Source organism: Peribacillus sp. NPDC096447, from assembly GCF_044762725.1.
GTDB lineage: Bacteria > Bacillota > Bacilli > Bacillales > DSM-1321 > Peribacillus.
This window is the reverse complement of sequence record NZ_JBIWEV010000001.1, coordinates 691,336-749,006: the sequence shown is the minus strand read 5'-3', so window position 1 is coordinate 749,006 and position 57,671 is coordinate 691,336. Positions and strand designations below refer to the sequence as shown.

Annotated in this window: 55 protein-coding genes, 1 riboswitch and 2 other annotated features (2 of these 58 only partly in view); of the genes, 47 read left to right on the top strand and 8 right to left on the bottom strand. The window is 43.0% G+C overall.

Features of this window, described 5'->3' with window-relative positions; translation table 11 throughout:
- The 18 genes from polA to ACIQZD_RS03655 form a co-directional block, all read left to right on the top strand.
- A protein-coding gene (gene polA, locus ACIQZD_RS03740) for a DNA polymerase I (protein ID WP_402898328.1) crosses the window boundary here: on the top strand, nucleotides 1–978 show its final stretch. It extends 1,647 nt beyond the left edge of the window; only the last 978 of its 2,625 coding nucleotides appear in the window; its start codon lies off the left edge, out of view; its stop codon occupies nucleotides 976–978.
- Nucleotides 979–997: 19 nt separating this feature from the next.
- The gene (gene mutM, locus ACIQZD_RS03735; RefSeq protein WP_402898325.1) at nucleotides 998–1,828 is read left to right on the top strand and encodes a DNA-formamidopyrimidine glycosylase; all 831 of its coding nucleotides are present in this window, start codon (nucleotides 998–1,000) and stop codon (nucleotides 1,826–1,828) included.
- A gap of 79 nt (nucleotides 1,829–1,907) precedes the next feature.
- Nucleotides 1,908–2,540: a sporulation membrane protein YtaF gene (ytaF, locus tag ACIQZD_RS03730; RefSeq protein ID WP_402898322.1), complete on the top strand. Its 633-nt coding sequence runs from the start codon at nucleotides 1,908–1,910 to the stop codon at nucleotides 2,538–2,540.
- Between the two features lie 21 nt (nucleotides 2,541–2,561).
- A complete protein-coding gene (gene coaE / locus ACIQZD_RS03725) occupies nucleotides 2,562–3,161 on the top strand; it encodes a dephospho-CoA kinase (protein WP_402898319.1) in 600 nt (199 codons plus the stop codon).
- A 158-nt stretch (nucleotides 3,162–3,319) separates the two neighbouring features.
- A complete protein-coding gene (locus ACIQZD_RS03720; protein ID WP_402898316.1) occupies nucleotides 3,320–4,357 on the top strand; it encodes a glyceraldehyde-3-phosphate dehydrogenase in 1,038 nt (345 codons plus the stop codon).
- Nucleotides 4,358–5,277: 920 nt separating this feature from the next.
- Complete coding sequence (gene speD, locus ACIQZD_RS03715) at nucleotides 5,278–5,658, top strand: adenosylmethionine decarboxylase (RefSeq protein WP_034311443.1); 381 nt, start codon at nucleotides 5,278–5,280, stop codon at nucleotides 5,656–5,658.
- A gap of 270 nt (nucleotides 5,659–5,928) precedes the next feature.
- Nucleotides 5,929–6,390 carry a transcriptional regulator NrdR gene (gene nrdR / locus ACIQZD_RS03710; protein ID WP_034309080.1) on the top strand — a complete coding sequence of 154 codons (462 nt, stop codon included), beginning with the start codon at nucleotides 5,929–5,931 and terminating at the stop codon, nucleotides 6,388–6,390.
- 58 nt (nucleotides 6,391–6,448) lie between these two features.
- The gene (locus tag ACIQZD_RS03705) at nucleotides 6,449–7,867 is read left to right on the top strand and encodes a replication initiation and membrane attachment family protein (RefSeq protein ID WP_402898313.1); all 1,419 of its coding nucleotides are present in this window, start codon (nucleotides 6,449–6,451) and stop codon (nucleotides 7,865–7,867) included.
- Nucleotides 7,854–8,792, top strand: coding sequence for a primosomal protein DnaI (gene dnaI, locus ACIQZD_RS03700; protein WP_241594395.1), 939 nt, complete (start codon nucleotides 7,854–7,856; stop codon nucleotides 8,790–8,792). The genes ACIQZD_RS03705 and dnaI overlap by 14 nt, the downstream gene beginning before the upstream one ends.
- A gap of 121 nt (nucleotides 8,793–8,913) precedes the next feature.
- A complete protein-coding gene (gene ytxC / locus ACIQZD_RS03695; protein WP_402898307.1) occupies nucleotides 8,914–9,774 on the top strand; it encodes a sporulation protein YtxC in 861 nt (286 codons plus the stop codon).
- A 389-nt stretch (nucleotides 9,775–10,163) separates the two neighbouring features.
- Complete coding sequence (gene thrS, locus ACIQZD_RS03690; protein ID WP_101222884.1) at nucleotides 10,164–12,095, top strand: threonine--tRNA ligase; 1,932 nt, start codon at nucleotides 10,164–10,166, stop codon at nucleotides 12,093–12,095.
- A 106-nt stretch (nucleotides 12,096–12,201) separates the two neighbouring features.
- Nucleotides 12,202–12,372, top strand: a complete 171-nt coding sequence (locus ACIQZD_RS03685) for a hypothetical protein (protein WP_157831018.1) — start codon at nucleotides 12,202–12,204, stop codon at nucleotides 12,370–12,372.
- Nucleotides 12,373–12,424: 52 nt separating this feature from the next.
- The gene (locus ACIQZD_RS03680) at nucleotides 12,425–12,919 is read left to right on the top strand and encodes a GNAT family N-acetyltransferase (protein WP_402898302.1); all 495 of its coding nucleotides are present in this window, start codon (nucleotides 12,425–12,427) and stop codon (nucleotides 12,917–12,919) included.
- A gap of 125 nt (nucleotides 12,920–13,044) precedes the next feature.
- Nucleotides 13,045–13,181: a sequence feature (ribosomal protein L20 leader region), on the top strand.
- 98 nt (nucleotides 13,182–13,279) lie between these two features.
- Nucleotides 13,280–13,780 (top strand): translation initiation factor IF-3, encoded by a 501-nt coding sequence (gene infC, locus ACIQZD_RS03675; protein ID WP_034309072.1) that lies wholly within the window; start codon nucleotides 13,280–13,282, stop codon nucleotides 13,778–13,780.
- A gap of 34 nt (nucleotides 13,781–13,814) precedes the next feature.
- Nucleotides 13,815–14,015 (top strand): 50S ribosomal protein L35, encoded by a 201-nt coding sequence (gene rpmI, locus ACIQZD_RS03670; RefSeq protein ID WP_034309070.1) that lies wholly within the window; start codon nucleotides 13,815–13,817, stop codon nucleotides 14,013–14,015.
- A 35-nt stretch (nucleotides 14,016–14,050) separates the two neighbouring features.
- Nucleotides 14,051–14,410, top strand: a complete 360-nt coding sequence (gene rplT / locus ACIQZD_RS03665; protein ID WP_034309067.1) for a 50S ribosomal protein L20 — start codon at nucleotides 14,051–14,053, stop codon at nucleotides 14,408–14,410.
- Nucleotides 14,411–14,477: 67 nt separating this feature from the next.
- Complete coding sequence (locus ACIQZD_RS03660; protein ID WP_101222879.1) at nucleotides 14,478–14,753, top strand: DUF1294 domain-containing protein; 276 nt, start codon at nucleotides 14,478–14,480, stop codon at nucleotides 14,751–14,753.
- Nucleotides 14,754–14,813: 60 nt separating this feature from the next.
- Nucleotides 14,814–15,383, top strand: a complete 570-nt coding sequence (locus ACIQZD_RS03655; RefSeq protein WP_101222877.1) for a TVP38/TMEM64 family protein — start codon at nucleotides 14,814–14,816, stop codon at nucleotides 15,381–15,383.
- Nucleotides 15,384–15,437: 54 nt separating this feature from the next.
- Here the strand turns inward: ACIQZD_RS03655 and ACIQZD_RS03650 are convergent, their stop codons facing one another.
- Entirely contained in the window at nucleotides 15,438–15,818 is a 381-nt protein-coding gene (locus ACIQZD_RS03650) for a sigma-w pathway protein ysdB (RefSeq protein ID WP_402898296.1), read from the bottom strand.
- Between the two features lie 102 nt (nucleotides 15,819–15,920).
- Between ACIQZD_RS03650 and ACIQZD_RS03645 the strand changes: the two genes are divergently transcribed.
- Nucleotides 15,921–16,415, top strand: coding sequence for a dUTP diphosphatase (locus ACIQZD_RS03645; protein WP_402898293.1), 495 nt, complete (start codon nucleotides 15,921–15,923; stop codon nucleotides 16,413–16,415).
- A 64-nt stretch (nucleotides 16,416–16,479) separates the two neighbouring features.
- On the top strand, nucleotides 16,480–17,565 hold the full coding sequence (locus ACIQZD_RS03640; protein ID WP_402898290.1) for a M42 family metallopeptidase: 1,086 nt from the start codon (nucleotides 16,480–16,482) through the stop codon (nucleotides 17,563–17,565).
- Between the two features lie 63 nt (nucleotides 17,566–17,628).
- On the opposite strand, the gene ACIQZD_RS03635 is transcribed toward ACIQZD_RS03640, so the two are convergent.
- From ACIQZD_RS03635 to ACIQZD_RS03620, 4 genes are all read right to left on the bottom strand, one after another.
- Entirely contained in the window at nucleotides 17,629–18,333 is a 705-nt protein-coding gene (locus tag ACIQZD_RS03635) for a LutC/YkgG family protein (RefSeq protein ID WP_402899883.1), read from the bottom strand.
- Nucleotides 18,327–19,757, bottom strand: a complete 1,431-nt coding sequence (locus ACIQZD_RS03630; RefSeq protein ID WP_402898287.1) for a LutB/LldF family L-lactate oxidation iron-sulfur protein — start codon at nucleotides 19,755–19,757, stop codon at nucleotides 18,327–18,329. Before ACIQZD_RS03630 ends, ACIQZD_RS03635 begins: the two co-directional genes overlap by 7 nt.
- Before the next feature lie 24 nt (nucleotides 19,758–19,781).
- Nucleotides 19,782–20,498, bottom strand: coding sequence for a (Fe-S)-binding protein (locus ACIQZD_RS03625; RefSeq protein ID WP_402898284.1), 717 nt, complete (start codon nucleotides 20,496–20,498; stop codon nucleotides 19,782–19,784).
- 179 nt (nucleotides 20,499–20,677) lie between these two features.
- The gene (locus tag ACIQZD_RS03620; protein WP_402898281.1) at nucleotides 20,678–21,409 is read right to left on the bottom strand and encodes a FadR/GntR family transcriptional regulator; all 732 of its coding nucleotides are present in this window, start codon (nucleotides 21,407–21,409) and stop codon (nucleotides 20,678–20,680) included.
- Nucleotides 21,410–21,664: 255 nt separating this feature from the next.
- Between ACIQZD_RS03620 and ACIQZD_RS03615 the strand changes: the two genes are divergently transcribed.
- The 7 genes from ACIQZD_RS03615 to ACIQZD_RS03585 all read left to right on the top strand — a co-directional run bounded on the left by ACIQZD_RS03615 (nucleotide 21,665) and on the right by ACIQZD_RS03585 (nucleotide 30,388).
- Nucleotides 21,665–23,353: an L-lactate permease gene (locus ACIQZD_RS03615; protein WP_402898277.1), complete on the top strand. Its 1,689-nt coding sequence runs from the start codon at nucleotides 21,665–21,667 to the stop codon at nucleotides 23,351–23,353.
- A 74-nt stretch (nucleotides 23,354–23,427) separates the two neighbouring features.
- Nucleotides 23,428–24,540 (top strand): PucR family transcriptional regulator, encoded by a 1,113-nt coding sequence (locus ACIQZD_RS03610; protein ID WP_402898272.1) that lies wholly within the window; start codon nucleotides 23,428–23,430, stop codon nucleotides 24,538–24,540.
- Between the two features lie 115 nt (nucleotides 24,541–24,655).
- Nucleotides 24,656–26,068 (top strand): glycolate oxidase subunit GlcD, encoded by a 1,413-nt coding sequence (glcD, locus tag ACIQZD_RS03605; protein WP_402898269.1) that lies wholly within the window; start codon nucleotides 24,656–24,658, stop codon nucleotides 26,066–26,068.
- Nucleotides 26,065–27,390 carry a (Fe-S)-binding protein gene (locus ACIQZD_RS03600; protein ID WP_402898266.1) on the top strand — a complete coding sequence of 442 codons (1,326 nt, stop codon included), beginning with the start codon at nucleotides 26,065–26,067 and terminating at the stop codon, nucleotides 27,388–27,390. Before glcD ends, ACIQZD_RS03600 begins: the two co-directional genes overlap by 4 nt.
- Before the next feature lie 244 nt (nucleotides 27,391–27,634).
- Nucleotides 27,635–28,564 (top strand): YsnF/AvaK domain-containing protein, encoded by a 930-nt coding sequence (locus tag ACIQZD_RS03595; protein WP_402898263.1) that lies wholly within the window; start codon nucleotides 27,635–27,637, stop codon nucleotides 28,562–28,564.
- Between the two features lie 168 nt (nucleotides 28,565–28,732).
- A complete protein-coding gene (locus ACIQZD_RS03590) occupies nucleotides 28,733–29,518 on the top strand; it encodes a general stress protein (RefSeq protein WP_402898260.1) in 786 nt (261 codons plus the stop codon).
- Nucleotides 29,519–30,004: 486 nt separating this feature from the next.
- Nucleotides 30,005–30,388, top strand: a complete 384-nt coding sequence (locus tag ACIQZD_RS03585; protein WP_402898257.1) for a hypothetical protein — start codon at nucleotides 30,005–30,007, stop codon at nucleotides 30,386–30,388.
- 16 nt (nucleotides 30,389–30,404) lie between these two features.
- On the opposite strand, the gene sspI is transcribed toward ACIQZD_RS03585, so the two are convergent.
- Nucleotides 30,405–30,614 carry a small acid-soluble spore protein SspI gene (gene sspI, locus ACIQZD_RS03580; protein WP_057911488.1) on the bottom strand — a complete coding sequence of 70 codons (210 nt, stop codon included), beginning with the start codon at nucleotides 30,612–30,614 and terminating at the stop codon, nucleotides 30,405–30,407.
- Nucleotides 30,615–30,737: 123 nt separating this feature from the next.
- Here sspI and ACIQZD_RS03575 point away from each other — a divergent pair, with 123 nt between their 5' ends.
- The 3 genes from ACIQZD_RS03575 to pheT all read left to right on the top strand — a co-directional run bounded on the left by ACIQZD_RS03575 (nucleotide 30,738) and on the right by pheT (nucleotide 35,321).
- Nucleotides 30,738–31,496 carry a TrmH family RNA methyltransferase gene (locus tag ACIQZD_RS03575; RefSeq protein ID WP_402898254.1) on the top strand — a complete coding sequence of 253 codons (759 nt, stop codon included), beginning with the start codon at nucleotides 30,738–30,740 and terminating at the stop codon, nucleotides 31,494–31,496.
- 43 nt (nucleotides 31,497–31,539) lie between these two features.
- Nucleotides 31,540–31,781, top strand: a binding site (T-box leader).
- Between the two features lie 58 nt (nucleotides 31,782–31,839).
- Complete coding sequence (gene pheS, locus ACIQZD_RS03570) at nucleotides 31,840–32,880, top strand: phenylalanine--tRNA ligase subunit alpha (protein WP_402899880.1); 1,041 nt, start codon at nucleotides 31,840–31,842, stop codon at nucleotides 32,878–32,880.
- 26 nt (nucleotides 32,881–32,906) lie between these two features.
- Nucleotides 32,907–35,321, top strand: a complete 2,415-nt coding sequence (gene pheT / locus ACIQZD_RS03565) for a phenylalanine--tRNA ligase subunit beta (RefSeq protein ID WP_402898251.1) — start codon at nucleotides 32,907–32,909, stop codon at nucleotides 35,319–35,321.
- Between the two features lie 864 nt (nucleotides 35,322–36,185).
- Here pheT and rnhC read toward each other — a convergent pair.
- Nucleotides 36,186–37,145, bottom strand: coding sequence for a ribonuclease HIII (gene rnhC, locus ACIQZD_RS03560; RefSeq protein WP_402898246.1), 960 nt, complete (start codon nucleotides 37,143–37,145; stop codon nucleotides 36,186–36,188).
- 173 nt (nucleotides 37,146–37,318) lie between these two features.
- On the opposite strand from rnhC, the gene zapA reads away from it, so the two are divergent.
- The 14 genes from zapA (at nucleotide 37,319) to ACIQZD_RS03490 (ending at nucleotide 53,597) form a co-directional block, all read left to right on the top strand.
- On the top strand, nucleotides 37,319–37,579 hold the full coding sequence (gene zapA / locus ACIQZD_RS03555) for a cell division protein ZapA (RefSeq protein WP_048678967.1): 261 nt from the start codon (nucleotides 37,319–37,321) through the stop codon (nucleotides 37,577–37,579).
- Between the two features lie 4 nt (nucleotides 37,580–37,583).
- Nucleotides 37,584–38,129: a CvpA family protein gene (locus tag ACIQZD_RS03550; RefSeq protein ID WP_101222851.1), complete on the top strand. Its 546-nt coding sequence runs from the start codon at nucleotides 37,584–37,586 to the stop codon at nucleotides 38,127–38,129.
- A 210-nt stretch (nucleotides 38,130–38,339) separates the two neighbouring features.
- Entirely contained in the window at nucleotides 38,340–40,058 is a 1,719-nt protein-coding gene (gene polX / locus ACIQZD_RS03545; RefSeq protein ID WP_402898241.1) for a DNA polymerase/3'-5' exonuclease PolX, read from the top strand.
- Between the two features lie 35 nt (nucleotides 40,059–40,093).
- On the top strand, nucleotides 40,094–42,448 hold the full coding sequence (locus ACIQZD_RS03540; protein WP_402898238.1) for an endonuclease MutS2: 2,355 nt from the start codon (nucleotides 40,094–40,096) through the stop codon (nucleotides 42,446–42,448).
- A gap of 65 nt (nucleotides 42,449–42,513) precedes the next feature.
- Nucleotides 42,514–42,921 carry a DUF350 domain-containing protein gene (locus tag ACIQZD_RS03535; RefSeq protein WP_402898235.1) on the top strand — a complete coding sequence of 136 codons (408 nt, stop codon included), beginning with the start codon at nucleotides 42,514–42,516 and terminating at the stop codon, nucleotides 42,919–42,921.
- A 199-nt stretch (nucleotides 42,922–43,120) separates the two neighbouring features.
- Nucleotides 43,121–43,879, top strand: a complete 759-nt coding sequence (locus ACIQZD_RS03530; protein WP_402898232.1) for a GNAT family N-acetyltransferase — start codon at nucleotides 43,121–43,123, stop codon at nucleotides 43,877–43,879.
- A 447-nt stretch (nucleotides 43,880–44,326) separates the two neighbouring features.
- Complete coding sequence (locus tag ACIQZD_RS03525) at nucleotides 44,327–46,024, top strand: long-chain-fatty-acid--CoA ligase (protein ID WP_402898229.1); 1,698 nt, start codon at nucleotides 44,327–44,329, stop codon at nucleotides 46,022–46,024.
- 200 nt (nucleotides 46,025–46,224) lie between these two features.
- Nucleotides 46,225–46,812: a fatty acid metabolism transcriptional regulator FadR gene (locus tag ACIQZD_RS03520; protein ID WP_402898226.1), complete on the top strand. Its 588-nt coding sequence runs from the start codon at nucleotides 46,225–46,227 to the stop codon at nucleotides 46,810–46,812.
- A 125-nt stretch (nucleotides 46,813–46,937) separates the two neighbouring features.
- Nucleotides 46,938–47,711, top strand: coding sequence for an enoyl-CoA hydratase (locus ACIQZD_RS03515; protein WP_402898223.1), 774 nt, complete (start codon nucleotides 46,938–46,940; stop codon nucleotides 47,709–47,711).
- A 125-nt stretch (nucleotides 47,712–47,836) separates the two neighbouring features.
- The gene (locus ACIQZD_RS03510; protein ID WP_402898220.1) at nucleotides 47,837–48,610 is read left to right on the top strand and encodes an electron transfer flavoprotein subunit beta/FixA family protein; all 774 of its coding nucleotides are present in this window, start codon (nucleotides 47,837–47,839) and stop codon (nucleotides 48,608–48,610) included.
- Between the two features lie 71 nt (nucleotides 48,611–48,681).
- Nucleotides 48,682–49,659, top strand: coding sequence for an electron transfer flavoprotein subunit alpha/FixB family protein (locus ACIQZD_RS03505; RefSeq protein ID WP_402898217.1), 978 nt, complete (start codon nucleotides 48,682–48,684; stop codon nucleotides 49,657–49,659).
- 186 nt (nucleotides 49,660–49,845) lie between these two features.
- Entirely contained in the window at nucleotides 49,846–50,160 is a 315-nt protein-coding gene (gene trxA / locus ACIQZD_RS03500) for a thioredoxin (protein ID WP_137019462.1), read from the top strand.
- A gap of 103 nt (nucleotides 50,161–50,263) precedes the next feature.
- Nucleotides 50,264–52,036, top strand: coding sequence for an excinuclease ABC subunit UvrC (gene uvrC / locus ACIQZD_RS03495; RefSeq protein ID WP_402898213.1), 1,773 nt, complete (start codon nucleotides 50,264–50,266; stop codon nucleotides 52,034–52,036).
- A gap of 61 nt (nucleotides 52,037–52,097) precedes the next feature.
- Nucleotides 52,098–52,274: riboswitch (Lysine riboswitch) on the top strand.
- Nucleotides 52,275–52,364: 90 nt separating this feature from the next.
- Nucleotides 52,365–53,597 (top strand): aspartate kinase, encoded by a 1,233-nt coding sequence (locus ACIQZD_RS03490; protein ID WP_402898210.1) that lies wholly within the window; start codon nucleotides 52,365–52,367, stop codon nucleotides 53,595–53,597.
- A gap of 63 nt (nucleotides 53,598–53,660) precedes the next feature.
- Here the strand turns inward: ACIQZD_RS03490 and ACIQZD_RS03485 are convergent, their stop codons facing one another.
- Nucleotides 53,661–54,116, bottom strand: a complete 456-nt coding sequence (locus ACIQZD_RS03485; RefSeq protein ID WP_260358275.1) for a YslB family protein — start codon at nucleotides 54,114–54,116, stop codon at nucleotides 53,661–53,663.
- A gap of 384 nt (nucleotides 54,117–54,500) precedes the next feature.
- Between ACIQZD_RS03485 and ACIQZD_RS03480 the strand changes: the two genes are divergently transcribed.
- The 3 genes from ACIQZD_RS03480 to sdhB all read left to right on the top strand — a co-directional run.
- Nucleotides 54,501–55,109: a succinate dehydrogenase cytochrome b558 subunit gene (locus ACIQZD_RS03480; protein WP_034308986.1), complete on the top strand. Its 609-nt coding sequence runs from the start codon at nucleotides 54,501–54,503 to the stop codon at nucleotides 55,107–55,109.
- Between the two features lie 70 nt (nucleotides 55,110–55,179).
- Nucleotides 55,180–56,931, top strand: coding sequence for a succinate dehydrogenase flavoprotein subunit (gene sdhA, locus ACIQZD_RS03475; protein ID WP_402899877.1), 1,752 nt, complete (start codon nucleotides 55,180–55,182; stop codon nucleotides 56,929–56,931).
- 17 nt (nucleotides 56,932–56,948) lie between these two features.
- A protein-coding gene (gene sdhB, locus ACIQZD_RS03470) for a succinate dehydrogenase iron-sulfur subunit (protein ID WP_048689018.1) crosses the window boundary here: on the top strand, nucleotides 56,949–57,671 show its 5' portion. Its footprint extends 51 nt past the window's final position; the window shows 723 of its 774 coding nt (coding positions 1–723); its start codon is at nucleotides 56,949–56,951; the stop codon falls past the right edge of the window.

The window sequence follows — 57,671 nt, the reverse complement described above, 5'->3', positions numbered from 1 at the left end:
ACAGGTTATTCGACGTCAGCCGATGTGCTGGAAAAACTGGAGAGCAAGCATGATATCGTTAAGGAAATACTATTGTATCGCCAGCTTGGTAAGTTGCAATCCACTTATATTGAAGGGTTGCTTAAGGTGGTCAATGGCAAAACGGACAAGGTGCACACCCGGTTCAACCAAGCATTGACCCAGACCGGCCGGTTAAGCTCAACAGATCCCAATCTGCAGAATATCCCGATCAGATTGGAAGAAGGAAGGAAAATCAGGCAGGCCTTCATCCCTTCCGAAAAGGATTGGATCATTTTTGCTGCCGACTACTCCCAGATAGAGTTGCGCGTTCTGGCGCATATCGCCAATGATAGCGGATTGGTGGAAGCATTCCAGGCCGGGATGGACATCCATACAAAGACAGCCATGGATGTGTTCCATGTATCGGCAGAGGAAGTCACTTCGAACATGAGGCGCCATGCCAAAGCGGTCAACTTCGGAATCGTTTATGGTATAAGTGATTACGGGCTATCGCAAAGTCTTGGCATCACGAGAAAAGAAGCTGGAGAGTTCATCGAGAAGTATTTAAGAAGCTTTCCTGGTGTTCAGGAATATATGGAAGAAAGCATACATGAGGCCCGTCAAAAAGGGTATAGCACGACTCTGATGCAAAGAAGGCGCTATATACCTGAGATAACAAGCAGGAATTTCAACATAAGGAGCTTTGCCGAACGGACAGCAATGAACACGCCGATTCAGGGCAGCGCCGCGGATATCATCAAGCTTGCCATGATAAACATGAATAAGCGCCTGAAAAGTGAAGGGCTTAAAACGAGAATGCTTCTTCAGGTGCATGATGAATTGATTTTTGAAACCCCTCCTGAGGAACTGGAAATCCTTAAAGTGATCGTTCCGGAGGAAATGGAAAATGCCATTGAATTGAACGTGCCCCTTAAAGTGGATTATGCTTTCGGGCCAACATGGTTTGATGCCAAATAATAAAAGATAGGTGATTGCAATGCCAGAACTTCCAGAAGTGGAAACAGTCAGAAGAACGTTAGAGCAGCTCGTACTCGGAAAAGAGATCAAGGAAGTGTCCGTCTTCTGGCCAAAGATCATTAAAGCGCCTGAACCTGTCGAACAGTTTCAGGATGCTTTAAGGGGACAGACGATAAGGGCAATAGGACGTCGGGGCAAGTTCCTCATTTTCACCTTGGATGATTATTCGATGGTTTCGCATTTAAGAATGGAGGGGAAATACGGCGTGCATCCAAAAGAAGAGCCGTATGATAAGCATACCCATGTGATCTTCACTTTCACTGATGGCAGTGAACTTCGGTACAGGGATGTCCGGAAATTCGGAACGATGCATTTATTTGCCAAAGGGGAAGAACTTGATCGGCTGCCCCTTTTGCATTTAGGGCCGGAACCTTTGTCTGAAGATTTTACTGTCGAGGGGCTAAGTAGAAAGCTGGCAAGAACCAACAGGAAAATAAAGCCCGTTCTCCTTGATCAAACGGTAGTCGTTGGGATTGGGAATATATATGTGGACGAGTCGTTATTCCGCTCCCATATTCATCCGGAGAGAATCGCTTCTTCACTCTCATTGCAGGAAATCAAGACGTTGCATCGAGAAATCATTGCGACTTTAGGGGAAGCTGTGGAAAAAGGCGGAAGTACGATTCGTTCATACATTAATTCCCAAGGGCAAATCGGCATGTTTCAGTTGGAACTGAATGTTTATGGACGAAAAGGCGAGAACTGCAAAACATGCGGCACGCCCCTTGAGAAACTGGTCGTTGCAGGACGCGGTACACATATTTGCCCGTCATGCCAGCCGCTAAAATAGCTAATGTTTTTTCAAACACATCGGATGGGCTCCTTCCATATACTAGGGTAGCAACGAGTAGGGAAGGAGTAATATTCCGATGTGGCTACAAATTATTTTTCTCGCTTTTGCAGTTAGTATTGACGGATTTGGCGTAGGTTTGACATTCGGTATGCGGAAGATGAAAATCCCCTTAAGGTCAATAGCGGTCATCTCATTTTGTTCTGCATTGAGTTTAGGCATAGCGATGGTCATCGGACAATTCATCAGTCAGCTCATATCTATCGGGGCGGCTGAAAAAACGGGCGGCATCATCCTCATTTTTCTTGGTGGCTGGATGGTATACCAGTATTTTAAGCCTGAAAAAGATTTGAAAGATGATAGATATCATGAAAAGATCATCTTTAATTTTGAAATTAAATCACTTGGAGTAGTCATTAATATTTTACAAAAACCATTGAATGCCGATTTTGATAAATCAGGTACGATTACAGGTGTCGAAGCGCTTGTTCTCGGTTTTGCACTTTCGCTGGATGCGTTCGGGGCCGGAGTAGGAGCGGCTATGATCGGGATTTCGCCGATCATCCTCGCAGGGTGCATCGCTGTTATGAGTTCGATTTTCATTTGGAGCGGAATTCAAAGCGGGAAATTGCTTTCAAATAATAAAGTTGTCCAGCATTTGACCTTTCTTCCAGGTGTACTATTGATTATCATCGGTTTATTCAAGTTATGATAAGTTTAAAAGGGGGAGCTTATGGGACAAATCATCGGAATCACCGGAGGCATTGCCAGTGGGAAAAGCACCGTCAGCCTCTATTTACAGGAACTCGGATTCACGATTGTCGATGCAGATCTGGCTTCCCGTGCTGTCGTTGAGCCAGGTGAAGAAGCCTATCACCAAGTTGTGAAGGCATTTGGTGAAGATATCTTATTGACGGATGGGAATATAGATCGCGTAAAGCTCGGGTCGATCATATTTAATGATCAAGAAAAGAGATTGCTATTGAATAGCATCGTGCATCCTGCCGTCAGGAATTGGATGCGGCTGAAAACGGAAGCGGCACTATCATCGGGAGAAGAAACGGTGTTCATGGATATTCCGCTCCTATTCGAAAGCAAGCTGACATTCATGGTGGATAAGACGCTTTTGATCTATGTGGATGAGCAAGTTCAATTGCAGCGATTAATGAACAGGAATGGTCTTTCGGAGAAGGAGGCACTTGCCAGGATCAATTCGCAAATGCCCTTGGCCGATAAAAAGGCTTTAGCGGATGCCGTCATCGATAATAATGGTGACATTAATGAAACGAAGCGGCAAGTGAAGTCCATACTTAGCGAATGGTATGTCATATAATCAACACAAAAAGAAGAAACCGCCCGGTTTCTTCTTTTTGTGTTGAAAAAATAAGAACAATCCGCATTTTTATTAGCACAATTCCTTTGAATTATGTTATACTAATTACATGTGAAAGGTAATAAGTATAACACTAATATTTCTGGAGGGTCCGAACAATGAATTCAAGAATAGCGATTAACGGATTTGGGAGAATTGGAAGAATGGTTTTCCGAAAAGCCATATTAGATGAGAGTTTGGACATTGTTGCCATTAATGCAAGCTATCCAGCTGAAACTTTAGCACACTTACTAAAATATGATACGATACATGGTAAATTCGACGGTATCATTATAGCTGAAGATGATTCACTAGTAGTGAATGGCCGCCGAGTAAAACTAATAAATAACCGCGATCCAAAGCTATTGCCTTGGAAAGAGATGAACATAGATATTGTAATTGAAGCCACTGGCAAATTCAATGATCGTTCTAAAGCGGCTCTTCATTTAGACGCAGGAGCAAAAAGAGTTATATTATCAGCCCCGGGTAAAAATGAAGACGTTACCATTGTGATGGGAGTAAATCAGGAAGTGCTGGACATTGACAAGCATTTCGTCATATCCAATGCATCTTGTACAACGAACTGCCTTGGACCGGTTGCAAAAGTGCTTGATGAAAAATTCGGGATAAACAACGGTTTAATGACAACGATACATTCTTATACAAATGATCAAAATAATATCGATAACCCGCACAAAGACTTGAGACGTGCCCGTGCCGCTGCGGAAAGCATGATTCCCACGACTACAGGAGCTGCAAAAGCCATCTCACTGGTGTTGCCGCAATTAAAAGGCAAGCTTCATGGAATGGCGATACGCGTACCGACACCTAACGTATCTTTAGTCGATCTTGTTGTGGATTTAAACCGTGATGTCACGATTGATGAAGTGAACCAAGCATTCATCGATGCTTCAGAAAATGAACTCAAAGGAATCATGGAATTCACGATGGAACCTTTAGTTTCCAGTGATTTCAAAACGAATCCACACTCTGCAATCATCGATGGTTTGACGACGATGATGATCGGGGACAGGAAAGTGAAAGTCCTTGCATGGTATGATAATGAGTGGGGTTACTCCAATCGGGTAGTGGACCTAGTGAAATTGGTTGGCTCCGAGTTGAAAAAAACTTCCGAAGTCGAATTATCAGTAAAATAAAATGAAAAAAACGAGCCTGCTAAAATTTTTTAGCGGGCTATTTTTGATTTTTTATTGGATTTGAAGCAGTTATAGAGAATAGTGACCTAACGCATACCATACTTTTCTTTTGCATCTGCGGCAACTGCTTCTGGTTATTCAACTTTCTCAATCACTCGTTCAACCAGAGGCTCTAATATGGCTAACATGTGTATTTTCAGGTGAAATATCGTCCCCAACACAAATCCATTGCGGTCTGATACCGCATGAAACGAACAGGCGAACTTGTTTTGTTCGTTCTTTTTCACATAGTAGCCACTCTCAGGGTCAGTTGAACTGTCTTTAACCGCCTTGGTTTTTTACCTTAAATAGACTGTAGGCAAAACGAGTTTCTATCTTAATGTAAAACAAAGTTGTTTGGAGCGGGTGTTCGAGACTCCTGCGGGAAAAGCGTATTAAGGGAGACCCCGCAGGCGCAATCGCGCCGAGTAGGCTCCCGGACCGCCCGCGGAAAGCGAATGCCTTACGTTCCAATCAACGTCCAAATTTTAAAATCCTAAAAAAATGTAGACAAACTCAATTATTATCGAGATGGTCCACAGTTTAAGCCCACTAAAATTTTTTTAGCGGACTATTTTTAATACAGTGATCATTCAATTCCTTGCTGCTTTAAGGCGCTGAATAAACCAGAAAACAGAATTTGCTCCAATCGCAATATCCCTATTACATATAAAGTTTATCTTTCCAAAAATTCAATTTGGAGTTGCAAAAAAAATTCAAACCATATATACTATGAATCGTGAACTTCTTCAATAGCGGTTTGCATGATGGCTACTTAAAGGGTTAGGACCTCTTTGGACTAACTTTCCCCCGTGGTAGTTATCAGAACTTATTTTTAAATCATGGTAAGGGGGAAGCTTAATATGGAAACAGCTTACACTATGGAAACTATGGGTAGACACGTCATTTCTGAACTTTGGGGTTGTGACTTTGAAAAACTGAACAATATCGATTTAATTGAAAAGATTTTTGTTGATGCTGCTTTGAAATCAGGTGCAGAGGTACGAGAAGTTGCCTTTCACAAATTTGCTCCACAAGGAGTAAGCGGGGTTGTCATCATTTCTGAATCACACTTAACGATTCACAGTTTTCCAGAACACGGCTATGCGAGCATTGATGTCTATACATGCGGTAACTTGGATCCGAATATTGCGGCAGATTATATTGCAGAAGCTTTGAATGCGCAAACACGTGAAAACATAGAATTACCACGTGGATTAGGTCCTGTACAAATGAAAAAAGCCAATATAAGTGCCCTATAAAAAACACGTATACACAGAGATGCCATGGGTGCATCTCTTTTTTAATGCAATCAATCGGCAGTCTGCTTCCCTTTATAGGGGAGGATGCCCTTGCAGCATAAAGACTTTGACAAAGGTGCTTCAACGGCAGAACAAAAAGTGCCTTCTGCCGGGAGTTACACTTTTTACTTGTACTGGCCGTTCCATTTAATATAAGATTAAGATAGAGAAGTAATTCCTTGGGGAACATTTAGATAGGGGAGTCCTACATAAAATACGGAGCTGATAATGATGAAATGCCCATCATGTCAATATAACGGAACAAGAGTGCTCGATTCCAGGCCAGTCGATGAAAGTAAATCGATTCGACGACGCCGTGAATGTGAGGCATGTGGTTTTCGATTCACGACATTTGAAAAGGTGGAGGAAACACCGCTTATTGTAGTGAAAAAGGGCGGGACGCGGGAAGAGTTCAGTCGTGATAAAATCCTGCGTGGCTTAATCAGGGCTTGCGAAAAACGTCCGGTTCCCTTGAAAGAACTAGAGCAAATTACCAGTTATGTAGAAAAAGAACTACGCAACCAGGGCATATCGGAAGTGAAAAGCGACAGTGTCGGCGAGATGGTGATGGACAAGCTGGCAGAAGTCGATGAGGTTGCCTATGTAAGGTTCGCATCCGTCTATCGACAATTTAAAGACATCAATGTCTTTATCGATGAATTGAAAGATTTGATAAATAAAGAAAGAAAGTAGAGCTGAAGATTCACTTTGGCTCTTTTTTCACTACATCTTTTGAAAGGTTTGAATGGAGATGTCAAAGCATTGGCAAGAATTGCTCCCAGCTGATTCATATTTGGTCTCATCTGCGGGGCTGCTTCATGATTATGATCGGAAAATACTTACCCGACTATATCAACCTCTTATTGGACCTATCTGCATTAGCCTATATATGACGTTATGGAGTGAGTTGGAGGAAAACAGGCTATGGTCGGAAACCTCCTCACATTATCAATTAATGAATACCATCGGCCTTAAGTTAGGTGATATTTATGAAGCACGGCTTTTACTTGAGGGAATCGGTCTGTTGAATGTATATAAGAAATCGAAAAATGAAACGAAGGAATTCATCTATGAGTTAAACCCGCCGCTTTCCCCCCAGCAGTTTTTCACGGATGGAATGCTGAATATTTACTTATACAAAAAAATCGGTAAAGCGCAATTCAACCGGTTAAAGAGATTCTTTTGTGATGACCATATCTTAACCGATCAATATGAAGGTGTGACTAAATCTTTTGCGGAAGTATTCTCATCAGATCATTTGGACTCTTTATATGTAACGGATGAAGCGAAAGATGAATGGCAACCGATGCCTGAACAGCAATACATCGATCGGACGGAAGGCGTCGAGCCATCGGGGTTTGATGACTTATTTGATTTTGACCTTTTATTTGCCGGGATAAAATCCTCGATCGTACCGAAAAAGGCCTTTACTCCGAAAATAAAAAGTACGATTGCCAAACTTGCCTTTTTATATGGCATCGATCCGCTTGAAATGCAAAAACTAGTAATGGATGCCGTTTCATTGGATGATGAGATCGATGAGGAAGTGCTCAGAAAGGCGGCAAGGGACTGGTACCAGATCGAACGGCAGGCCGATATGCCTTCCCTTGTCAATCGGGTGCAGCCGATTCGTGAAAGGACACAAAAAGAGGAACCGAAAACACAGGAACAAGAGTTAATCCGTCATTTGGAGACGATTTCCCCAAGGGAGCGGCTGATGCAATTGTCTGGCGGTGCAGAGCCATCAAGCGGTGATTTGAAAGTGGTTGAAGGCGTGATGATCAATCAAAAGCTGAATCCGGGTGTCGTCAATGTATTGATTGAATATGTCATGCTCAAAACGGATATGAAGTTCACGAAGGGCTATGTCGAAAAGCTGGCAGGCCATTGGGCACGGCTGAAGGTCTCCACGGTGGTCGAGGCGATGGAGCTGGCTAAAAATGAACACCGGAAATATCAGGACTGGGCTCAAGGAAGCAGGAATGCTGCGAAGGGCAGCCGGAAAAAGGCGATACGGGAAGAAGTGGTTCCGGAGTGGCTTGAGAAAAAAGAAGAAGCACAGCAGGAGCAGAATGCAGATCAGCCTGAATTGGATGCCCAGAAACGCGAGCTTCTGGAGAAATGGAAGCTGTGGAAAGCAGGAGGTGAAATGAACGATGGAAAAGATTAATAGGTCCCTTAATAAATTGGCCAATACAAATCAATTTCAACAGCGTTATGAAAAGCTGAAACAGGAGATTTTTGAAAACGAACAAGTGCGGTTATTTATGAATGCCAACAGCTCGACGGTCACGAAGGAAATGATTGATAAAAACTTGGGGAAGCTTTATGAGTTCACTTCACAAAGCAATAAGTGTGATAAATGTCCGAGCTTGGATGGCTGCATCAATATGATGCAAGGGTATTATCCCAAATTGGTGGTTCAAGGGAAAGCCCTGAACCTGCATTATGAAGTCTGCCCGCGGAAATTGGCAGAGGATGAAAAGCGGAAACGGGAAAAGTTGATCCGCAGCCTGTATGTACCGAAGGATATTTTAAAGGCGAGCATTGAAGACTTTACCCAAACGGATAATGAAAACAAACGCTTGTCTGTCTTAAGTAAAGCGATGTCGTTCATTATGGAATATGAGCCAGGTAAAAGGCAAAAAGGCTTATATATATATGGGAAATTCGGTGTTGGGAAAACGTACTTATTAGGTGCGATCGCCAATGAACTTGCAAAAAGGCAAATTTCCTCCCTTATTGTCTATGTACCTGACTACTTGAGGGAACTTAAGGGATCGATAGGTGATAATACGGTCAATGAAAAAATTGAAATGGTGAAAACGGCACCTGTCCTCATGCTTGATGATATTGGAGCGGAGTCCATGACGAGCTGGGGACGCGATGAGGTTTTTGGTCCGATTTTACAATTTAGGATGCTGGAAAACCTGCCGACGTTTTTCACTTCGAATTTTGACTTGAATGGCCTGGAGAACCACCTGACCTTTTCACAGCGTGGTGAGAAGGAAGAAGTGAAGGCGGCCAGGGTACTGGAAAGAATTCAATATTTAGCTGAGCCGGTCAAGCTTGATGGCGTGAATCGGAGAAGATGAAGAAAAGTGGTCTCTTAATGGAGGTCACTTTTTTCTTCTTACAAGGCCCATCCTACTTCTAAACACGTCCCCATCCCCATATACATGAAAAAAGAAGCAAGGGGGAAGGGGGGATGTCGTAGTGCAAATTTCGTTTCAAAACGATTCAGAGGCATTGAAATTACTGAATTTCGTTTCTGTCCATCCACTGGGGGCAGAATTTCAAGCATATATTCGATTTCTTCCGCAACAAGGCATGTATGTGGATATGACGGAGTCTTCAGGTGATGAATGGCTAATTCTGCTTCGTGATGCATTTCATTCTTTTTTATTGGAAGAAAAGACGCTTCCAGTTCTGGAGCAAATAATAGTCGGTAAATTTTTTTATAGGGAACGGGAAGAAATTGAAGCCATCATTGAAATTGCATCATCAATCATCGAGGTGGAAAGGGCCAGGAGTCAAGATGAAGCATTCAGTACGGAGAAACGATTGATTGAGGAAGGACTTCAAAGCATCTTGGCTGGAAAGGTATCTTTTTCATTCGATTCTTTTACGACCTTCCGTTTGAAATCATTTCAGCACACGTTGGAAAAGTATGTCGTCAAGGCGATTGATGAATACAAGCTGGAACAGGACTATCAAAATTTCATTGCTACGCTCCGTGATTGCCTTCATGGGCAGGAGTCGAAATTAAGAAAACTTCACCTGGTCAACCGGGATGGTTTTCATTTCTATGATCAGAAGTTCAGCAAGCTCGACCGTCCAAAAATCAATAGTATGATCGACAGGAGGCTTCTTGCCAAAAGTTCATTATTTCTCGATACGGTGATACTTGCCCCGCTTTTATCGATTGCTCCTGAAAACTTGTGTATCTATACCGATGACAAGGATGAGGGGCTGATTCAGACCATTTCAAGGATTTTCGAAGAACGGGCCACTATCCTGCCACTTTCGTCATTTTCTATGCATTTGAATGATCTTTCGTGGAAAAAAGAAAATTAACCTTGATTTTCACCGTATAACAAATTATAATTTCCTACATACTATTAAAAAACTAAAAGTTATGATGAGGACAAGGGTATTCTAGTCGCCGATTATCAGAGAGGGGAGCCAACAGGCTGTAAGCTTCCTATTCGCATGGAACACTTACCACCTTTAAACTTCGGCTCGGAAAGCAGGCATTCTGCGAATATGAGCTGACGGGAAGCTGCCGTTACCAAGTTACAAGTGCCATTTTGCCGTGAAAAGCAAGCTGGAACGAGGGTGGAACCGCGGGTTAATGATATTTATTACTAAGCTCGTCCCTGTTTTATACAGGGACGGGCTTTTTTGTGTTGTAATGGAATCAAATACCTGTAATTTGTTCGAACAATAAGAAGGAGTGAAACTGAATGTCAGAATTACTGAAAATATCTTTTCCTGACGGAGCGGTTAAGGAGTTTGCTAAAGGCACAACAACTGAAGACATCGCTGCATCCATCAGTCCTGGTTTAAGGAAAAAATCCATTGCCGGAAAATTCAATGGTGAATTATATGATTTGAAACGCCCGATTGAACAAGATGGTTCAATCGAAATCGTCACACAGGACACAGCGGATGCTCTTGAAGTATTGCGTCACAGTACAGCGCACTTGATGGCACAAGCGATCAAACGTTTGTACAAAAACGCTAAATTCGGCGTAGGGCCAGTCATCGAGGGCGGCTTTTACTATGATATGGATCTGGAGGAATCATTGACTCCCGAAGACCTTCCATTGATTGAAAAAGAAATGAAGAAAATCGTCAACGAGAACTTGGAAATTTCCCGCATTGAAGTAAGTCGTGATGAAGCGATTTCCCGTTTTAAAGAAATAGGCGACGAGTATAAATTGGAGTTGATCGATGCAATTCCTGCCGATCAGCAGGTAACGCTTTATGAGCAGGGTGAATTTTTTGACCTTTGTCGTGGAATTCATGTTCCATCAACTGGGAAAATCAAAGAATTCAAGCTATTGAGCATCGCTGGAGCATACTGGAGAGGCGATAGCAAAAACAAAATGCTGCAACGCATATACGGTACGGCTTTCTATAAAAAAGAAGATTTAGCCGAACACCTGCGTTTCCTTGAAGAAGCCAAGGAACGTGACCATCGTAAAATCGGTAAAGAATTGAACTTGTTCATGAGCTCACAGAAAGTGGGACAAGGGCTGCCGATGTGGTTGCCGAAAGGAGCGACCATCCGCCGGACAATCGAAAGGTATATCGTGGACAAGGAAGAACGTTTGGGTTATGACCATGTCTACACACCTGTAATGGGTAGCGTGGACCTTTATAAAACTTCTGGACACTGGGATCATTACCAGGACGGCATGTTCCCTGTCATGGAGATGGAAAACGAACAGCTTGTCCTGCGTCCGATGAACTGCCCGCATCACATGATGGTCTATAAAAACAGCATCCACAGCTACCGGGAACTGCCAATCAGGATTGCCGAGCTAGGCTTGATGCACCGCTATGAAATGTCAGGTGCCCTTTCCGGCCTTCAGCGTGTACGTGGGATGACATTGAATGATGCGCACATTTTTGTCCGCCCCGACCAAATCAAAGAAGAGTTCAAGCGTGTTGTGAACCTGGTTCTGGAAGTTTATAAAGATTTCGATATCAAGGATTATTCATTCCGCCTGTCTTATCGCGATCCGCAGGATACAGAAAAATACTTCGATGATGATGACATGTGGGAAAAAGCGCAAAGCATGTTAAAAGGCGCCATGGATGAACTAGGTCTGGATTACTTTGAAGCGGAAGGTGAAGCGGCATTCTACGGTCCTAAGCTCGATGTTCAGGTACGTACTGCATTAGGAAAAGATGAAACGCTTTCCACGGTTCAGCTTGATTTCTTGCTTCCTGAACGTTTTGATCTTAATTACGTCGGTGAGGACGGCAAGCAGCATCGTCCGGTTGTTATCCACCGCGGTGTCGTTTCCACAATGGAACGTTTTGTCGCTTACTTGATCGAAGAATACAAGGGGGCATTCCCAACTTGGCTTGCACCTATCCAAGCACAAGTGATCCCGGTCTCACCTGAAGTGCACTTGGATTATGCGAAAGAAGTACAGGAAAAACTTAAAGCGCAAGGCATCCGTGTCGACCTGGATACACGTGACGAGAAAATCGGTTACAAAATCCGTGAAGCGCAAATGCAAAAAATCCCGTACATGCTGGTTGTTGGTGACAATGAAGCCAAAGAAGGCAGCGTGAATGTACGTAAATACGGTGAACAAAAATCCGAAACGATCGCTTTTGAAGATTTCGTTTCAGCGATTAAGGCTGAAGTAAGCCGTTAACATCAAAAAGAGGGGCACATATAGTTGTGTCCCTCTTTTTAATTATGGCATGATAAAATGAAACCATCATGTGAAAATATGTACAGCAATGAAAAGGAGGGGCAGCGTGAAAAAGAAATTTACTTATCTATTCGGACCGACATTCCTTGTCATCATCATCTTATTGTTATTGGATGGTTATCGACAATATGCCATCGTCCCGGTCCTGTTATTTTGGATAGCGCTATTTTCTTGGGACGCCATTGAGAAAAAGAAAAAGGCGAAAGAAAACTCTTAACATTTTATGGCTTGGTCAGTATGGACTGTAACCAAAGGGGGAGTGGGGATAAATGGAGATTAGAAAGGCTTCTAGGGAAGACGCGGGTAACTTGGCTGCTCTGTTCAATCATGTTGAAGATTCCGGGTATATGCTGTTCAACCCTGGGGAAAGAAAAGCGACAGCGAAACAAATGGAGAAGCAAATGGTACAAATCGAAAAAAATCCCCTTTCCGTTTTCCTCGTTGCTGCTAGCGGCCATGAGTTGAATGGTTACCTGATCTTATTGGGCAATCAAATGGGCCGAACGAGGCATTCAGCCAAAATCGTCATCGGCATCAATGAACAGGACAGGGGAAAAGGCATCGGTACGAAGCTATTTCAGAAAATGGAGGAGCATGCACGGATAAGCGAAATCAGGCGCCTGGAATTGTCCGTGATTGCAAACAACGCCCCTGCGCTTTCCTTATATCGAAAGATGGGTTTTGAAAAGGAAGGAATAAAGCGGGAATCACTGTTTTTTGATGGGAAGTATCATGATGAATATTTTTTGTCCAAATTACTTTAAAAAACGTATTGTCAAATATGAGAATGTCTGATAATATTAATTTTGTTGTGAAAAACGAATAAATTAGCATTTGACAAGTCATCAGTGTTTATGATATATTTCTAAAGTGAATTGAATACGTGTTTGAGGAAAAGAAGAAGCACCCGCTTCTCACCTGGTTGACGCAAACAATGCAGTTAACAGGTCATGATTTGATTATTTGGATCTTTCTGAATGAGTCTATCAGTGTGGGTGCAGCATGCATCCACACTTTTTTATTATGATTATATCCTGTAAGCGAGTTGTGAGCGTGACCGAATTTATTCAAATATTCGTATTCGCCAATATCTTTGGAGGTGGCTAACTATTAGTAAAGACGCGATGGTAAACGAGGGCATCCGAGCCCGTGAAGTTCGTCTTATTGACCAAAACGGAGAACAACTTGGAATTAAAACGAAATTCGAAGCATTGGAAATTGCCGCTCGTGTAAATCTTGATCTAGTTTTAGTTGCTGCAAATGCAAAGCCTCCGGTAGCCCGGATCATGGACTACGGAAAACACCGCTTCGAGCAGCAAAAGAAAGACAAGGAAGCACGTAAAAATCAAAAAGTCATCAGTCTGAAAGAGGTTCGTTTGAGCCCGACGATTGAAGAACATGATTTCAATACGAAGCTTCGCAACGGTATTAAATTCCTTGAAAAAGGCGATAAAGTAAAAGCTTCTATCCGATTCAAAGGACGTGCCATTACGCATAAGGAAATTGGTCAACGTGTACTCGTTCGTTTTTCTGAAGCATGTAAAGAAGTGGCTACAATCGAGCAACACCCAAAAATGGACGGGCGCAGCATGTTCATTATCTTAGCACCGAAAAACGAAAAGTAATTGTAAAGTAATTTGTAATGAGGAGGAATACCTTATGCCTAAAATGAAAACTCACCGCGGATCTGCTAAACGTTTCAAAAAGACTGGATCCGGCAAACTTAAGCGTTCTAACGCTTACACAAGCCATTTATTTGCTAACAAATCTACTAAGCAAAAGCGTAAGCTTCGCAAAGCTAGCCTTGTAAGCAAAGGTGACTTCAAACGTATTCGTCATATGCTAGACAACATTAAATAAGTTCGATTTATCGAGTTAAATAGGAGGGAAATAACATGCCACGTGTAAAAGGCGGTACTGTTACTCGCAAACGTCGTAAAAAGGTAATAAAATTAGCTAAAGGTTACTATGGCGCGAAACATATTCTTTTCAAAGTAGCTAACCAACAAGTAATGAAGTCAGGAAACTATGCTTTCCGTGACCGTCGTCAAAAGAAACGTGATTTCCGCAAACTTTGGATCACTCGTATCAACGCTGCAGCACGCATCAACGGTCTTTCTTACAGCCGTTTAATGCATGGTCTAAAGCTTGCTGGTATCGAAGTGAACCGCAAAATGCTTGCTGATCTTGCTGTTGCTGACGAACAAGCTTTTGCTCAATTAGCAACTGCTGCTAAACAACAATTAGACAAATAAGTCTGACTGATACAGCCACTCTCTTTTAAGAGGGTGGCTTTTTACATATTTAAAGGAGGAAATGAAGATGCAAGGAGTATGGTTCATTGCTGCTTATATGATCATCACGAACATCATCGGGTTTGCCTTAATGGGAATCGACAAAAGGAAAGCGCGTAATGGGGAGTACCGGATCAGCGAAAAGACACTTTGGTTTTGGGCGGTCATAGGCGGAGGTACTGGGTCCTTTTTGGGGATGAAGCAATTCCGCCATAAGACGAAGCATGCCGCTTTTAAGTGGGGCCTGCCTATATTGATGATTCTTCAGATAGGCTTATTGATTAAGATATTCATTCAATTGTAATATGTAGCCGGTATAATGTATATGCTTGTAGAAGCAGCAAAGAGTAGCTGGAGGGAGAGCATGAATGATAAACTGACACTTGTGATGAGCTACGTTCAATCAGGAAGCGTGTTTGCACCGTTGATTTTTATCACTTTTCATTTATTAAGGCAATTTTTATTCATTCCCGTCATTGTGGTTTGCATGTCTGGCGGAGTATTATTCGGGGCAGCTTTTGGAACCATCTATTCGGTAATCGGTTTGACGTTGTCCAGTATGGCCTTTTATTTCGTGATAGGCAAATTTCCGAAAACAAAGGATAGGCTGCTGCGGCTTAAGAATAAGCTGTTTGGAAACCGAAAGCTGAACAGCCGGCAAATTGCAGTACTGAGGCTAATACCATTCATTCACTTTTACTTGCTGTCGCTTTGCTTATTGGAATCCAATAAAGGGCTGAAAAATTATTTTTATCTATCCTTCATGACCAATCTCCCTGTAGCATTCGTATATACGGTTTTTGGCCACTATATTGCAGATTTCAGTCCAACCCTGATCGTCATCATTTTATTATCCTTAACCTTATTGCTCTATTTATTGAGAGAGAAGCAGACGGTCGTACCCTGGAAGGAATTTTTTCGTTCAGATGATTAATATAGAGCCTTGAGTACATTTTTCTCAAGGCTCTTCAATACGCGTGATTTTTTTTCATTTTTTTAAAAATTCCTTAACAGGGCTCTTCCAATCAATAACGGCATCCGGATATTGTTTTTTAATGGCTTCCTCGATTTTTAAGAAGTCATTTCGCTTCAAGCCTTTCAGGCCGGCCACTTTCTTGGGCCATATGAAGATGGAGATGACCTCAAAGGAGCGTTCCGTCGTCCCTAGATACTTTTCCCCTTCAAACATCACCCCGTTGTACGTCAATAAAAAATTCTTTCGTATATTGGCTGTATCGTCAAGCAGAAAGAACTTTTTCTGTTCATGTGCCAGCTCTAATTTTCTTTTCGGATTAAATAGGTATTTGATGACTGTATATATAAAGAAAATGATGAGAGCCAAAAGAATGAACCGCATGATCAATACCATGGAGCTACCTCCTTAAACAGAGTGATTCCCTTCATTTACGTATGGGTTTTTAATAAGTTTCATTTATTTGATATAATTTAGGGGAAGACAAGGAAAGAAGTGATGAAAATGAACATAGGTAAATTAATGGAAATGCAGGCAGCTTTGGATGAGCATATACAATCAAAGCATGAATTGGGTGCTGAAGACTTGGTGGAACGGAAGATACTTGCTCTTTTAGTGGAGCTTGGAGAGCTTGCCAATGAAACGAGATGTTTTAAATTCTGGAGTCTTAAAGGCCCTTCTGATAAAGAAACGATTTTGGCTGAATACGTGGATGGCATTCATTTCATTTTGTCACTCGGGATCGAACGGGGATTTGTACCGGAAGTTCCATCCGCCCCAAACATGCATCAGGAGGATTTGACTGTTCAATTTACTGCTATTTATGGCTACATCAGTGAATTTCGCACACAGTTGACAGAGTCATCTTTCCAAAAGGTTTTTGCTGCGTATTTACATTTAGGAGAGTTGCTTGGATTTTCAGCAGTGGATGTGGAAAAAGCATATGTAAGCAAAAATGAAGTGAATTACGAAAGGCAAAAGCAAGGCTACTGATTGTTTATGTAATCGATTGTCTGTATAATTATTCTTGTAATGTAAGTTATAGGGAGGTTAAAGAATGGCTCAATTGGATGAAACGTTAAAGATGCTTCGGGACTTAACGGATGCTAAAGGCATTGCAGGAAATGAAAGTGAAGTAAGAAAAGTGATGACCGAATACATAACACCATTTGCGGATGAAATATCGACAGATGGCCTGGGAAGTTTGATTGCCAAGAAAACGGGAGATGAAAACGGACCGAAAATCGTCGTTACCGGGCATATGGACGAAGTCGGTTTCATGATCACGCAAATTGATGATAAAGGATTTTTGCGTTTTCAGCCGGTAGGGGGCTGGTGGTCACAGGTAATGCTGGCCCAGCGCGTGACGATCGTTACAGGTAAAGGTGATATAACTGGCATTATCGGTTCCAAGCCGCCACATATACTGTCAGCGGAGGCGCGGAAGAAGCCGATTGATATTAAGGATATGTTTATTGATATTGGTGCATCCAGCAAAGAAGAGGTTAAGGAATGGGGCGTCAAGCCAGGGGATATGGTTGTGCCATATTTTGAATTCACGGTCATGAATAATGAAAAGATGCTTCTCGCCAAAGCCTGGGACAATCGAATTGGCTGTGCAATCGCCATTGATGTGCTTAAACAGCTGAAAGACAGCGACCATCCTAATGTAGTTTATGGAATTGGTGCTGTGCAAGAAGAGGTCGGCCTGCGTGGCTCCAAAACATCCACATTCAAAATTCAGCCGGATATCGGCTTTGCCGTTGATGTAGGCATTGCTGGTGATACTCCGGGGGTTACCGAAAAAGAAGCGATGAGTAAGATGGGGGAAGGCCCGCAAATCGTCATATATGACTCATCGATGGTGGCACATAAGGGATTACGCGATTTCGTCACCGACACAGCTGATGAAATGAATATTCCTTATCAATATGAATCGATTCCAGGCGGCGGAACGGATGCCGGTTCCATTCATTTAACGGCAAATGGCGTGCCCGCACTGGCGATCACGATTGCCACACGCTACATTCATTCACACGCAGCAATGCTTCACAGGGATGATTATGAGAATGCAGTTAAGCTCATTGTCGAAGTGATTAAACGCCTCGATCGCGAAGCAGTTGATCGGATCATTTACGAATAATATAGTGAAAGTTAAAAATGGAGAGGCCTAAATTAGGTCCTCTCCATTTTCTTTTTCTTATTTCTACTTGTCTTCGACGATTATATAGACCGCTTTGATGGGTCCGTGGACGCCGACGACAAGGTCCATTTCGATATCAGCAGAGTTGCTCGGCCCTGTTATGAAATTGATGCAGGAAGGAACGACCTCGCCCCGTTTAACTTTTGAACGGATGGCCGAAGCAGCCTGGGTCATTCGCGGTACGATCGTGCTTTTTGGAATGATGGAAACATGGCAAGAAGGAAGGAAGCTGATGGAACGGCCGTGATCCTTGTCACTGAACAAGACGACAGTCGCTGATTCTGCTAGTGTCATCTCACTGAATGTGATTCCGATGTTAGCACTTTCGGCTTTTTCGACATTTTCTTTCCCGGCTTGGTGATCCCATATATGGACATCTTTTTCCTTTAAGATACCCTCTAACCCATAGTCGGAAAATCGATCGTCCTTAGGGATGATCAAGGGTCCGTTTCCAAGCTCCTCGATCACCTGTGTTAAACAATGCATCACTTGCTTGGAGTCGGTAACGTGAAATTGAGTATGCACCCGTTTACATTGCTCCTCCAATTCCGCGACAAGATCATTTGGTGCCGCATGTTTCAAAACTTCTTTTTGGGGGGCGTGCTTCCATTCCGGAACGGAGATGCCTTCCGTAATAGGAGCCCTTCCCAGGTTTTTGGCTATATTGTTTAAAAATGTCCCTTCATTATGGATGGTTCCATTCATGATGGTTTCCCTCCTTTTTCCCGATTTTTGAACCAGTCGCGAAAGCTCTCCTTTCCTGGAGCAGGGAACTCGCGGCTTTCTGTCCAAGTTTTGAGCGGTCCCGGTCCTTTTGAGATAATATCCCCCGTTTTAAAAGGAGACAACGCTGATGGGGCCATTTTGGAGCCGAACTTATAAAGCATAGGGGAGGCCGCACCGATTCCGAAGGCTTTCATGGCCATCTTTTCTGAAAATGGCGCCATTTTTTCCTTTTCAACGATGACTTCACGATGCTTCCTCAGTAAATCATGGAGAGGAATCTTTACTGGACAGGCATCTGTACAGGCTGCACATAGAGTGGAGGCATATGGCAGCTCTTTGAAATCATCATACCCTCCGAGTAAGGGTGAAAGCACAGCACCGATTGGTCCCGGATATATTGAACCATATGAATGACCGCCAACCTGGCGATAAACCGGGCAGACGTTTATACAGGCAGCACAGCGAATGCATTGAAGAACGGATTGAAACTCAGTTCCTAAAATGGAGGAGCGTCCATTATCCACGATCACAAGGTGAAATTCCTCGGGTCCGTCTACATCGCCTTCATCACGCGGACCGGTAAGTGCGGTGATGTAACTGGTCAACCTTTGGCCGACAGCGCTTCTTGTCAATAAGCTGACAAGGACCTCGAATTCATCGAATGTAGGTACAAGCCTTTCCATTCCCATCACGGTGATTTGCGTTTTTGGGAGGGCCGTGACCAAATCGGCATTTCCTTCATTCGTCACCAAACCGATCGAGCCCGTTTCCGCAATCGCAAAATTACAGCCGGTAATGCCTACATCGGCGCTTAAGAAATCTTTCCGCAGAATGCCCCGGACATGGGCGGTAAGCTCTTCCGGTTTTTCAGTTTGCGTATATGCAAGCTTTTCTTTAAAAACATCCCTAATCTGCTCCTTATTTTTATGGAGAGCAGGTGCGACGATATGGGAAGGGGGATCATGATCATCCACTTGTAAAATGTATTCACCAAGGTCCGTTTCAACGACATCGAGGCCAACTGCCTCAAGAGTGGCATTCAAATTGATCTCTTCCGTGACCATCGATTTGGATTTCACGACCTTTTTGGCATTCTTTTTTACAATAACATCCTTGATGTATCCGCTTGCTTCTTCGGCCGTTTGAGCGAAGAAGACATGACCGCCTCTTTTCGAAACATTTTCTGCGAGCTGGTGCAAATAGAAATCAAGGTTACTAAGCACATGCTGGCGGATTTCTTCCCCAAGGGAACGCCAATCCTCCCAGCTACCCAATTCATCAACGGCAGTCAGCCGCCGTCCGTGTAATCGTTCTTGGGCACTCGATACGGCCAATCGCATAAAATCATTATGTATTCCTTCATCCACCCGGTCTTTAAACTTGGCAGAGCTGGTTTTCATAGCCATAAGTTTTTCCCCTCCTCGCTTTCTTTAAATACTATTCAAGACTTCCGCAATATGAAGCACTTTCACCGGTTGCCCCTTCCTTTGGATCCGCCCGCCGATATTCATCAAACATCCTGCATCCCCGCCGATTAAAAAATCGGCCCCGGTAGCTTCAATATTGCAGACTTTCTCCTCGACCATTTGCCCGGAAATGTCACCCATCTTGACCGAAAAGGTTCCCCCGAACCCGCAGCAGTTTTGGGCATCTGGAAGTGGTGTCATTTCCAGTCCCCTGACATGGCTTAACAAAATGGCAGGTGCTTCCTTGACCTTAACCAGCCGTGTCATATGGCATGAAGTATGATAAGTGGCCTTTCCCTTAAGGGTCGCCCCGACGTCGGTCACTTTTAAGACATCCACGATGAATTGGGTCAATTCATATGTTTTAGCCGCTAATGATGCCGCTTTCTTTTCCCATTCGGCATCGCCTTTGAAAAGGGCCGGATATTCCTTGAACATCGCTGCACAGGAACCGGAAGGGGTTACGATGTATTCAGCATCCGCGAACGTTTTAATCATCTTTTTCATAGCTTCCTTCGATTCCTTCGTATACCCGCTATTATATGCCGGCTGTCCGCAGCATATCTGGGACTCCGGGAAATCAATCTCACAGCCTAATCTCTCGAGTAGCTCCACTGTCGCTTTGCCGACATTGGATTGAAACAAATCCACTAAACATGTTGCAAAGAGAGTAACTTTCAATCTGAACTCCTCCTTTTTCAAATAGGTTAACAGGTCATCTGATGACCAGGAAATGGAAAAAGGAAATGGTTTAGAGAATATACCAATTTCCAAGATTTTTTAAATGAAGTAATCGTTTTCAAAATAATATATCAATTTAATCCTTTTTTGTATAGGGTATTTTTAAAATTAAAGAAAGGTCAACTATGCTTTTGCTGATTTTTTTGGATGACCCGGTCCAGGGATTCCTCGACGCTTTGAAGGTGAAACAGCATGGCACTGCGGGCTCCGTCTTCATCCTGTGTCAAGATTGCATCATAAATCCTGACATGCTGCTGGTAAAGCTGCTTAAGTGTCATCTCTTCGGAATAAAGCGCAATCCGACGGATATCACGCATCTTTTCCGTCATTAATTCTGAAACGTGGTTCATCAATGTAATCAGCAGCTCATTTTGTGATGCGTTTGCCACTGCAACATGGAAGGCGATGTCCGCTTTATCACTTAGCTCTTCATCATCTGATACCTTTTCCATATCAAAAAGCCTGTCCTTGAGTTCGATAAGGTTTTCTTCCGTTCTCTTCTTCGCTGCCACTTCTGCCGTACCGGACTCAAGGATTTTCCGAACTTCCAGTAAATGCTTGATATTGTCTTGATCCATCAAAAGGGCGGCAGACAAGGGGTGGTTCATGATGGCGGGGTCGAAGGTTTTAACGAATGTTCCTTCACCTTGTTTTATTTCAATAAGTCCCATTGAACTCAATGCACTTAATGCTTCGCGGATGGCCGGGCGCCCGACTTGGAAATTTTCCGCAAGCTGCTGAATGGAATCCAATTGTTCACCTGGTTTCAGGCTGCCTGACCGAATCATTTCATAAAGTTCATCGCTGACTTCTTCATAAATTTTTTTCGGCTTTATTTTTTTATATACCAAGTAGTAGCACCTCTATTTTCTATGAGTTTCTCTGCTTAATATTATATAACACAAATGCTCTTTGACACTTCCGGAAGGGTGAAAAATCAACAAAAAATAAAAAAAAATCTTGATTTTATATTTTCAATCATTTAATTTTAATGAGTACTCATCAAGTCATCTGATGACTTTGAATATTTTGATATGTAAGGGGTTTCAATTAGCGGTTGATTTCTGAATTTTTTAAAAAATCTATAGAAAATGGAGTCGAAATCAATGACATGGACACAAAACTTTACGCCGATCACCGATAATTTAGTTTTATCATCTCTTGCCGCACTCATTCCAATTCTTTACTTTTTCTGGGCACTTACCATCAAACGTATGAAAGGTTACATTGCAGGTATAACCACGTTGCTTGTAGCTCTTGCAGTGGCTGTATTGATATATGGAATGCCTGCAGGAAAAGCAGTGATGTCTGCTTCACAAGGAGCTGTATATGGGCTGCTCCCAATCGGATGGATAATCATCACTTCCGTATTTTTGTACAAAATGACCGTTAAAAGCGGACAATTCAATATCATTCGTTCTTCGGTGCTTTCGCTTACGGAAGACCGCCGTCTTCAGGCATTATTGGTGGCATTTTCTTTCGGGGCCTTTTTAGAAGGTGCTGCGGGATTTGGAGCACCGGTCGCCATTTCAGCCGCGCTTTTGGTCGGTCTCGGATTTAACCCTCTTTATGCAGCCGGGATTTGTTTGATCGCGAATACCGCTCCGGTAGCATTCGGGGCGGTTGGAATACCGATCATCGCCATGGAAGGCCCTACTGGCATAGCCGCCATGGAGATTTCAAAAATGGTCGGCCGCCAATTGCCATTCCTTTCGGCTTTCATTCCGCTTTATCTCATTTTGATAATGACTGGATGGAAAAGGTCGCTTGAAGTCCTGCCGGCAATTTTGGTTTCCGGAATTTCCTTTGCCATCACACAGTACTTAAGTTCAAATTTTCTTGGGCCCGAATTACCGGACATCCTTTCGGCGTTAGTGTCACTACTTGCATTGGCGATCTTCCTTAAATTCTGGAAACCTAAAACGATTTTTCGCTTTGCATCCGAGGAAACGGCAGCCACTGTCGAACCTTTATATACAGCCGAAGCGGAAACAAAATACACGAAATGGCAGATATTCCATGCTTGGTCACCATTCCTTCTGTTAACGCTTTTCATAACAATATGGGGGATGAACCCAATAAAGCCGGCACTCTCCGGACATTATGAAGGCAACAATGTGCTGCTTGGCGCAATCAATGAAATCGGGAAGCTATTAACCTTCCAAATCGAAGTCCCAGGTCTGCATAATGAGATAATCGGAAGCAATGGATTGCCGATTGCGGCTTTCTATAAAATAGAACTGCTCGGAGCAGCCGGGACTGCCATTTTACTGGCTGCCATCGTAACGAAGTTCATCGCACACATGTCTGCAAAAGACTTCTTTGGCACCTTTGTTGAAGCGATGAAAGAGTTGGCAAAACCAATCTTGATGATTTCTACCGTGGTGGCCTTTGCCTATGTAACGAACTCTTCAGGCATGTCGACAACATTAGGGATGACCCTTGCAAAATCGGGTGATTTATTTCCGTTCTTCGCACCGGTTCTTGGCTGGCTGGGTGTATTCATTACCGGATCGGATACATCAGCCAACCTCTTATTTGGCAGTCTGCAGAAAGTGACCGCTCTTAAGGTGGGGATGGAACCGGTCCTGGCACTGGCGGCGAACTCTTCCGGAGGGGTGACCGGAAAAATGATTTCACCTCAATCGATAGCGATTGCATGTGCTGCAGTTGGATTGGCGGGCAGGGAATCGGAATTATTGAGATTCACGCTCAAACATAGTCTTTTCTTATTACTGCTTGTTTGTGTGATTACCTTCTTGCAAAATGGCGTCCTTTCCTGGATGATTCCATAAGTAGAATGAGGCTCTCCTTTCATAGGGGAGCCTCGAAATATTTATCAAGCCAATACAAAAAAGGAGGAAATATAATGCAATTGGCAGCTGTGGCAGGAAAATTGGTTCATGAGGTTCGGAAACTGATTGAAGAGGAAATCATCATTATTGATCATGCTGGCACAATTATCGCCAGCACCGACAGCAGCCGTATTGGATCTTATCATGAAGGAGCCATCCACGCTTTCAACAATCGTGAGAAATTGATCATCAACAAACAGGATGAACGAAGTTGGAAAGGAGTGAAGGCAGGTATAAACCTACCTATTTTCTTCAACAAGGAAGCTGTTTGTGTCATTGGAATTACAGGTGACCCCAAACATGTTTCCCCTTATGCGGAACTATTAAAAAAGATGACGGAGATGTTCATTCAGGAAAGCTATCATATCGAACAAGCAGAATCCCAATCACGTCTGATGGAATTCTTTGTATTTGAATGGCATCAGCTGCAGACGTTCAATGAGCATTTCCTTCAGAAGGCCAAGTTGCTTGGGGTCGATGTTCATGCAGACCGGATCATCACTCTTGGTGAATTCAAGACTGAGGAAATCATTGAACCTCATGTTTGGAGAACGCTTCAGATTTACATAAGACAGCAGCATCCCAATGACATCGCAGTCCGTTGGGGGAGGAACCAATTCGTCATTCTTTCAATAGCCGATTTCATCGGTTCAAAAAACCAGCAATATAATAAACTAAGTAAACTGCAAAAAAAGCTGGAGGAGAGTTCGGGTTATAAAGTGTGTGCAGGAGTTAGTTCGCGTGCATCAGGATCCGTTTTCAGGTCCGCGTTTTTTAAAGCGGAACGTTCCTTGAAAATCGCGTGTCCTTCATCGGGGATCATATTTGATGAGGACTTGAAGCTTGAGGTCCTGCTTGATGAAGTTACCGCTGAAACAAGACAGGAATATTTATCCAGGACGATTCAGGAGCTGCTTCCTAATGAGGAGCTGCTTAAAACCCTTTCCATGTATTTTGCATGTGATCTATCTTTGAAGGAAACCGCTAGAGCCCTGCATATCCATATCAATACCCTTCATTACAGGCTTAAGCGCATAGAGGATTTGACCCGACTGAACCCTAGGAAGCTAGCCGATTTAGTCACTATGTATCTAGCAGTAAGAGTATTGGATAAACATACAAAATAATTCTCTGGAAAGCACTAAATTCTATATGTTCATACATAGAAGGTTGAGTGTTTTTTTCTTATACTTACATCATATAAAAAATCTCGAATTTCCTATGTTTTTGAGGAGGGTGTACATGTTAACAAAGCAGGTTAAGCAGCTACTTCTTAACATCGTCGGTCAGGAGAATTACGATGACTCGAAAGTGGAATGTCTAGTCTATTCATATGACGCAACGCCAGGCTTTCAAGCGATGCCGGATGCTGTCATTAAACCGGGCAGCACAGCTGAAGTCTCAGCCATCGTCAAAGTTTGCAACGAATATAATGTTCCGATCGTTCCACGCGGGTCTGGGACGAATTTGAGCGGAGGCACCTGCCCGACAGAGGGAGGGCTTGTCCTTTTATTCAATCGAATGAATTCATTACTTGAAATAGATGAGGAGAACTTAACGGCGACCGTACAGCCTGGGTTCATCACATTGGACTTGATTTCAGCAGTTGAAGAAAAGGGATTGTTTTATCCGCCGGATCCAAGTTCGATGAAAATCTCCACGATTGGCGGCAACATTAATGAGAACTCTGGTGGACTGCGGGGATTAAAGTACGGAGTCACCCGTGATTATGTCATCGGGCTTGAAGTTGTCCTTCCGAATGGAGACATCATTCGAACAGGGGGCAAGCTTGCCAAAGACGTAGCCGGATATGATTTAACGAAACTATTTGTCGGATCGGAAGGGACCTTGGGAATCGTTACGGAAGCGATCCTAAAGCTGATCCCCATGCCGGAAACGACAAAGACGATGCTTGCCTTATATCAAGATCTGGATGCTGCAGCCCAGTCAGTGGCCAAGATCATTTCAAATAAGATCATTCCTGTTACATTGGAATTTCTGGATCGGCCGACTTTGATCGTTGTTGAGGACTTCGCGAAAATCGGTTTGCCCACCAATGTTGAAGCCGTCCTGCTGATTGAACAGGATGGTCCGCCTGAAGTGGTGGAACGTGATATGAAAAGGATGGCCGATATCTGTCTAGAGGAAAAGGCGGTTTCAGTGGAAATTGCCGAAACGGAATCTGACGCTGTCGCCTTGAAAACAGCAAGACGGACAGCCCTTTCCGCACTGGCACGCCTCAAGCCGACGACCATTTTGGAAGATGCCACCGTTCCCCGCTCGGAAATTGCCAAAATGGTTAAAGCAATTAATGAAATCGCAGACAAGCATAACGTGGACATTTGCACTTTTGGTCATGCTGGGGATGGGAACCTGCATCCAACGTGCATTACCGACGCTCGTGATCATGAGGAAATGGAGAGGGTGGAGCTCGCTTTTGCCGACATTTTTGCCGCGGCTATCGACCTTGGCGGGACGATTACCGGTGAACATGGTGTGGGAGCGATGAAGGCCCCGTATCTTGAATGGAAGCTGAAGAAAGAAGGGATTGATGCCATGAGAGCGATTAAACAAGCTTTCGATCCCAATAACATCATGAATCCCGGCAAAGTATTTGCCAAGGAAACAAGAAAAAGGGTGGTGGTTACTTCATGACGACAGTTCAGGAAAGGGAAACCATTGCCATTCAATTCGCGGAAAAAATGAATGAAGATGAATTGTTGAATTGTATGCGCTGCGGCTTTTGCTTACCCCATTGCCCGACATACATAGAATCGGGGCTGAAGGAATCCCATTCACCAAGGGGCCGGATCGCACTTATGAAAGCGGTGGCAGATGGTGTGATTGAGCCTGATGAGGATGTGGAACGTTCGTTGAGTCTTTGCCTCGGCTGCAGGGCTTGTGAGCCTGTGTGTCCTTCAGGTGTGAAATATGGACATCTTCTTGAAGAAGCAAGGGATATCATCCATCAGAATAAAAAACACAGTTACCCTGTAAAAACGATCCGCAAGGCCGTTTTTAGTGGGTTATTCCCACACCAGGAGCGAATGCAGGCCATGACGAGTTTGCTTGGCTTCTATCAGAGATCAGGACTGCAATACATGGCCCGTAAAACGGGAGTCCTCAACCTGCTTCCAGATAATTTGGCAACCATGGAAAAAGTGCTGCCGAAAGTCCCGAAAAAATCAGAAATGAAAAATAGGCCAACCGAGCTGCCTGCAATCGGAACGCCGCTCAAAAAGGTGGCTTTCTTTTCCGGCTGCTTGATGGATACGATGTTTTTGGAAACGAACAAGGCAACACTAAAGCTTCTTCAGCTGGCCGGATGTGAAATCGTGATTCCGAAATCCCAGGCATGTTGCGGGGCGCTGCATGGGCACAGTGGTGAAAAAGAAGGTGCTAAGCAACTGGCCAAGCGTAATATAGAAGCTTTTGAAGCGGAGGAAGTTGATTATATTATTACGAATGCCGGCGGCTGTGGAGCTTTTCTCATAGATTATGACCATCTGCTCCAAGCTGAACCGGAATGGCACGACCGTGCAATCGCATTTAAAAATAAGTTGAAAGATATCAGCGAGATTCTCGTTGATTTGCGTTTTCAGGAAAAATTCCGCCTGAAACTGCCAGCTCAAACCGTAACTTTCCAGGATTCCTGCCATTTACGGAATGTGATGAACACCTCCTTGGCTCCGCGAATTCTCCTTCAATCGATAGATGGAATCGATTTTAGGGAAATGAAGAATGCCGATCGATGCTGCGGCTCCGCTGGGATTTATAATATTGTTGAATCAGAGATGTCCATGAATATTCTTGACTCTAAAATGGAGCACACAAAATCGACACAGGCCGATATTGTTGTAACAGCAAACCCTGGCTGTCTGTTACAAATGCAATTGGGGATCGAGAGGGAAAACTTGGGGGATTGTACGAAAGCGGTGCATTTTGCAGACCTGCTAATAAAGGCTGTGGCTTTATAATAGAAGAAAAAGAATGCAAGTAGAAAATAAATGGAATTATTTGGTTAAACATTACAATTTAATAAATGAGGAAACCCTTGTAAAGTCTGGACTTTAGATAAAAATGCGTTCTGTGCTGAGAACAAATTGTAAATGTTATAACAAAAAAGAAATATTGATTCCTCGTTTACTTAGGTTCATAGCGGGTAGAGTTTATACATAGCATCAATTAAACGAAACAACAAAACCTAAGGAGGAATGTAAAATGAATAAAACAGTATATGGAGTATATGAATCAAATGCAGAAGTGATCCAGGCAATAAATGCACTTAAGGCAAAGGGCTTTGAAGGGGACGATATCACGGTCGTCGCAGACAAGGAAGAAACATTGGATTTCACGAACACTCAACGCGAAACGGATGTTCACACAATGACGAATGTTCCTAATGACGAATCATTTATGGACAAGGTGGCACGTTTCTTCATGCCGGATGATACGGCAGACCTTTCAACAAGATTGGCGAATGCAGGCCTTTCGAATAGTGAAGCTGCTGAACATGTCTTTGATGTAGAAAATGGAAAAGTCCTGGTTCTGGTTGAAGAAGGTGAAGGCCACCTTGGAACGGCAAGAGATAAATTCACAACTGGTACAATGGACACTGCAGGTACAAGGCTTAATACAAATTCCACTAACCAACTGTATAATGGTACTGAAAAAACCGATGCATTAAATAAAGAAGATGTTTATGGAGTCAACGGCCAAGGCCGTGAATTGCCAGAGGATGAAAGGACGCTTACACTTCGGGAAGAACAGCTGAAAATTGATAAAGAAAGAGTACAGACAGGTGAAGTCGTCATTAACAAAGAAGTCAATGAACAGCATAAAACGATTAATGTCCCTGTTGAACACGAAGAAGTGACAGTCGAGCATAGGTCAGTTTCAGGACGTGAATCGGATCTGGAAACTGGAAGCATTGAAGATGGGGAAACGATACGGATCCCTGTTGTTGAAGAAAAATTGGAAGTTTCGAAAAAACCGGTCGTCACAGATGAGATTGTCATCAAGAAACATGCTGTACAAGAAACGGAACAAGTTCAGGATACTCTTAAAAAGGAAGATATCCAGCTTGATAGTACAAATGAATCGATCGTAAATGAGAAAAAGGCAGCTGAACGTAGAACCGACCGCTTCTAAGAGTGAAGGAAAAAGCCTGCAGTTTTAAAACTGCAGGCTTCTTTTTGATTTTAAAGACATAATAAAGGTCTGAGCCTGGGGAAGGCAAACCTTTTTGTTTAATTAGCAACCATCAGGGTATAAATACACATAAGAAGAAATATCGAAATAATAGGAGGAGGAAGAAGCATGGGAAAAACATTATATGGTGTTTTTAATACGGATAGAGAAATAATCCAGGCTATACAATCCCTCAAGGGAAAGGGGGTCCATGAAGGAGAAATAACGGTAATAGCTGATAGGAAAGAAGATTTGAATCTCGTCAATGAAAAGCGTGATCCGGATGTCGACGTCGTTACTAACTCTAATGAGGATTCCTTCATTGATAAGATGAAACACTTTTTCCTGAACGAGGGTTCTGAAGATATAAGGAACCGACTAGGTGAGTTAGGGCTTGCCGATAGTGAAGCCACTGCTTATATAAATGAAGTGGAGGCTGGAAAGTTCCTGATTCTTTTAGATGAATCGGAAACCGTATCAGCACGAGATAACATAACTTCCAATCGTATCGAGGATACGGACGAACCTGCAGAGAATCCGCTTAAAACAGGGGTGGTGAACAATCCGGACCCTAACCTTTTTCCTGAAACAACAGCGAATGCCTATCAATCAGGAGAAGTGGAAGCACAGCCAGGAAGAAGTCAAGAGCTGCACGGGAATTCTGCTAACATCCTTGAAAATGAAGAGCTGGGTACGAAGCGAGCTCAAGAAAGGGAAATCTGGGGGAACTCCACAGAAAAATTCAAGAAGCAAAAACCAGGGAATCATGAAGGGACACTGGGAAGCGACCCTCATGTAGATCCATTTTCTGCCGATACTGACGATCAGACTCTGAGCCCCAATGCGAGCGGACAGGAAGAGGAAGGCATGCAAGAAGAATACATCAAAAATCGAATCAATACCGACAATCTGTAATACGCAAAAAGAACAGCCTGCACAAGGCTGTTCTTCAGTTTGTGGATAAAGAGGGTTCGGAAAATATATCTTTCATCAAATTATGTTCCCGAACAATCTGACCCAAAGCAACATCTTATATCCTCCGATTTGATTTCGATCTAGTTGGTTGGAGTGGGTGTGCGAGTCTCCTGCGGGAAAAGCGCGTCTAAGGGAGACCCCGCAGGCGCAAGCCGAGGAAGCACCCTGCCCCCCGCTGAAAGCGAGTGCCTGGAATGGAAATCAACATCCAAGTTGTATAAGCCATAAAGAAAGAAACTGCAGGTAAACTCGATTTTTCATCTAGTTTGTCTACAGGCTATTTTTGTAAAACCCTTTAGGCAAAGGGTTTCCACGTTCATTAGTTAGGAATCTCCGCTATACTATTTGCTTGTTTATTGTTAAAGCCGCAAGGTATAATGACTAAGGAATTTTATTTTTAGTAGAGTAACAAGGAGAGGGAGAAACATGGAAAAAAACGTATATGGTGTTTTTGACTCTAATCCGGAACTACTTGCTGCAATTCAAGACTTAAAAGCTAAAGGCATATCTGGCACCCAAATGACAGTGGCAGCTGATATAAAAAATTATGTGCAGCTTGGAAATGAACATACGGATATACTGATCATTGCCAATCAGGATAAGGAGGACACTCTTTTCTTGAAAATCTTCCACTACTTCACAGATGAAGGATCTGGAGATTTACGCAGCTTTTTCACGAAATATGGCTACTCTTTTGCTGAGACAAAAGCGATGCTTGAAGAAGTGAGCTCTAAAAAATTCATCTTGCTGCTTGATGAAGAAGTCTCCATTGAAGAAATTAAGGTTGGCGAAGCGAAATCAAAAAAATAACAGCCTGCTAAGGCTGTTATTTTTTTAATCCTGCTTCCAGGGCAGTGATCATTTCCTGTTTTTCCTGCTCGGATGAATTTTGCCAGATGACCTCGAATAATACTCCCAATCCAGGAAGCATTTTTTCCTCGCCATTTTGTATGGCATCGACAATCGTGTCTTCCAGCTGCTCTTGCGAATTTCCAGATACATTTTGGATGATCGCATTACGTAAGTTTAAATTCATAATTATTCCTCCTCTAACACATAATGACTGAACATTAATAGCATTTCACAAACTCGCATGCAATATGTATGTGAATTGCGTTATAATAGGAAAATCAGTGTGAAGTTAAAGGAGCGTTTACCCTTGAAATATATCGAATCCGTAAAAAACCCGCAAGTTAAGCAATGGAAAAAACTTTTGACCAAAAAAGAACGCGATAAAACAGGTAAATATTTAATCGAGGGTTTTCACCTAGTTGAAGAAGCCTTAAAAGAAGAAATCGTCTTGGAAGTGATCATAAATGAAGAAACTGAAATGCCTGCCCATTTTAAGGTGGAAGGCACAGAACTCATTTATGTGAAAAATGATATTATGAAGGCGATATGCGATACCGAAGCCCCGCAGGGAATTGCCGCGGTTTGTGAACAGAAATCAACGAGCATGGCGTCCATCAATCCGGATAAGCTATTGTTGATCGATGCCGTTCAAGATCCGGGTAATATTGGAACGATGATCAGGACAGCGGATGCAGCTGGAATCGATGCGGTCATACTTGGCGAAGGGTGTGCTGATTTGTATAATCCCAAAGTGGTCCGTTCGACGCAAGGAAGCCTCTTTCATATGCCTGTCATTAAAGGGAACCTTTCCGAAATCATCGATGAACTGAAGCAAGGCGGCACACCGGTTTATGGCACGGCATTAGAAGGCGCATCGCCATTTGAGGAAGTGGAAAAGTCTTCCCGATTTGCCCTCCTGGTCGGTAATGAAGGCCAAGGAGTATCGAAGGAATTACTGGAGAAAACGACTAAAAACCTTTATATTCCCATCTACGGAAAAAGCGAATCATTGAATGTGGGTATCGCTGCCGGGATTTTAATGTACCATTTACGAAAATCGATTTGAAACGGCCGAAGAATTATAATATAATAAAACAGAATTTTATAATGAAACGACGATGACAAAGAGTAGTAGCTTTAGTTAACCATATCCAGGGAGAAAATGCCTTGACTGAAAGCATTTTTATGGCACTGCTTAAGTGAATTCACCTTTCGAGTTGGCATTGGGAAGACAGGATGTCTGAAAAATGTTCCGGTGAAGAGCCGTTATTTTTAATGAAGTGAGTGCAGAAGTTTTTTGTTTTGTGCACTAATAAGGGTGGTACCGCGATACATAAACCTCGTCCCTTTAGGGATCGGGGTTTTTTTGTGTTCATTTTTACAAAAGGAAAATAAAGGAGGAAGACATGATGCAGGAACGTTTAATAGAACTGCAGGAAGAAGCGTTGCAAAAAGTTGCCGCCGCTTCCGAATTGAAAGAACTGAATGAAGTCCGAGTTGCTTATTTAGGGAAAAAAGGGCCAATCACTGAGGTATTGCGCGGCATGGGTAAATTATCTGCCGAAGAACGCCCGAAAATCGGGGCACTAGCCAATGATGTACGGGAAGCGATTGCAACAAAGATCGAGGAGAAACAAAAAGCACTTGAAACCGCGGCAGTCAATGCAAAGCTAGCAACTGAAACGATTGACGTCACACTTCCAGGACGTCCGGTAAACAAGGGGAACCATCATCCATTAACACGTGTCGTGGAAGAAATCGAAGACTTATTCATCGGTATGGGTTATACCGTCGCGGAAGGTCCTGAAGTTGAAAGCGACTACTACAACTTCGAGGCACTTAACTTGCCAAAAAGCCATCCGGCACGTGATATGCAGGATTCCTTCTACATCACGGATGAAATCCTGATGCGTACGCACACGTCACCTGTTCAAGCCAGAACGATGGAAAAACATAAAGGTCAAGGACCTGTTAAAATCATTTGCCCAGGAAAAGTATATCGCCGTGATAACGATGATGCGACACACTCCCATCAATTCCAGCAAATTGAGGGCTTGGTCATCGATGAGAACATCAGCATGAGCGACCTGAAAGGAACACTGGACGTATTTGCGAAAAAAGTATTCGGGCAAGACCGTGAAATCCGTCTTCGTCCTAGTTTCTTCCCATTTACGGAGCCTTCCGTCGAAGTCGATATTTCTTGTAAAATCTGCGGCGGTAAAGGCTGCAGCGTTTGTAAACAAACAGGCTGGATCGAAGTGCTTGGCGGCGGGATCGTTCATCCGAACGTCCTTGAAATGGCTGGCTTCGATTCCAAGAAATACTCTGGATTCGCATTTGGAATCGGTGTGGAACGGATTGCCATGTTAAAGTACGGTGTGGACGATATCCGTCATTTCTATACGAATGATGTTCGATTCTTAAAGCAATTCAACCATCACGAAGCATAAATTTTTATTTTAAAGGAGGACCTACCATGTTTGTGTCATATAAATGGTTACAAGATTATGTTGACCTTTCAGGCATCAATGCGACGGAGCTAGCTGACAAAATCACGAAAAGCGGCATTGAGGTTGAAGGGGTAGAAAAGAAAAGTGAAGGGCTAAAAGGGGTCGTCATCGGGCATGTCATAGAACGTGAACAGCATCCAAATGCGGATAAATTGAATAAATGCCAAGTTGATATCGGGGCTGAAAATCCCGTTCAGATCATCTGTGGAGCACCGAATGTCGATAAAGGCCAAAAAGTCGCAGTCGCTACTGTTGGCGCGGTCCTTCCAGGTAATTTCAAAATCAAGAAAGCGAAACTTCGCGGAGAGGAATCGCACGGGATGATTTGCTCGCTTCAAGAATTGGGCTTCGAATCCAAGCTCGTTTCCAAGGATTATGCTACAGGTATCTTCGTCTTCCCTAATGATGTGGAAGTAGGGAAAGATGCATTGGAGGAACTTGGTTTAAGTGATGAAGTGCTGGAACTTGGGCTGACTCCAAACCGTTCCGACGCTTTGAGCATGCTTGGTGTTGCATATGAAGTGGGAGCCATTCTAGGCCGGGAAGTGAAATGGCCGGTTGTCGAGAAAGAAGAAGCAGCTGAAAAAGCAACTGATTATATCAGTGTCAAAGTGGAAGCGAAAGAAGATAACCCGATATACATCGCTAAAATCATCAAGGATGTTAAGGTCGGCCCTTCACCGCTTTGGATGCAGACTAGGTTGATGTCTGCAGGTATCCGACCTCATAATAATGTCGTGGATATCACGAACTACATTTTACTTGAATACGGCCAACCGCTCCATGCCTTTGATTATGACCGCTTTGGTTCAAAGGAGATCGTCATCCGCAGAGCGAAGGATGCTGAAAAAATCGTAACATTGGATGAAACTGAACGCACTTTGACACCTGACCATTTAGTGATCACGAATGGCAGCGAGCCTGTTGCGATAGCTGGTGTGATGGGCGGAGCGGATTCCGAAGTTAAAAATGATACGACGAACATCATTATTGAAAGTGCATATTTTGCAGGTACAGTAGTTCGTAAAGCTTCAAAGGACCATGGATTACGCAGTGAAGCCAGTGCCCGCTTTGAGAAAGGCGTCGACCCAGCCCGTGTACGTGAAGCTGGAGAACGTGCTGCACAATTGATTGCGCAATATGCAGGCGGAACAGTCTTACAAGGAGCAGCTGAAGTTGACGAATTGACAATGGAACCTGCGGTCATTAGCATCACTCTTGAAAAAATCAACACACTTCTTGGAACAAGCATGACCGTATCGGTTGTGGAATCGATCTTCAAACGTCTGCAATTTGGCGTTGAACTTGACAATGAAACGTTCACGATCACAGTCCCGACGCGCCGTGGCGATATTACGATTGAAGCTGATTTAGTCGAAGAGGCTGCACGTTTATTTGGATATGATAACATTCCCGCTACACTGCCGATCGGTGCTGCTACCCCAGGTCAATTGACTGACTATCAAATTAAACGGCGGAAAGCACGCCGTACACTTGAAGGGGCTGGCCTTTATCAAGCGGTGACCTATTCACTGACAAGCGAGGAAAAAGCGTCCCAATTCGCATTGGAAGCAAGAGAATCCATTCGATTAGCAATGCCAATGAGTGAAGAAAGAAGCCAGCTGCGTTTAAGCATCGTGCCTCAATTGCTGGAAGTCGTGAAATATAACAATGCCCGCCAAATCGATTCATTGGCACTGTATGAAATCGGTTCGGTATTCTTTAAGCGTGAAGAACATGAACTGCCTGAAGAAAAAGAACATATTGCTGGGGCAATCACCGGCCTATGGGAGTCACATCCATGGCAAGGTGAAAAGAAACCAGTGGATTTCTTTGTAGCCAAAGGCGTGATCGAGGCATTATTCGACACACTTGGATTAGCTGATCAAATCAGTTACCGCCAAGCGGAAATCAACGACATGCATCCAGGAAGGACAGCTGAAGTACTATTGAATGGTGAAGTGATTGGCTTTATCGGCCAAGTGCACCCAACTGTCCAAAAAGACTTGGATATTAAAGAAACATACATTTTCGAACTTTCCTTAAAAGCATTGGCCGAAGCCGAAGTCGCGCCGATTGCATACCAAACCATTCCGCGCTATCCATCAACCACACGCGATATCGCGCTCGTTGTGGATAAAGCTACGAAAGCCGGGGACATTCAGGATATTATTGAAGAAGCCGGTGGCAAACTGCTGAAAGAAGTAAGCATTTTCGACTTATACGAAGGTGAAAGAATGGAGGAAGGCAAGAAATCCATTGCCTACTCACTGAAATACTTTGACCCGGAACGTACTTTAACGGACGAGGACATTACAAAAGCACATGATAAAGTTCTTGAAGCCGTTAAAGAAAAAGCTGGCGCAGAACTAAGAGGATAAAACCAAAAAGACAGCTCCCTGAATCTTGGGGAGCTGTCTTTTTGGTTTTTAGAGTAAAAGGCGTAAACTCACGAGTAAAAAGCGAGAATTCACGAGTAAATGGAGCGAACCCACGAGTAATACGCAAATTTACGAGTAAAAAGCGAGAATTCACGAGTAAATGGAGCAAACTCACGAGTAAATGGAGCAAACTCACGAGTAAAAAGCGAGAATTCACGAGTAAATGGCGCGAATTCACGAGTAAATAGCGCGAATTCACGAGTAAAAGGCGCAAACTCACGCGCGAACCCACGAGTAAAACGCAAATTTACGAGTAAATGGTGCAAACTCACGAGTAAAAAGCGAGAATTCACGAGTAAAAAGCGAGAATTCACGAGTAAAAGGCGCGAACTCACGAGTAAATGGTGGAAACCCACGAGTAAAGCGCGAACTCACGAGTAAATGATGCAAACTCACGAGTAAAACGCAAACTCACGAGTAAAAAGCGAGAATTCACGAGTAAATGGCGAGAATTCACGAGTAAAAAGCGAGAATTCACGAGTAAATGGCGCGAACCCACGAGTTAAACGCAAATTCACGAGTAAAAAGCACAAATTTACGAGTAAACGGTGCGAACTCACGAGTAAAGCGAGAATTCACGAGTAAATGGTGGAAACTCACGAGTAAATAGAGCGAACCACGAGTAAAACGCAAATTTACGAGTAAATAGCGCGAATTCACGAGTAAATGGCGCAAACTCACGAGTAAATGGCGCAAATTCACGAGTAAATAGTGAGAATTCACGAGAAAAAGGCGCGAACTACGAGTAAAAAGCGAAAACTCACGAGAAAAAGGCGGCTTTTCCAAAAGATCAGCCGCTTTCTTCTATTTATGATATTTCTGTTGATATAGTCGCTTTGCTTTTTCTGTATTGGCGAAGTGGGTTTTCGTGAATTCGTTTAATGAATCGATTCCTTTTTCATGAATTAATCTTGCGGCCGCTTCATCGACTGCAAATCCGGCTCCTTTAGGGATTTTGAATCCGGCTTTTTCACTCAGCAAGTCAAAGCGTTTCACGAATGCATATCGGGCCAGGATGGATGCGGCTGCTACTCCAAGGTGTATGCCTTCCGCTTTTGTGCATAGATAGGTGGCGTTAGCTTGAAATAGTTCTTGCCCTTTTAGGTAATTGAAAAATACCTCTGGTTGAGCGAATTGATCAATAAGGACCGCTTCCGCTTGTTCCGGGTGGATTTTTTGCATGAGATTCTTGATTGCTTGGTTATGGAGGAGTGCCTTCATTTTTCCTTGTGACATTCCCTTTGCCTGAAGCGCATTATATTTCGGGTTGTCGCATGTGAGCAGGCTGAATGGCACTACATCCTTAATCTGTTTGGCAATTTCGATGATCTGTGGATCTTTGAGATTTTTGGAATCCTGGACACCAAGCTCCTTTAATAGGGCTAGTTGCTCCTTTTTTGCATATACGGCTACAACGGTGATCGGGCCGAAATAGTCTCCTGTTCCGACCTCATCGGATCCAATCACAGACATGGTCCCGATATTTGCAGGCGGCGAATATCGATGGACATTGACTGATGCAGGGGATGCCGTTTTTTTCTTTGGAGCAGCAGCAGTGGTGCCATTTTGCCATTTTACTGCTTCTAGTTCGGCATTTTTACCCTGAAAAAGCACCTTTCCAGATTTATAGGCGGTCACCGTACATAGCGGCGGTTTGGCGGAAAAGATGCTCCCGGGCGGCAGCTTGGCGGCCAAGGATGAAGAATAGTGGGACTTCATCGCCTTTATTTGTTCAGGACTGATAAGTAAAACAACATGGGACATAATGGGTAAGCTCCTAACTTCATTTTGTTTATTAGGTAATCCTCTTCCTAAAATTCGTTTTCGTTTGACAAATTATTGAAATTTTTATGCGAGAAATGACGATGTACTCTCTTTCATGACGAAAAACTTCGTGATATGATAGAATTAGGATTGTTTAGATTGGGGGCATCATTTTGTCAGACGATAAACGAAATAAAACAACAGTTGATATATACGGACAACCATATACAATCGTCGGCACAGAAAGCGCAAGTCATATGCGCCTGGTCGCTTCGATGGTTGACGAAAAAATGAGAGAGATCAGGATGAAAAATCCATACTTGGATACAAGTAAGCTAGCGGTGCTAACGGCCGTGAATACCATCCACGAATATATTAAATTAAAAGATGAACTAGACCAGCTTCAACTGGAATTAAAGAGAGAGAAGGACTGAGTACATGCTTGATTTAGCAATTCTGGCCATTCTTTTAATCGGTTTATTAATCGGTTTAAAGCGTGGCTTCATTTTACAAACGGTTCATATGACAGGGTTCATAGTAGCCTTCATCGTCGCCTATGTATTTTACGGAGATCTTGCTCCTAATTTGAAATTGTGGATTCCGTTTCCAACGATGGGTGATTCCTCGACCCTTAATATGTTTTTCGATACAGTCGGGCTTGATACGGCGTATTACAATGCAATTGCCTTTGCAATCATTTTCTTTGCTGCCAAGATTCTTTGGCAAATGATAGGATCGATGCTCAACTTCATTACCCATCTTCCGATATTAAAGCAGCTGAATCGCTGGGGTGGAGGGATATTGGGCTTTCTCGAAGTCTATCTTATCATGTTTATTATATTATATATAGCTGCCATGCTGCCAATGGATTCAATCCAGAAACCATTAACGGGCTCATTTCTGGCAGAATCGATCGTGAAACATACGCCGTTCCTTTCCGAGCAAGTGAAGGAACTTTGGTTTCATGATCTAAAACAATCTTAATGTCAGTATAAGTGGGCCTGCCTCCCTTTCTCAAAGTCCTGGATTCCTATACTTTGAACGGGGGAGGCCCCTTTTTATGTAGCAGCATGTAACTTCCCCCTATTTGATTCGAAAGTTAAGAATCGGACTGCTTGTACTTTACCTCCAAGAAAGGTATCTTTAAGAAAGTGAACTTGGGACACCCTACTAATTTTTTCGGCGGTGAATTATATGACAATTAATAAAAAAGATATCATTAAATTATTAGAAAAAATTGCAATATATATGGAATTAAAAGGAGAGAACCCGTTCAAGGTTTCAGCTTTCCGAAAGGCAGCAGGCGCCTTGGAAACGGATGACCGGAGCCTGTCGGAGATCGAAGATTTTACCGCTTTAAATGGAATCGGGAAAGGAACGGCATCCGTCATCGAAGAGTATATAAATGAGGGGAAATCGACTGTACTTGAAGAGCTGCAGGAGCAGGTGCCAAAAGGATTGATTCCGCTCCTGCAGCTTCAAGGTTTGGGCGGGAAGAAAATTGCCAAGCTTCATAAAGAGCTGCATGTCAATGATGTGAATGATCTTAAAATCGCCTGTGAAGAAGGCAGGGTCGCGGCGCTTGCCGGTTTCGGAAAAAAAACGGAAGAGAAGATCTTGTCTGCAATTGCCGAGGCGGGTTCAAGGCCCGATCGACTTCCCCTTGCCTTCATGAGGCCGATTGCGGCTGATATTGAAACGGCCCTTGCTAACATGGAATACATCATCCGTTCTTCCAGGGCCGGCAGCATGCGGCGCATGAGGGAAACGATCAAGGACCTCGATTTCATCATTTCGACAGATCATCCCGAAGAGGTTAAGAATCAACTGCTTGCAATAAAAGGGATAAAGCAGGTAATTGCGGCCGGTGATACAAAAGTATCGGTCGTGCTTGATTATGAATATGATATTTCTGTTGATTTCCGAATCGTTAAGGATAAGGAATTCATCACGACACTCCATCATTTTACAGGTTCGAAGGATCACAATGTGCGGATGCGTCAGCTTGCTAAAGATCGCGGAGAGAAAATCAGCGAATATGGAGTGGAAGTGACTGAAACCGGTGATGTATTGACGTTTGAAACGGAAGAACAATTTTATAATCATTTTGGCCTTCCTTTCATTCCGCCAGAAATACGTGAAGACGGAACGGAAGTGGAGCATTATGATGCTAATGAACCTCTCATATCTTTAGAGGCCATTAAAGGTGATCTGCATATGCATACCACATGGAGTGATGGGGCTCATACGATTGAAGAAATGATTGAAGCATGCCGTGCAAAAGGGTATCGATATATGGCCATCACCGATCATTCGCAATATCTGAAAGTGGCGAACGGCTTGACCGCGGAACGTTTACGAGAACAAAAACGGATCATCCATGAACTTAATGAAAAATACGCTGACTTTACCGTTCTTTCAGGGATTGAAATGGATATACTTCCTGATGGGACACTTGATTATGACGATGAGCTGCTTGCAGAGATGGATTTGGTGATTGCATCGATTCACTCAAGCTTTTCACAGCCTCGGGAAACGATCATGGAGCGCTTAAAAACGGCTCTGAATAATCCGCATGTAGATATCATCGCCCATCCAACGGGAAGGATAATTGGCAGACGCGCCGGATATGATGTGGATATAGAGATGCTGATCGAACTGGCCCGTGAAACGAATACTGCCTTGGAATTGAATGCGAATCCGAACCGATTGGATTTGGCACCCCCCCATCTGCGCAAGGCGCAGGAAGCGGGCGTTCCTATCGTAATCAATACGGATGCCCACAGCATCGACATGCTTGAACATATGCCTGTTGGTGTCGCATCAGCCAAAAAGGGCTGGATTAAAGAATCAACGGTTCTTAATGCAAGGGATACGGATGGATTATTGGCGTTTTTAAAGAGAAATGATTAACTATTTGCCCATAAATAAGGAGGAGCTTTAACTCCATGCATAATAAAGCTTTAAAGACATTGGAATTTCATAAAATAAAAGAACAATTAATCTCACACGCATCCTCATCCATAGGAAAAGAGAAGGCAGAGCAATTAATGCCTTCCACGGATTTTGAAGAAGTGTCGAGATGGCAGGAAGAAACAGATGAGTCAGCCAAAATCGTCCGGTTGAAAGGTAACTTGCCATTGGGCGGAATTTTCGATATCCGTCCACATGCAAAAAGGGCACAGATTGGCGGAATGCTCTCACCGATGGAACTGATGGAACTTGCGAGTACGATTCGTGCCGGCAGGATCCTCAGCCGTTTCTTCGAAGAACTCGCAGAGCAGGAAATTGATGTTCCGCTATTAGCCGAATATATCGATTCCCTTCATCCGTTGATCGATTTGCAACAGGAAATTACATTTGCAGTAAGCGAACATGGCGAAGTGATGGATTCTGCCAGCGACAAGCTTCGTACCCTAAGAAACCAAATTCGGACGAACGAAAGCCGTGTCAGGGAAAAACTAGAAAGCATGATCCGTTCTTCCAATGCATCAACAATGTTATCCGATGCCATCATCACCATCCGGAATGACCGATTCGTCATCCCGGTAAAACAGGAATACCGCAGTGTATATGGCGGGATCATTCATGATCAATCATCATCAGGGCAGACGTTGTTCATTGAACCGCAAGCAATCGTTCAACTGAATAATGTCCTGCAGGAAACCCGAGTGAAGGAGACGCAGGAAATAGAACGGATATTGGTTGAACTATCGGAAAAAGTCGGTGCGTTCACCCCTGAATTGCTTCATAATGTCAAAGTGCTTGCACAAATCGATTTCCTTGTTGCCAAGGCAAAGTATGCAAAAGCGATAAAAGGATCCAAGCCGATTCTGAATAATGAGGGACGCGTGAAATTATTCAAAGCGAAACATCCGCTCATTCCGAGTGATGTTGTCGTGGCCAATGATATTTTTCTTGGTGATGAATTTACGACAATCGTCATCACCGGTCCGAATACAGGAGGGAAGACGGTTACCCTGAAAACGATAGGCCTCTGTACGCTAATGGCCCAGTCCGGTCTGCAAATCCCTGCGCTGGATGGTTCCGAAACGGCTGTGTTTTCCTCTGTTTATGCCGATATTGGCGATGAACAGTCGATTGAACAAAGCTTAAGTACATTCTCTTCGCATATGGTCAACATAGTCGATATCCTTAAGCATGTCGATTATGACAGCCTTGTTTTATTCGATGAGCTTGGAGCGGGAACAGATCCACAGGAAGGTGCCGCTTTGGCCATTTCCATTTTGGATGAAGTGTATAAGCGCGGAGCACGTGTAATTGCAACGACACATTACCCGGAATTAAAAGCATATGGATATGATCGGGAAGGCGTCATTAATGCAAGCGTCGAATTTAATGTGGAAACCTTGAGTCCCACCTATAAACTTTTGATCGGTGTACCAGGGCGGAGTAATGCTTTTGAAATTTCCAAGCGCCTTGGTTTGGAAGAAAGCGTGATAAGCAGCGCCCGCAGTCATATTGGTGAGGATACGAATAAAGTTGAAAATATGATAGCATCACTTGAAGACAGCCGCAAGAAGGCTGAAGAAGAGGAGCTGGAAGCCAAGCATCACCTGAAAGAGGCGGAAATTCTTCATAAAGACCTTCAAAGGCAAATTGATGAGTACCATGAAGAGCGGGATGCGATGGTCGAAAAGGCAGCAAAAGAGGCAGCTGCAATCGTTGAAAATGCACAAAAGGAAGCGGAAGCGATCATTGCCGATTTACGTAAACTGCGACTGGAAAAGCATGCCGATGTTAAAGAGCATGAACTGATCGATGCCAAAAAGCGGCTTGAAGAAGCAGCGCCTAAAGTGAAAAAAACGTCAAATAAAGCTGCTAAGCCGCTGGATAAAAGCTTGAAACCTGGAGATGAAGTTAAGGTAGTAAGCTTTGGTCAAAAAGGTCACTTGATTGAGAAGGTCTCAAATAATGAATGGCAGGTTCAGATCGGCATCATGAAGATGAAGGTGAAGGAGTCTGACCTGGAATTCATCAAGAGCACAAAAGTAAAAGAAACAAAGCCGCTTACCACGATCAAAGGCCGCGATTATCATGTTAGCGTGGAACTTGACCTCCGTGGAGAACGCTATGAAAATGCAATTTCAAGAGTGGAAAAGTACATTGATGATGCTCTTTTGGCCGGTTATTCGAGTGTTTCCATCATTCATGGTAAAGGAACGGGCGCTCTTCGGTCCGGGGTCCAGGAATACTTGAAAAATCACCGCTCTGTCAAAAGGATTCGCTTCGGCGAAGCCGGTGAAGGCGGAACAGGTGTTACGGTGGTGGAATTTAAATAAAGGAAAGCGGTCACTCCGGCTATTCAGCCAAGCCGGGTGGCTAGTTACCATTCGGGAGTTGGACCATGGAGAACATGTGGGAAAATGAATATGTATACATAGCTGCTCGTTACAGTGTCGTTATTCTGTGCATGATTGTTTTTTTAGCCATTTTTGAACTTGTCACAAAGTACAAGAACTGGGAGGAAATCAAACAGGGAAACCTTTCTGTCGCATTGGCAACAGGTGGAAAAATATTTGGGATCGCCTATGTATTCCAACAGTCCATTCTCCTTCAGAATTCGCTTCTTACCATGATTGGCTGGGGCGTATACGGATTTGTCCTGCTGTTGATCGGTTATTTCATTTTTGAATTTATGACTCCTGGATTTAAAATAGATGAAGAAATACAAAAAGATAATCGGGCAGTTGGATTCCTATCGATGATCATATCAATCGCATTATCTTTTGTCATCGGCGCCGGAATTTCTTAATGCCCTTCATGAGAGGGAGTAAGCTGTGGAGAAACTTGCAAAAGTATTAATTGTTTGTTGCGGTATCTTTTTTCTGTTTGGAATCATTTATATGACATTCTTCAGCTGAAGCGGCCATTGTGCCGCTTCTTTTATTTGAACTCTTACAAAAGATAGAATAACATTGGTCAAATAGACTTTACGGCAGAGGAGGAGGAATATGGTTCACTCCATATTGATACAAAAGATTGAAGAATTATCGCTGAATGCTTTACCGGCCATGCAAACGCAAATCTATGACGGGTGGGTTATCCGATTTGCGGATGGATATACGAAACGGGCGAATTCTATTACCCCCATTTATACATCGAATGAAAATGTGAAAAAGAAAATATGGAATTGTGAACAATTATATTTTGCTAAGAATGATAAGGCAGTGTACAAAATGACTCCACAGGCCAAGCCAATCAATTTGGATAGTGTACTGGAAGAGTCCGGGTATGTCCGTGAGGGAACAACAAGTGTCCAAGTATTTAACTTGGCAGAAACTGAATCACCGAATGATACCAATATCATAAAATATGATCATTTACATGATGACTGGTTTCACGATTTCTGCCTCCTAAGTAATATTAATGATCACGATCAAACCATCCTGAAAAAGATGTTAGGGAATATCATTCCAAAAACATGCTTTATGTTGTTGACTGATGAGGGTGGAACGGTGACAGCAGGTGGACTGGGTGTTTTGGAAGACGAATACATAGGCCTGTACAATATCATTACCCATGAAAATTTTCGAAACCAAGGCAAAGGCGCAAAACTTGTTCGTAATCTATTGCATTGGGGTAAAGAAAATGGAGCGAAAAATGCTTATCTACAGGTAATAGAAACGAACGCGCCTGCTCTAAGCTTGTACGGGAAAATGGGGTTTGAAGAAAAATATAAGTATTGGTATAGAATTAAAACTAAGGAGTAGGACCACTCCTTTCAGTATGACGACAAAGGAGGTTCGGACTCCCTCTCACCCCGAACCATGATTTTAAAAGAAAACTTGACCCCCACTGGATTGAAGAAATTTACGACACTCCTGCCGAATAACTGGCTTGTAGAGACCCGCTAGACGCTTGAGCGAGGAGAGCTTGGCAGACAGGGAGCGGATTTCTGAAGTTTTTTAAAGAAAAAATTGAAGGTGAACTGGTTCTACTCTAATTTGTCTACCAGTCTGTAAGGAGTGGAACCACTCCTTTTTTTTGTTTCCCTTTTTAAGTGTTCATCCAATATTCCCTGTGGTTGGCATAGGGCATATATACTATCCTGCTTCTCATCATAAGGTCTTTATACTCTGAAATTCGGCAATTGTAAGAAAATCCCGATTGTATTATAATGATTAAGAGTATTGAGAATATTCAGAAGGAGGGGGCAAATGAGCAATAAGCCATGGCAAGCTATTTATCCGGAACAGATACCCGCTGTTTTGTCGTACGAAGATAAACCTCTTTATTCTTTTTTGAAGGAATCAGCCGAAGAATTCCCTGATAAAGTATCGATTCATTTCCAGGGAAAAGAATTAACTTTCCGGGAAGTTCATGAATCTGCTTTAAAGTTTGCAGCCTATTTAAAAAGTATCGGTCTTCAAAAAGGTGAACGCGTTGCTGTCATGCTTCCTAACTGCCCTCAAGGTGTCATAAGCTTTTTTGGGATTTTGATGGCCGGCGGAGTCGTGGTTCAAACGAATCCAACCTATACGGAACGTGAATTAGAATATCAAATGAAAGATTCCGGAGCGAAAATAATTTTAGCGATGGATATTTTATTTCCCCGTGTTTCTGCAGTGGCATCAAGAACGGATATAGAACATATAATTGTAACCGCTATCAAGGAATATTTGCCATTCCCGAAAAATCTAATCTATCCTTTTATACAAAAAAAGCAATACGGCATTGTCATCAATGTGGAGCATGAAGGGAATCATCATTTATTTTCCGAAATCATGAAACGAAAGATCACTGAAGAAGTCACTGTGCCAATCGATGTGGATAATGACCTTGCCCTTTTGCAATATACAGGTGGGACAACAGGCTTTCCCAAAGGGGTCATGCTTACCCATAAGAACTTACTGGCAAATACGAAAATGTGCAATGCATGGCTTTATAAAAATAAGCGCGGTGAGGAAAGGATCCTTGCGATTCTGCCTTTCTTCCATGTGTACGGTATGACTACAGTCTTGGTTCTATCCGTCATGGAAGGGAACACCATGATCATCATGCCAAAATTTGATGTCGAAGCGACGCTTAAAACCATTCAAAAACAGAAACCGACCATGTTTCCAGGAGCGCCAACGATGTATATCGGCCTCTTGAACCATCCGGATATCGCCAAATATGACCTTTCTTCCATCAATGCCTGTATAAGCGGTTCTGCATCATTGCCCTTAGAGGTCCAGGAGCAGTTTGAGAAAATTACCGGCGGGAAGCTTGTTGAAGGCTATGGTCTTTCGGAGACCTCACCGGTGACACATGCTAATTTCATTTGGGATCAGCCGCGTGTAAAAGGAAGCATTGGACTGCCTTGGCCAGATACCGACTCGGTGATTCTGTCCCTGGAAAACTTTGAAGAGCTTCCTCCGAATGAAATTGGAGAGATTGCCATAAAAGGACCACAGGTAATGCAAGGATATTGGAATCGTCCGGATGAAACCGAAAAAACCTTTAAAAATGGCTGGCTGCTTACAGGCGATCTGGGTTACATGGATGAGCAGGGGTTCTTTTATGTCGTCGAGAGGAAAAAGGATACAATCATTGCAGGCGGTTTCAATATATATCCACGTGAGGTGGAAGAGGTGCTATACGAGCATGAGGCCATACAGGAAGTGGTAGTGGCAGGTATCCCTGACCCATATCGCGGGGAGACCGTTAAGGCCTATGTCGTACTGAAAAAAAATGCGAGGGCCACTGAAGAGGAATTGAATGAATTTGCCAGAAAGAACCTGGCTTCCTATAAGGTGCCGCGCAGCTATGAATTCAGGAATGAACTTCCAAAAACGACGATAGGAAAGATCCTGAGAAGAGTCCTGATCGAGGAAGAAAAGAAAAAAATATCCGAGGAAAGAAAAGAAGCTTAAACAAGCACCCCCTTTTAACGGAGCAGCGGAAGAGAGCTCCGTGTTTTGCAGAACGGCTGGACAACCTATGGATGGGGACTGTACAATGAACATAAGTGGAATGTCAGGCCCCTTAGAAGTTTTGCTTGACAGTAAAGGGTCGTCATTTTATGATAGAAATATGAATGATGGTTCATTCATTTTCTGAAAGGGGACATCCAGTGAAAAGCAACAGACCTAAGTATAATCAAATTATTGATGCGGCCGTTATCGTCATTGCCCAAAACGGTTACTATCAAGCCCAAGTATCCAAAATCGCCAAGCAGGCAGGGGTAGCGGATGGCACCATATATCTTTATTTTAAAAATAAAGAAGATATCCTAATATCATTATTCCATGAAAAGATGGGCTATTTTGTGGAACAGATCGAAGAAGAGATAAAAGGAAAGACCACTGCTTCGGATAAACTGCATGTGCTCATCCAAAAACATTTTCAAAACCTTTCAGAAGACGTGAATTTAGCAATTGTCACTCAGTTGGAATTAAGACAGTCGAATAAAGAATTGCGCCTAAGAATTAATGATGTGCTAAGAGGGTATTTAAATTTAATTGATCAAATCATTATAGAAGGAAAAGAAAACGGCGAATTCCTGCCTGATTTAAATAATTTACTTGCCAGGCAGATGATTTTTGGAACGATTGACGAAACAGTGACGACCTGGGTCATGAATGAGCAAAAGTATTCGCTCCCAGACCTTGCACCAGATGTTCACCGCCTTCTGATTGGCGGCTGTGGCCTGAAAAGTTAACGATTTAAATAGAGGATGGCCAGCCATCCTCGAAAGAATCGGTTAATTCTGCTTCCAGCTTTATCGGGAAGTGATACATATTTAATTTTCAAAAAAGTTTGACTAGTATGCCTGGAGGGATTGATATGGAATATCTTAAGCTTTCTGTCGAAAATCATGTGGCTTTTATAACGATTGATCATGCACCTGCAAATGCACTTTCTTCGGCTATCATCGGAGAGCTGTCACAGGCCTTCGACCAAATTGAGAATGATGACGCCGTACGGGTTGTCCTTCTTCATGGTGAAGGAAGATTCTTCTCTGCAGGAGCAGACATAAAGGAGTTTACGGAAGTGAAAGACGGGAAAGCTTTCGAGAAGCTGACCAAGAATGGGCAATCTGTTTTTGAGAAAATCGAATCTTTTCCAAAACCGGTCATTGCAGCCATCCATGGAGCGGCCCTTGGCGGAGGATTGGAGCTGGCCATGGCCTGTCACATCCGTTTGGTAACCGAAAGGGCTAAACTGGGTTTGCCTGAGCTGCAGTTGGGCTTAATCCCTGGATTTGCTGGGACCCAACGTCTTCCTCGTTATGTGGGCATGGCAAAGGCAGCTGAAATGCTGTTTACAAGTGAACCGATTTCAGGTACCCAAGCAGTACAATGCGGGTTGGCGAATCATGCCTTCACGGATGAAGAACTGATTCCGAAAGCTAAGGAACTAGCCAATAAAATTGCCAAGAAAAGCCCGCTTGCTTTAAAGTCGGCCATAGAGTTATTAAATTATTCCAAGCATGATTCCTACCATAAAGGTGTGGAAAGGGAAGCCGCCCTCTTTGGTCAAGCTTTCGATACTGCTGATGCACAAGAAGGAATCGGAGCTTTCATTGAAAAAAGGGAAGCTGTATTCAAAGGGAAATGATGATTCGAGTATAAATAACTATTTTTATATATCATGCAGGATTTTGATGGAATCTGTAGAATACAATACTATATATCAATAAAATTCATAATCTTCAAAACTCAAATCATTCGGGAGGTATTATCGTGAACATTTATGTACTGCTGAAAAGAACATTTGATACAGAAGAAAAAATTACACTATCCAACGGGAAAATTAATGAGGATGGAGCAGAATTCATCATTAATCCATACGATGAGTATGCAGTTGAAGAAGCAATCCAGGTGCGTGATGCACAAGGCGGCGAAGTAACGGTTATTTCCGTCGGAACCGAAGAGGCTGAAAAGCAATTACGTACGGCGCTGGCAATGGGTGCTGACAAAGCCGTATTGATAAATATAGAAGACGACATTGAAAATAGCGACCAATTCACGACTGCCAAAATTATAGGCGAATACTTAAAAGATAAAAATGCCGATTTAATCATTGCAGGGAACGTTGCAATCGATGGCGGTTCTGGTCAAGTGGGACCACGCGTTGCCGAAATTTTAGAAATTCCTTATATTACTACCATTACTAAGCTGGACATCGAAAATGGAAATGTAAGCGTTATCCGTGATGTCGAAGGGGACTCTGAAACGATCGAAGCATCCCTTCCATTGTTGGTGACAGCTCAGCAAGGGCTAAATGAACCACGTTATCCATCATTGCCGGGAATCATGAAAGCGAAGAAAAAACCGCTTGAAGAATTGGAATTGGATGACCTGGATTTGGAAGAAGAAGATGTTGAGGCAAAAACAAAAACGATTGAAATTTACCTTCCTGCTAAAAAAGAAGCTGGAAAAGTATTGGACGGCGAAATCGGTGATCAAGTAAGCGAACTTGTTCAATTATTACGAAGCGAAGCAAAAGTGATTTAATCGAAACGGTACTTTTTCAAAATAACAACACACGACAAAAAGATAAAATAGTGCACAGGAGGTTTTTATAAATGGCTAGAAAGTTTCTTGTATTGGGCGAAGTTCGTGACGGTTCACTGAGAAATGTATCATTTGAAGCTATTGGTGCAGCTAAACTTGCTGCAGATGGCGGGGAAATAGTAGGTGTCTTAGTTGGTGACAGTGTTCAAAATTTCGGAAATGAATTGATTCAGTATGGGGCAGACCGGGTTGTTGCAGTCGAAAATGATCAATTGAAACAATATACTTCAGATGGTTATGCGCAAAGCTTGCTTGCCGTCATCGAACAGGAAAAACCAGAAGGGATATTCTTTGGTCATACGGCCCTAGGAAAAGACCTTGCACCAAAATTGGCTGGAAAGCTTGAATCAGGATTAATCTCAGACGTTACATCCATTGAAGAAGAAGGGGGAAATATCGTTTTCACCCGCCCGATCTATTCCGGTAAGGCATTTGAAAAGAAAATTGTTACAGATGGCGTGATATTCGCGACAATCCGTCCGAACAATATCGAACCATTAGCGAAAGATGAGTCCCGCTCTGGTGATGTTTCTACATTAAATGTGGATATCAAGGATTTACGTACAATCATTAAAGATGTTGTTAGAAAAGCCAGTGAAGGGGTCGACCTTTCAGAAGCGAAAGTAATCATCGCTGGTGGCCGCGGCGTGAAAAGTGAAGATGGTTTTGAACCATTAAAGGAACTGGCACAAGTTCTTGGCGGAGCGGTAGGAGCTTCCCGCGGAGCATGTGATGCGGATTATTGCGATTACTCTTTGCAAATCGGGCAAACGGGTAAAGTCGTAACACCTGACCTTTATATCGCCTGCGGAATTTCCGGTGCGATCCAGCATTTAGCGGGGATGTCCAACTCCAAGGTTATCGTTGCGATCAATAAAGACCCGGAAGCTAACATATTCAATGTGGCGGATTATGGAATTGTCGGAGACCTTTTCGAAGTCGTTCCGTTACTTACGGAAGAATTCAAAAAACTTAAAGTTAACGCGTAATAGAAATAATACAGATGAGGGGCAAGACATTTGGCATAAGCCGATACATGTCTTGCCCCTTTATTTGGCCTGCATATTTACTCTTTTTTTGGACATCCTACCACTGAAGCAAAATATTAGCATCGATTCGAGCAACAATGGTATACTGTCTTTAGTTATTTGAGTAAATTTGAGGAGGAAATATATATGGCAATTATAAATGCAACTGACCAAACTTTCACAACAGATACTAGCGAAGGTGTCGTTCTTGTAGATTTTTGGGCTCCATGGTGCGGACCTTGTAAAATGATCGCTCCTGTTCTTCAAGAGCTTGATACTGAAATTGGCGATACAGCAAAAATCGTAAAAGTGGATGTGGATGAAAACCAAGAAACAGCCGGAAAATTCGGTGTGATGAGCATCCCGACATTAATCGTGCTTAAAGACGGTGAAGTGGTTGATAAGGTTGTTGGTTTCCAACCTAAAGAAGCACTTGCTGAACTTATTGCAAAACACGCGTAATAGTAGGTTAGCTAAAAAAAGCTTCAAGTCTGCGGACTTGAAGCTTTTTTCGCTATCTTGATATATAATGATTGTAAAAAAGGGAGAACAGGAGGCTGAATGCATGAATCAACAAATAAAGAATAAACTTGCCCTTCTTCCCGATCAACCTGGTTGTTATTTAATGAAAGATCGTCAGGGAACGATCATCTATGTAGGCAAAGCGAAAGTGTTGAAAAATCGTGTCCGCTCTTATTTCACGGGATCTCATGACGGAAAAACATTCCGGCTCGTGAATGAAATTGAGGACTTCGAATACATCGTCACCTCTTCCAATATCGAGGCTCTCATTTTAGAGTTGAACTTAATCAAAAAACATGACCCAAAATATAATGTCATGCTAAAGGATGATAAGACGTATCCCTTCATAAAACTGACTGCGGAACGCCACCCACGTCTAATCATTACGCGAAAAGTCAAAAAAGACAAAGGTAAATATTTCGGTCCTTATCCGAATGCATTTGCAGCTAACGAAACGAAAAAATTGCTCGACCGCATCTATCCCCTAAGAAAATGCAATACTTTACCGGATCGCGTTTGTCTCTACTATCATCTTGGCCAGTGCCTGGCTCCATGTGTATATGATGTAGAGGAACAGGAATATAAAAAAATGGTGGATGATATCAACCGGTTCTTGAACGGCGGGCATACTGAAATAAAAAAAGAACTGACTGAAAAAATGCTGGAGGCATCGGAAGATCTCGATTTCGAGAGGGCCAAGGAGTTCCGTGACAAAATTGCCCACATCGATATTACGATGGAGAAGCAGAAAATGATGACGACAGATTTCATCGACAGGGATGTATTTGGTTTTGCCTATGATAAAGGCTGGATGTGCGTTCAGGTATTTTTTGTCCGGCAGGGTAAGTTAATAGAAAGGGATGTTTCACTTTTTCCGGTCTACGATGAACCCGAACAGGAACTTCTTACATTCCTCGGTCAGTTTTACGAGATTACGAACCACTTTAAACCAAAGGAAATATTGCTGCCTGAATCAGTGGATGCCGAAATGGCCGAAGGGCTGCTTGGTGTCAAAACGATTCACCCGAAACGGGGAGCGAAAAAAGACATGCTTAAATTGGCGAATAAAAATGCCTCCATCGCGCTTCAGGAAAAATTCTCTTTGATTGAAAGGGATGAAGAAAGAACGATTAATGCGGTGGAAAACCTCGGGAAGCAACTGGGTATCTACACCCCGCATCGAATTGAAGCTTTCGATAACTCCAACATCCAGGGAAGTGACCCAGTCTCCGCTTTAGTCGTGTTCATTGATGGAAAGCCGGAAAAAAGGGAGTACCGCAAATATAAGATCAAGACGGTCCAAGGGCCTGATGATTATGAATCGATGCGTGAAGTGGTCAGAAGAAGGTATTCACGAGTATTGAAAGAAGGGCTGCCGCTTCCGGACTTGATCATCATTGATGGCGGAAAGGGACATGTGGAAGCTGTTCGGGATATTTTGGAAAATGAATTGGGCCTTGATATTCCACTTTCAGGCCTCATTAAGGATGAAAAGCATAGGACCTCGCAATTGATGATCGGAAATCCGCTTGAACTCGTACCTCTTGATTCACGGAGCCAGGAATTTTACCTATTGCAAAGAATTCAGGATGAAGTGCATCGGTTCGCGATTACATTTCATCGCCAGCTACGCGGGAAAAATGCGGTTCACTCCCAGCTTGATGATATTCCAGGAGTCGGGGAAAAGCGAAGGAAGCAATTATTAAGGCATTTTGGATCATTGAAGAAAATCAAAGAGGCAACCGCCGAGGAAATCGTGGAAGCTGGCATGCCAAAAGGGGTAGCCGAGGGAATCGTTAGAAAATTACAAGAATAATCTTGCTACCGATAAATCTCTATGCTATGATTAAAAAGAATTTTTAACTAGACAACTTAAAAGTGCTGATAGAGGTGCGGAATTCAAGAGTAAAAACCTGGAGAAGTATGAGCTTCCATGAAAGGTTTTGAAAGGGGATGACGCCGAAGGAATACAAGACTCATACCTTGTTTTCCTGGTCTGACATTTAATAAATGGCGGATTGTCAGGGTTTATACCCTGGAGAGCTATCTCACTGTGTTTACAGTATTTAGATATGTGATCACAGCAATGAGATATTTCTCATTGCTTTTTTTATTGCCTAAAAAGGTAGAGAGGGTGCATGAGGATGGCATTAATCGTTCAAAAATTCGGCGGAACATCTGTCGGAAGCGTAGAAAAAATCAAAAATGTTGCCAATCGGGTAATCGAGGAAGCGGAAAATGGAAATGAGGTAGTCGTCGTTGTTTCAGCCATGGGGAAAACCACGGACCAATTGGTTTCCATGGCCCGGGATATTTCCGGAACCCCGAGCAAGAGGGAAATGGATATGCTATTGACTACGGGGGAACAGGTAACGATTTCCCTGTTAACGATGGCATTGATTGAAGAAGGACATGAAGCCATTTCGTATACTGGCTGGCAGGCTGGCATGCAAACGGAATCCGTTCATGGGAATGCCCGGATTTTAAACATCGATGCCACGAGGATCCAGGCTCAGCTTCAGGAGAAGAAAATAGTGGTCGTAGCCGGTTTCCAGGGGAACGATGAAAATGGGGAAATCACTACCTTAGGGCGAGGCGGTTCCGATACGACAGCGGTTGCCATCGCTGCAGCGCTGAATGCGGATCGATGCGATATTTATACGGATGTAACGGGCGTTTTCACAACGGACCCTCGCTACATAAAAGGCGCACGAAAACTCCAATCCATTTCTTATGATGAAATGCTGGAACTTGCCAACCTGGGGGCGGGCGTCCTTCATCCAAGGGCTGTCGAATATGCAAAAAATTATCAAATACCGCTTGAAGTCCGTTCAAGCATGGAGAGAGAATCAGGAACGATCATTGAGGAGGAAGCAACTATGGAAGAAAACTTAATTGTACGCGGGATTGCTTTTGAAGACAGTATTACGAGGGTCACAATATATGGTTTGCCCCAATCACTTGGTGCATTATCCACAATCTTCACAACACTTGCGAAAAACCGGATTAATGTGGACATCATCATTCAAAGCATGACTGCCGAGGATACGACCAATCTATCTTTTTCCACAAAAAGTGAAGATACGGAAGCGGCCTTGATCGTGCTGGAAAATAATAAAGAACAATTGGGATTCGACCGAGTCGAAACGGAGAGCGGATTGGCCAAAGTGTCAATCGTCGGTTCTGGTATGGTATCCAATCCGGGAGTGGCTGCCGAGATGTTTGAAGTGATGGCCAATACAGGCATCCAGGTAAAAATGGTCAGCACATCGGAAATTAAAGTTTCGACTGTCGTCAATGAAAAGGAAATGGTGAAGGCGGTTGAATCTCTTCATGAAGCATTTAAACTAGGTCAGCATGCAAATGTGCTAGCTTAAGTGTCAGGAGTCCAATAAAAAACAGACTTCCGGTAAAAAGGGTAAGTCTGTTTTAAGGGCTCATTAGATTGGATCTCTGGGATCCCATTGGATGGTGAATATCACTTTTTTTGCGCGGCGTTTGATTTCTTCCGTTGATTCGCTGAGGAATTTTTTTTGCAGTGTAAACTGCTCGGCAAGGAAACCGGCTTCAAGTTGGAAGTGACAATCAGGGTGTAAATCCAGCCGGCGGCTGATTATTTCACCCGTCAGGGATAATTCCATCTCGTGTTTCGTATACTTCAAGATTTCCAGATTGCCCCATCCAGCGCTTTGGAAAAATTCAATCACTTCCTGATCGCCATTCAATGGGAATTTTCTTGCTAATTGTTTACCTGCCCAATAGAGGATTTGATTAGAGTCTTTTCCGAGAATATCGTTCAATAGAACTTCTCTGATTAATTCGTATCCGAAAGCTGGAACCAGGAATTCTTCAGTTTGAATCTCTTCTTCTATCGCAGCAGCAATATTTTTTTTCATAATTTATCGCCTCTTTCTGTAAATCTATTATAAACGTATTTCTTTTGCAAATTATACTGTTTTTTATTTATTTAAATTACAATTGGAAAAAAATGAGAAATTATACCGGGATATTAATAGTTAAATTAGAAATTTATTCAAAATATCATCTTGACATGCAAAAAATAGCCAATTTAATCCAAAAAAATCTATTCTGAAAAAGAGATTTCTTGTATCCGTTTTCTTGACGCATATAGAAGTCAGGAGTAAAATGGACATGTCACATAATTGTAAAGGAAGTATAGAGGAGTTTTTTTGACTCTATACTGTATTTTCACGCGGAGATAAAAGGTAGCCACCAGTTTATCTTTGCATGATTTTTCACAAATTAAGGGGGGGCACTTAGTGGCAAAAAATCGTGAGTTTGGGAATCGCAGGCTTCATTCACTTCTAGGAGTAATTCCAATTGGTCTATTCCTAATTTTTCATTTATCGGTAAACTTTATGGCAACAAAAGGAGAAGAAACTTTTAATGGGGCAGTTCATTTAATTGAGTATACGCCCGTGAAGATTCTGGTAGAATGGGTCGTCATCTATCTACCGCTCATTTTCCATGCTGTGTACGGAATTTATATTGCCTTTACAGCAAAAAACAATTTAGGCAGATTTAGTTTCTTCCGTAACTGGATGTTCATGCTGCAACGTCTAACTGGAATCATAACGTTGATTTTCCTTGTTTGGCATATATGGGCAACTAGAATTCAAGCAGCTATGGGTGCTGAAGTTAACTTTGACATGATGGCTGAAATTTTCTCTAGTCCATTTATGATTGTGTTCTATATTGTTGGTATTATCTCGGCAATCTTCCACTTTGCTAATGGATTATGGTCATTTGCAGTGAGCTGGGGTCTTACAGTTTCACCAAGATCGCAAAGAATCATGACTTACTTTACATTGATCGTTTTCGTTCTTCTTTCTTATATCGGAATCAGCGCAATTTTCGCTTTCGTATAAGAAGATAGAGTTCATTTATAAGAATTAGGAAAAACATAGCTTGGCTAATGGAAATAAGGGAGTGACAGAATTGGGTAAAGGTAAAATAGTTATCGTTGGTGGAGGTCTAGCTGGATTAATGGCTACGATCAAAGCAGCAGAGCTGGGACAACAGGTTGATTTATTTTCTTTAGTGCCTGTTAAACGCTCTCACTCAGTTTGTGCCCAAGGCGGAATCAACGGGGCAGTAAATACAAAAGGTGAAGGGGATTCTCCATATATCCACTTCGACGATACAGTTTATGGCGGAGATTTCTTGGCTAACCAACCGCCGGTTAAAGCGATGTGCGAAGCAGCACCATCGATCATTCATATGTTTGACCGTATGGGTGTTATGTTCAACCGTACTCCGGAAGGTCTTCTTGATTTCCGTCGTTTCGGTGGTACTCAACATAGCCGTACAGCATTCGCTGGTGCAACAACTGGTCAGCAATTACTTTACGCATTGGACGAGCAGGTTCGCCGTTATGAAGTTGAAGGCCTTGTAACGAAATATGAAGGCTGGGAATTCCTTGGAGCTGTTATCGATGATGAGCAAACAGCACGCGGTATCGTAGCACAAAACCTGACTTCAATGGAAATCAAATCATTCCCTGGAGACGCAGTCATCATGGCGAGCGGCGGCCCTGGAATCATTTTCGGTAAATCAACTAACTCAATGATCAATACAGGTTCAGCAGCTTCCATCGTTTATCAACAAGGTGTAAATTATGCAAATGGTGAGTTCATTCAAATTCACCCGACAGCAATCCCTGGAGATGACAAACTTCGTCTAATGAGTGAATCCGCTCGTGGTGAAGGTGGACGTATTTGGACATATAAAGACGGAAAACCTTGGTATTTCCTTGAAGAAAAATACCCTGCTTATGGTAATCTAGTACCTCGTGATATCGCGACTCGTGAAATCTTCGACGTCTGCATGAACATGAAGCTTGGCATTAATGGAGAAAACATGGTTTACCTGGATCTATCACATAAAGATCCTAAATTACTTGATATTAAACTTGGCGGAATCATTGAAATCTACGAGAAATTCATGGGTGAAGATCCTCGTAAAGTTCCAATGAAAATTTTCCCTGCCGTTCACTATTCTATGGGCGGACTTTGGGTTGATTATGACCAAATGACTAACATCAAAGGTTTATTCGCTGCAGGTGAGTGTGATTACTCACAACATGGCGGTAACCGTCTTGGTGCTAACTCACTTCTTTCTGCAATCTATGGTGGTTCAGTCGCTGGACCGAATGCCGTTAAATATATTGAAGGCCTTGATAAAACTTCAGAATCCATTCCTTCTTCATTGTATGAAGGGTACGAAAAACAAGAACAAGAGAAATGGAATAAAGTCATGTCTCTTGATGGTAACGAAAATGCGTACGTCCTTCACAAAGAACTTGGTGAGTGGATGACACAGCATGTTACTGTAGTTCGTTACAATGACAAGCTGAAAGAAACGGATAACAAGATTCTTGAGCTGATGGAACGTTACAAGAAAATTAACATCAATGACACGGCAAAATGGAGTAACCAAGGAGCTGCATTCACTAGACAGCTGCAAAACATGATGCAATTGGCTCGTGTAATCACAATTGGTGCGTTAAACCGTGACGAAAGCCGCGGAGCGCATTACAAACCTGATTTCCCAGAACGTAATGATGAGGAATTCATGAAAACTACTATGGCAACATTCAAAGGCTTGGATCAAGCACCTGAATTCCATTATGAAGATATTGATGTATCACTGATCGCACCGCGTAAACGTGACTACACTACGAAACACTAAAGAGGGGGAGCAAAAAAATGGTTGAAACTAAATCTGAGACTAAAACAGTCCGTTTTATAATCACTCGTCAAGATACACCGGATTCAGCTCCTTATGATGAGGAATTCGAATTAGCGTACCGTCCGAATATGAACGTAATTTCCGCTCTAATGGAAATTCGTCGTAATCCGGTAACTGTACAAGGTAAGCACACTACAGCAATCGCATGGGACATGAACTGTCTTGAAGAGGTATGTGGTGCTTGTTCAATGGTTATCAATGGTAAACCAAGACAATCATGTACAGCTCTTATCGATCAATTGGAGCAGCCGGTTCGTCTAGCTCCAATGCGTACATTCCCTGTTGTTCGTGACCTGCAAGTCGATCGCAGCCGTATGTTCGACTCATTGAAAAAGGTAAAAGCATGGATTCCAATCGATGGAACGTACAATCTTGGACCGGGACCGCGTATGCCAGAAAAGAAACGTCAATGGGCTTACGAGTTATCTAAATGTATGACTTGCGGTGTTTGTTTGGAAGCTTGTCCGAACGTAAACAGCAATTCAGACTTCATGGGGCCACAACCATTATCACAAGTTCGGTTGTTCAACGCACATCCAACAGGTGCAATGAACAAAGCTGAACGTTTAAATACGATCATGGGTGATGGAGGACTTGCAAACTGCGGTAACTCACAAAACTGTGTGCAGTCTTGCCCTAAAGGCATTCCATTAACGACTTCGATTGCAGCGTTGAACCGT

What these genes read in the sequence shown, in the direction of transcription:
- ACIQZD_RS03525 (WP_402898229.1), top strand. Translation starts at nt 44,327, where the DNA reads ATGAGCAATAAGCCATGGCAAGCTATTTATCCGGAACAGATACCCGCT.
- trxA (WP_137019462.1), top strand. Translation starts at nt 49,846, where the DNA reads ATGGCAATTATAAATGCAACTGACCAAACTTTCACAACAGATACTAGC.
- ACIQZD_RS03530 (WP_402898232.1), top strand. Translation starts at nt 43,121, where the DNA reads ATGGTTCACTCCATATTGATACAAAAGATTGAAGAATTATCGCTGAAT.
- ACIQZD_RS03595 (WP_402898263.1), top strand. Translation starts at nt 27,635, where the DNA reads ATGAATAAAACAGTATATGGAGTATATGAATCAAATGCAGAAGTGATC.
- ACIQZD_RS03660 (WP_101222879.1), top strand. Translation starts at nt 14,478, where the DNA reads ATGCAAGGAGTATGGTTCATTGCTGCTTATATGATCATCACGAACATC.
- polX (WP_402898241.1), top strand. Translation starts at nt 38,340, where the DNA reads ATGACAATTAATAAAAAAGATATCATTAAATTATTAGAAAAAATTGCA.
- ACIQZD_RS03615 (WP_402898277.1), top strand. Translation starts at nt 21,665, where the DNA reads ATGACATGGACACAAAACTTTACGCCGATCACCGATAATTTAGTTTTA.
- ACIQZD_RS03600 (WP_402898266.1), top strand. Translation starts at nt 26,065, where the DNA reads ATGACGACAGTTCAGGAAAGGGAAACCATTGCCATTCAATTCGCGGAA.
- infC (WP_034309072.1), top strand. Translation starts at nt 13,280, where the DNA reads ATGGTAAACGAGGGCATCCGAGCCCGTGAAGTTCGTCTTATTGACCAA.
- ACIQZD_RS03585 (WP_402898257.1), top strand. Translation starts at nt 30,005, where the DNA reads ATGGAAAAAAACGTATATGGTGTTTTTGACTCTAATCCGGAACTACTT.
- thrS (WP_101222884.1), top strand. Translation starts at nt 10,164, where the DNA reads ATGTCAGAATTACTGAAAATATCTTTTCCTGACGGAGCGGTTAAGGAG.
- ACIQZD_RS03540 (WP_402898238.1), top strand. Translation starts at nt 40,094, where the DNA reads ATGCATAATAAAGCTTTAAAGACATTGGAATTTCATAAAATAAAAGAA.
- rnhC (WP_402898246.1), bottom strand. Translation starts at nt 37,145, where the DNA reads ATGTCCCATGTTGTTTTACTTATCAGTCCTGAACAAATAAAGGCGATG.
- ACIQZD_RS03680 (WP_402898302.1), top strand. Translation starts at nt 12,425, where the DNA reads ATGGAGATTAGAAAGGCTTCTAGGGAAGACGCGGGTAACTTGGCTGCT.
- ACIQZD_RS03535 (WP_402898235.1), top strand. Translation starts at nt 42,514, where the DNA reads ATGGAGAACATGTGGGAAAATGAATATGTATACATAGCTGCTCGTTAC.
- ACIQZD_RS03650 (WP_402898296.1), bottom strand. Translation starts at nt 15,818, where the DNA reads ATGGTATTGATCATGCGGTTCATTCTTTTGGCTCTCATCATTTTCTTT.
- dnaI (WP_241594395.1), top strand. Translation starts at nt 7,854, where the DNA reads ATGGAAAAGATTAATAGGTCCCTTAATAAATTGGCCAATACAAATCAA.
- ACIQZD_RS03645 (WP_402898293.1), top strand. Translation starts at nt 15,921, where the DNA reads ATGAAAATGAACATAGGTAAATTAATGGAAATGCAGGCAGCTTTGGAT.
- pheT (WP_402898251.1), top strand. Translation starts at nt 32,907, where the DNA reads ATGTTTGTGTCATATAAATGGTTACAAGATTATGTTGACCTTTCAGGC.
- pheS (WP_402899880.1), top strand. Translation starts at nt 31,840, where the DNA reads ATGCAGGAACGTTTAATAGAACTGCAGGAAGAAGCGTTGCAAAAAGTT.
- ACIQZD_RS03515 (WP_402898223.1), top strand. Translation starts at nt 46,938, where the DNA reads ATGGAATATCTTAAGCTTTCTGTCGAAAATCATGTGGCTTTTATAACG.
- ACIQZD_RS03490 (WP_402898210.1), top strand. Translation starts at nt 52,365, where the DNA reads ATGGCATTAATCGTTCAAAAATTCGGCGGAACATCTGTCGGAAGCGTA.
- speD (WP_034311443.1), top strand. Translation starts at nt 5,278, where the DNA reads ATGGAAACTATGGGTAGACACGTCATTTCTGAACTTTGGGGTTGTGAC.
- rplT (WP_034309067.1), top strand. Translation starts at nt 14,051, where the DNA reads ATGCCACGTGTAAAAGGCGGTACTGTTACTCGCAAACGTCGTAAAAAG.
- glcD (WP_402898269.1), top strand. Translation starts at nt 24,656, where the DNA reads ATGTTAACAAAGCAGGTTAAGCAGCTACTTCTTAACATCGTCGGTCAG.
- ACIQZD_RS03590 (WP_402898260.1), top strand. Translation starts at nt 28,733, where the DNA reads ATGGGAAAAACATTATATGGTGTTTTTAATACGGATAGAGAAATAATC.
- rpmI (WP_034309070.1), top strand. Translation starts at nt 13,815, where the DNA reads ATGCCTAAAATGAAAACTCACCGCGGATCTGCTAAACGTTTCAAAAAG.
- ACIQZD_RS03640 (WP_402898290.1), top strand. Translation starts at nt 16,480, where the DNA reads ATGGCTCAATTGGATGAAACGTTAAAGATGCTTCGGGACTTAACGGAT.
- ACIQZD_RS03610 (WP_402898272.1), top strand. Translation starts at nt 23,428, where the DNA reads ATGCAATTGGCAGCTGTGGCAGGAAAATTGGTTCATGAGGTTCGGAAA.
- ACIQZD_RS03630 (WP_402898287.1), bottom strand. Translation starts at nt 19,757, where the DNA reads ATGGCTATGAAAACCAGCTCTGCCAAGTTTAAAGACCGGGTGGATGAA.
- ACIQZD_RS03705 (WP_402898313.1), top strand. Translation starts at nt 6,449, where the DNA reads ATGTCAAAGCATTGGCAAGAATTGCTCCCAGCTGATTCATATTTGGTC.
- sspI (WP_057911488.1), bottom strand. Translation starts at nt 30,614, where the DNA reads ATGAATTTAAACTTACGTAATGCGATCATCCAAAATGTATCTGGAAAT.
- mutM (WP_402898325.1), top strand. Translation starts at nt 998, where the DNA reads ATGCCAGAACTTCCAGAAGTGGAAACAGTCAGAAGAACGTTAGAGCAG.
- coaE (WP_402898319.1), top strand. Translation starts at nt 2,562, where the DNA reads ATGGGACAAATCATCGGAATCACCGGAGGCATTGCCAGTGGGAAAAGC.
- ACIQZD_RS03655 (WP_101222877.1), top strand. Translation starts at nt 14,814, where the DNA reads ATGAATGATAAACTGACACTTGTGATGAGCTACGTTCAATCAGGAAGC.
- uvrC (WP_402898213.1), top strand. Translation starts at nt 50,264, where the DNA reads ATGAATCAACAAATAAAGAATAAACTTGCCCTTCTTCCCGATCAACCT.
- ACIQZD_RS03505 (WP_402898217.1), top strand. Translation starts at nt 48,682, where the DNA reads ATGGCTAGAAAGTTTCTTGTATTGGGCGAAGTTCGTGACGGTTCACTG.
- ACIQZD_RS03550 (WP_101222851.1), top strand. Translation starts at nt 37,584, where the DNA reads ATGCTTGATTTAGCAATTCTGGCCATTCTTTTAATCGGTTTATTAATC.
- ytaF (WP_402898322.1), top strand. Translation starts at nt 1,908, where the DNA reads ATGTGGCTACAAATTATTTTTCTCGCTTTTGCAGTTAGTATTGACGGA.
- ACIQZD_RS03485 (WP_260358275.1), bottom strand. Translation starts at nt 54,116, where the DNA reads ATGAAAAAAAATATTGCTGCTGCGATAGAAGAAGAGATTCAAACTGAA.
- nrdR (WP_034309080.1), top strand. Translation starts at nt 5,929, where the DNA reads ATGAAATGCCCATCATGTCAATATAACGGAACAAGAGTGCTCGATTCC.
- ACIQZD_RS03720 (WP_402898316.1), top strand. Translation starts at nt 3,320, where the DNA reads ATGAATTCAAGAATAGCGATTAACGGATTTGGGAGAATTGGAAGAATG.